Source organism: Pseudoalteromonas thalassia, assembly GCF_049257215.1.
GTDB lineage: Bacteria > Pseudomonadota > Gammaproteobacteria > Enterobacterales > Alteromonadaceae > Pseudoalteromonas > Pseudoalteromonas lipolytica_C.
Genome location: NZ_JBMMUE010000002.1, coordinates 346,029 through 403,699 on the forward strand (window position 1 = coordinate 346,029; position 57,671 = coordinate 403,699).

Consider the following 57,671-nt stretch of genomic DNA (forward strand, 5'->3'; position numbering starts at 1 on the left):
TGAGTTTGGTCATTCCCTCACACAGAGTGATATTGAATTTCACAAACCTCTAGTAGAAGAGCTTAAAGATGAAGCTGAACTACTCCAATGTAAACTAGAAGAACTTTATATCGAGATCGCCAAAGCTAAGAGAATGGATGACACCGTATTAAAAGCTAAACTAGAAAAACAAAAAGAGCACCTAGAAAACAAGCTGGAAAGTGTTAGAAATATGCTTCATGAAAAACACAAGCGTTCTAGTTATTCCCTGCTCATTACTGATGCTGAGTTTGAGTCTCGCCTATTCACACTGATAAAACTTGTCAGAAACTCTATCATGTACCTCTCATTTGCAATCCATCTAGATCAGTGTAACAAATCTAATGACGGGGCTTTGATGATGCCAAGGAATGTCCCGTTAAAAGAAGACTGGTAAGAATATATTTACCATATATTCATTAAAATTTATATGAAGTATTTCTAATGTGAACAACCCTATATAGCACAAAATCTAACACATTTATGTCCATATCTTAGCCGCAGGTATCAGCGAACTATTCTCATAGTGACTTTTAAAAAAGGAGGTCACAATGAAACCACAACAAAACAACGGTGCAACTGGCGTTAAACGTCCTTTCAAACTTGAAGAAATATGGCGTATTCGCACCCGAATAGAAATTCAAAATAACCTAATGCAGCTAGCGTTACTTAATTTGGCTATAGATAGTAAATTAAGATCATGTGATTTGCTGTCCTTAAAAGTTCGAGATGTCGCTACCCAAGATCAAGTTTTTGAGAGGGTTCAATGGACACAGAAGAAAACAGGGATCGAAGTTCAATTTGAGATAACTCCGAGAACACAACAAAGTATTAGCCGTTGGGTGCAAGAAGTTAAATTGCAACCTAATGATTATTTGTTTCGGAGTTTACGATGCTCTAATCAACCAATCAGCTATTCATATTACAGGTCTATCATAAGGAGTTGGGCTGAACAGTTAGGTCTTGATTCTGACCTATATGGAACTCATTCAATGCGAAGAACCAAAGCGACTTTGGTTTATGCTCGAACCAAAATATACGGGCCGTTCAGTTACTACTTGGTCATACAAAAATTGATAACACCATCAGATACTTGGGAATAGAGATTGAAGACGCGATTAAGATATCAATAGAAACCGATTGTTGATTTAACACAGGTAGTGTTCTTGTGCTGCCTTCGTCCCCAGATGAGTTAACGTAAATGCTCTTATTTTTGGTTTATAAATCAAGTTTTATCCTTTTTTTCATTGAAATATAACACTACTTGTTTAGTATTAAATATGTACAGCGTGTCACTTGTAGAAACAACTTAAAATAGCAGTATGAGTTTGCTGCAAGCGAGGATAAAAAATTACTGGTTATTAAAATCAGTTTTTCAAGGAGAAAGTGATGTTTAAGTATCTTATGGTCTGTATGACCATACTTGTTTTTAGTCTACCCAGCTATGCTGCTGATAAACCCAATGTGCTTGTTATCTGGGGTGATGATGTTGGCATGTGGAATATTAGTGCCTACCATCGTGGTATGATGGGAGGAAGTACTCCTAACATAGATAGCATCGCCAATGATGGCATGATATTTATGGATCACTACGCACAAGCTTCTTGTACCGCAGGGCGTGCAGCATTTATCACAGGTCAGTACCCGATGCGTACAGGACTTAGTACGGTAGGTCTTCCTGGTGCTCCACAAGGCTTGCAGAAGAAAGATCCAACACTCGCAACTATGCTTAAATCCAAAGGTTATGTAACAGGTCAGTTCGGCAAAAACCATTTAGGTGATCTTGATGAACACTTACCTACTAATCATGGTTTCGATGAGTTCTTTGGTATTTTGTATCACCTCAACGCAGGTGAATATGTTGAGCAGCAAGATTATCCGCAAGACGCTAAAACACAAGAAAAATTCGGCTTAAAAATGCGTGGTGTGATCCACTCTAAGGCACTAGGTAATGGTAAGCAAGAAATTAAAGATTTAGGACAGTTTGGTAAAGAACGTCAGCGTAACCTAGATCAAGAGGTACTTGTAGAATCAAAACGTTTTATTCGTGATGCTGTAAAACAAGATAAGCCTTTCTTTGTTTGGCATAACACCACACGTATGCACTATCAAACTAACTTAAATAAAGATTATGATGGTAAGACTGGCTATGGCTTATACGCTGATGGTATGGCCGAAATGGATGATGATGTGGGCGAATTGCTTAACTTGCTTGATGAGTTAAAAATCACAGACAACACGATAGTGATGTTTTCGACTGATAATGGCGCAGCATCAAACTCTTGGCCTGATGGTGGTAACCAACCATTCCACGGTGAAAAAGGCGTTGGTGGCTGGGAAGGTGGTTTCAGAGTGCCATTAGTCGTTAAGTGGCCTGGTCACATTCCTAAAGGTGTAAGCACTGGTGAGTTCATGACAATGGAAGATTGGATGCCTACAATTATGTCATGGGTGGGTGATAAAGACCTCAAAGCTAATTTATTGAAAGGCACTAAAATTAATGGTCAAAAGTATAAAGTGCATTTAGACGGCTTTGATCAAAGTGATATCTTACTAAAAAACGGTAAAACAAAGCGTAAAGAGTTTTATTATTTCACCGAAACTACTTTCCATGGCATGCGTTATGGTGATTGGAAGCTTATTTTCACTGAGCAGAACCACTGGTTTAGATCAACACAAGATGCACTTACTTCTCCTTACATTATTAACTTAAAAATGGATCCATTTGAACGCTTTATTGATGCTCGGGGTTATGATGAATGGGCAGAAAACCGTAGTTGGATTTTAGGCCCCGCAGGTAATCAAATTTCAGAATTTGTGAAAACCTTTAAAGCTTTCCCACCAAGCCAAGAAAGTATGTCTGTACAGGTTGGAAGTGTCGCTGAAATGATTTCACAGCAAGCACTCAATCGTTAGTAATGATTTAAATCACAGATTACAAATAAGAAGAGCTTCAGACTAATGCTGTTCACTTAATGTGAGCGGCATTTTTTTTATGGATAACACCTAGGTCGTTTTTCGAGCTTCATGAAATACTCTTTCTTGTGATGTTTCATCGGATTCTTACTTATAGAACAGATTGTTCAATTGAACTAGCAGTTGATTTCTAAATTGATCGGTATTAAATTGTAATGCTCTGCTTTTTACACAAAAAATAAAATTTCCATTACTAGTTGTTTAGATTTAAATCTTTAATCGTCTAAGAAAATTAAAACTGTCAACGGTAGTTGTTGAAACAAAACCGTCTTCGCTCTAACTTATATTTGACCAAAGGCGTGTTATAAATATAACTCGCCTTTGCCCCAAAATCGTTTTGTTAGGTTATAGTTGCCAATACAAGGGGGACCCAAACACTTCTATGTAGTAGTCAATAATGGCTTTAGCATTAATTGATGGATAACGAGCATTCGGGTATATTGCAGCAATGGTTTGAGTTTCAGTAGTAATTGATGAATCAACATCAGTGAAAAGCTTAACTAGTTTACCCTCCGATAGACTATCTGCAATAAGCCAATCTGGGAACAATACTATTCCCATACCATTTAAAGCTGCGCTGAGCAGAGACTCGGCGTTGTTCGATCTTAAAGTAGGGGTGATCGGACAGTGAATCCACAAACCTTCGGGTTGCCTAAAATACCAACGATTTGGACCTGATGAGCCACTATAGACGAGACATTTATGTGTAACTAAGTCTTCTGGTTTTTTAGGCTCACCATATTTTTGAATGTATTTGGGTGATGCAGTAAGGTGATAACTCTGCTCTCCCACAATACGTGCTCGTAATGATGAATCGTTAAGCGTACCAATCCGAAATATAACATCTGAAGCATCTTTCATCGGATCAATGTAATCATCTGTAAAAGTTAACTCTATTTCTAACTCTGGATATTTTTCGCTTAGATTAGCAAGGGCTGGAGCTATATGCTTTTGACCAAAAAATACTGGCGCGTTTATCCGAGCAAGTCCTGAGGGTTCTCGTAACCTTTCACTTAACTCTTGTTGTGCATCATGAAAATTTAAAGCCATTGCACGCGCATGCTTTATGAATAGGTTACCGCTTTCAGTTGGTATTATCGCACGAGTGTTCCTATAAAATAATTGATGTCCAAGCGCATCTTCAAGATTGTGTATAACACGAGACACTTGAGAGGCAGAAATGCCTTCCTGTCTGGCCACACTCGAAAAATTTTTTAACTCATACACTTTGATGAAAATTAATAGGCTTTTAAGGTTTATAGATTCAAAACTATTCATTTGTGCATTTTGTGCAAAGGTATTTCAATAATAATGGCATTTTTATCATCAATCGAAAAGTGTATTCTCATCCATCTTAAAAAATGGTTAAGGTTTTATATGCAACTCTTTTTAATTTTGATTGTTATCGCAGGTGGTATGGGGCTTTCCATTGAAGCCGGATTACTTGGCCCTTTGGGAACACAAGTTGGCGATTTGTGGGCAACATTTAGTATTTTCGCCGTTGGGGCTGCATTAACATTTTTGTTGATGTTGTTTTTTAGCCCCCGTAATAGTGCATCTTTTTTCACTCAGCCATCATGGCAACTGTCAGGTGGGGTATTAGGTGTCGTTTATGTCGTTATTCTTACTGTTGCGACGCCTAAAATAGGTATTGCTATGACGATGATTGGTATTTTAGCTGGGCAAATCTCTAAAAGTTTAATTATCGATCACTTTGGCCTATTCGGTAACCCTCATAGAAGAATCGACAATAGACGAATTATTGCACTCATTTTCATCATTATCGCCTTAGCGATGGTTGCACAAGGTTAGCACTTCTTATGACATTTATAATGATTTTATTAGCGATAGTCGGTGGCGTTATGCTCAGTATTCAAGCAGCAATTAATGGTCAGCTTGGAAGTAAATTAGGAGTTTTTAAGACGGCATTTCTTACATTTTCAGTGGGTGCATTAATCACGGCTTTATTGATCTTTTACTTTGAGCCAAAGCATTCAACCACGTTGCTGGATGTACCTAAATGGCAATTATTGGGAGCTATGTGTGGTGTTCCATATATAGTCATTATGGTCTTAGCAGTGCAACGCATTGGGACAGCTGTTGCGACGGTTGCAGTTATTTTCGGACAGCTAACAATGAGTATGTTAATTGATAATTTTGGGTGGCTAGGCAATGAACCAATTCCGTTTTCAATCTATAGAGTAATTGCAATTGTTTGTCTTGGTATTGCCTTATATTTCATCTATTCAAGTAATAGGGCTACAAATACCCAAAGAGAGTAAAAGCGCAGGTCAAGAGCTCGAAAATATGAGCTTATACTTCTTTTTAAGCAAACATTTTTATGTCTAAAGGCGGGTTATAAATATAACTCGCGTTTGCCCCATTATGAGTTAACGTAATTGCTCTAAGGGTGGCTTTGAGCGAACACCGGATGTTTAAATTTTTTGAACCCCTGTGTTTAGCCTTTGAAATAAAGACTTTCCACCATATTCAGGAAAAAGCGCAAGTTGCGCACTTTTATATTTCTCAAAAAATCCATAACCCATATTTTTAATAATGCTGGCAACAGGTTATCAACTTTGTTAAAACTAAGTCATTCAGAAAAGTGCGCGATTGCAAATCAGAAATATGCGCGATTTGCGCACTATTAAATTGTTAGGTGAGCCAATTAAAATTGAGATAATCAATTAGTAATTATTGAATGATGTAGTGAGTGATATGACCCCATTTTTGAAAGAGTTGTTTAATGTCATTGGTATTAATACTGAGTATTTGACTGGCTACTTGACGTCAGATGAAATGCAATATCTCAGTACAGCGTTGAAATCTATCGAAGACTTTCAGGGTGAATTTTACTCTGGTGAGCATGGTGAAAACCTAGAAGTTTTACTCCACTTCTTGTTCTGTCATAAAGAGGATATCCAAGAGATTTGGCACGATCCTAATAAAAAAGAAATTCTGCTTAATTTATATATATCAGATGTAATCTCTGGCAATTATGATTGCTTTCATTTTGACCTTTCTAAATTTGAGCAGACATATAGCCCAAGTGGTAAAGAGTTGGATCTATATCGAATCGGTCGAGTGGGTGAAAGTGTTGAAAGCATCGGAAATTCATGGGCTACAGATTATGCTGGTCTAAGGAATTATGCTCAAGCGTCATCTATAAAAGTGGATGAACGCCCTATATTCGCTATCAAAATTAATGATTCAGAAGTGTTGTGTCATGGTCAATATCGAGAAAGTGAATTGATTTTAAAGAAAAATTTCAAATACGATCAAGCCAAGGTGCTAACTGCTGAAGAGCGCCGTGAGATTTTTGCGTAGTATGTATTTCGAGGTAAGGCTTCACCTAACAAACAATTTAAGAGTGATTCAGCACGCTTGGCATTTTTGTTGTGGGTTTAGTTCAGTGTTTACGGTGGTCAAATTGGGTGTAGTGGTTGCGTGCTTCACACCTTAATTGGGCGTTATGTTTAATGGAGAAAGCGGTGATTTTAGGACTAAATCATATCACTATTGCAGTTAGTGACTTGGAATCCTCTCTTGAGTTTTATAGAGATATTTTGGGGTTCACTGCTCATGCTAAATGGGACAAGGGAGCTTACTTATCTGTAGGTGAACTCTGGTTTTGTCTTTCACTCGATGAACCTTGCCTAAAAGCCGACTATACCCACGTCGCTTTTGATATTGCATCTGAAGAATTTGACGCCTTTGCGAAGCGCATCGTTTCATTGGGGGTAGATGTTTGGAAAGAGAACAAAAGTGAAGGGCAATCACTGTACATTTTAGACCCTGATGGCCACAAGCTAGAGATACATTCAGGTTCGCTGGAAAGCAGGTTAGAATCTCTAAGAACGAAACCATATAGTGGGCTTGTTTGGCTTTAAACATAACAAACTGCTCAAGATAGACTGTCAACGCTCGGCAATTTTGATTCTAGTTTGATACAGTGTTTACGGTGGTTTGTTCAAGTAGAGTAGCTATGCGTTGTCAGCCACTTAGCAAGGGCGTTATGAGTAATATATGAGCATCAATTTTCGACCGCTAACCAAATATGACGCCAACTATTCGAAGGTTATCGCTCTTTATAAGGAAGCATTTCCGGGAGCTCAACGTATACCGGCATGGTTTCTTCGCTACAAACTGAAAAAAGGGAAGGCAGGCTTTAACATTCTTTATGAAGCTGATACTTGGATTGGTCTTATCTATGCCACTGAGTATAAGGACATTGTATTTGTACAGTTTTTGGCAATATCAGAATCATTCCGTTCAGATGGTTATGGAAGTAAGGTAATGGATTCAATGAAATATATGCATTCCGGAAAAAGAATTGTACTAAATATTGAAGAGCTTGATGAGCAAGCAGAAAACTACCAACAGAGGATTAAGCGTAAAGCGTTTTATGAAAAGAATGGGTTCAGTTCTTCCGGGTATATAGTGAAAGAGCCTGCTGAACGACTTGAGATGCTGATACTTGGTGGGAATATCAGCAAAGAGGAGATAGAAGCAATGTACAAGAATCTTTTTGGTTACATTCTTGGTTTTTTTATTCGGCCTCAAGTAATAAAAATCTGATGCAACATCTTAGCCCCGGTCATAACAAGCGCAATCACACGGAGCAAATTTCCGCTACGCTCCAAGTTGCCCGGTGTTGCAGGCGTTACCACCGTCCGCTTTTGGCACAGAGCCGTCCTTCGGCTCTAACTCATTTCTGTCCAAAAATGAGTTAAAACCACAGGCTTCAACTCACTAATAATAAATATTAAGGGCTAACGACATGCCTTATTAGTTTTAGGCAGGCGTAAACTTTATGTTCTGTATAGCACTTTGATTACATGCCAACCAAAGCGCGTTTTCACTAAATGTGGCTCTAAGATTTCGCCGCTGAATGCTACTTTGTCAAACTGTGGCACCATTTGCCCGCGTCTGAATTCACCCAAATCGCCGCCTTTTTTACCCGACGGACAAGTTGAATATTTTTTAGCTAAAGTCTGAAACTTAGCCCCTTTTTTAAGCTGCTTGATGATGTCTTCAGCTTGTTCTTTATGTTTAACAAGAATGTGCAGTGCGTGCGCTGTATTTGCCATGGGAAATCTCGAAAATTAAAACGCGCGCATTTTATCACGGCAATCAACACTGAGCCACTGCGGCTATTTATGTTTACTCGTTGCCTGCAAAAACCCTTTAATCAAACAAAATTGCGCTAAATAATAACTACACATGATTGCGATATCTGCATGTATTATTTCAAAATAAAAGCGGTTTAGGCCAAGTATAGAGTCTGATATAACAAACACTGCGCCACCTAGCACTAATAAACCGTTCGATTTATCTGTCATCCAAGTTAGGCTTGCCATTACAGTGAGCACCAGCATATAGAAAAGCACGGGAATGAGCATGTCATTTAAGTTTGGATAGAATAAGCAAAAAATGACAATTGCTAAAAATAGATAAAGGAGTACAACTTCTATTCGCCAATTTTTAATTGGCAACATGGTAATAATATAAAAAGCGTGACTTACAAAGAATGCTGCTAAACCGCTAATAAACAGCTGCCCACTATCAATTGCAAGTAGCACATCACCTAGTGCGGAAAAACTAAGTGCAAACAATAAAGTAATAAAAGTGCGATTTTGTAACTGACTGCGTGCTTTTAATACCATCACAATCAATATACCGATTGGTAAGGTTTTAAAAAGCGCCAGTAAAGGCTGAGGCAGTGATGGTTGTAAGAGCAGTAAAGCAATGTAAACCGTACTTAAAATTAGAAAGAGAATGTTCATATTGTTATTATTGTTTTTGTTCCCAATAACGAGAATAGCAAGCTTTACTTTAAATGTTTATAAAAAATGCTGCTTTTGTTTTTCGGTCAGTAACTTACATTGTGTTTGTTGACCAAAAAACCGATAACGATTACGGCCAAGCCAATCATAAATACGATCGCGAAAGCCTTTTGGCAGTAGCTTGAAAACGTTAGCCAAAGAGAATGGAAAACCTAATTGAGTTGCGATAAATAACACAGCGTCGCTTTGTTTATATAGCTGTTTTTTATCAATGACTAACATTGAGGAAAGTGGATCATTAACTTTGTGAGCCTTTAATAAACGCTCACCTTTATCGCTTTGCATGGGGCATAACTTAAATGTTATTTGCTTATCAAAGCGAACAATAAAACGAACACAAAAATGGCACAGATTGCACTGACCATCAAACAGTATGACTGGGCAGTGAGTTTGCAAAATTAACCGCTTACTTGCACAACTTGTTTACCGGTAAAGCCACCAGCAAGTTGTTTATTTAATGCCGCTGAAACAGCCTCGGCGGTAAAGTCTACGGCATGGATTTGCGGCAATTTGATCTCGCCACGGGCTGCATTATCGAGTAATAAGTTACCCATAAAACTCAGCTTTTGTTGCGCACATAAGCTATTTGCAAGCCACGCTCCGCCTAACGATACAATGCCAATATTAGGTGCGCGTCTAAACATAAGTTCTTGTTCAAACTTAGGTAATTCATTTAAACAGGCAATACGGCCACAAAAACGCATTAATTCAACGTTACGAATGGTGGTATCACCACCAATACAATCAAGCACCGCATCAAAGCCTTGCGGGCCTAATTCACGGCGAATTTTATCTTCAAGTTTTGGGTCTTTGTAATCAAACACCACATCAGCACCTAATTGCTTAAGTAACTTATGATTGTGTTTGCTGGCAGTTGTAAATACGGTTGCGCCACGTAGCTTAGCAAATTGAATAGCAAATTGGCCAACGCCGCCTGCCCCTGCGTCAATAAAGAGTGAATCCCCTTCGCTCAGCTGCAACTTATCGAGGGCAATTAATGCCGTCATACCCGAACAAGGTAAGGTTGCAGCGTCTGCAGGTGATACGTTATCTGGCACAACCGAAACAGCATAGTTTGGTACCGTGGTGTATTCAGATAACACACCTTGGTCGCCAAGGCTGGCGTGCCATACAACGCGTGCACCAACACCAGGGAATACACCTTTATTTGCCTGAACAACCACCCCAACAGCATCATGACCTAATACATGCGGGTAATGCCATTTACAAAAACCTTGTTTTGCAAAGTTGGCATCAACATGATTTAAGCCCACATATTCAACTTTTATCAAAAGCTCATTGCCTTCAGGGCTCGGTACTGGCAAAGAAAGCTCAGCTAACGCAATTGCGTCGTTGGGCTCAACCACTGCTAGCGCGCGCATTGTTGACGGAAGATCTGTAGTTTGTTGAATATGCGACATTTAATACTCTGGGTTAAAGGTTGTTTAGTTCAAAGCTCCAACGACCATTAAACGCTTGATAAGCACTTACTTTGGCCTGCAATGAAGCAATTGTTGAATCAACAGCGTTCTCTTGCGCTATTAAAACATCCTGTCTCGCATCTAACAACTCTAAGTAAGGAATTTGTCCTTCTTGATACATTGCTTGAGCTTGACCAAATGCTTTATTCGCATAATTAAAACGCTGATCAGCATAACTTAACTGTTGCTGCTGTTTGACTAGTCTTTGCAAAGTAAGTTCACTATCGCTAATCGCTTTTAATACTTTACTTTGATAGTCACTGTAAGCGGCTTCACTTAAAAACTGCTGTGCATCACGCTGAGCTAATAATGCAGGATAGCTGAGCAATGACCATTCAACTTTTGGCGTTACTTGCCATTGTTGCACGGTATCTTCTAAACCATTGCTGGTTAAACTCACCACACCTGCAAACCCTGCCAGACTAATATCTGGCAAAAGTGCTTTTGAAGCTGCAACACTCAATGAATAAGCCTGACTAAACTGATATAAAGCACTGGTGATATCTGGTCTGAGAGCCATTGCTTCGCTGGCTTTACTAAACGACACGCTAAACTCGTGACTTAATAATTCAGGCTCTTCAACCAGTGTTATATCGCTTGCAAGTCGGCCGGTTAGCACCGCTAGGGTTGCTAAGTCGCGATATTGCAAGTAACTAAGCTCAGGAATAAGCGCTTGTTGCTGCTTTAACTGCGCGAGGGTGCGGTTAAGATCAAGCTCATTTGCAACCCCCTCTTCTACTCGCGCTTTGAGCACATCAATACTTTGCTCGAGTGCTTCGATTTGCATCTCAATGATAGCTTGCTTTTGCACATTACCTTGATAGCTTACATAGCCTTGCACCACAGCAGAAACCACTTCAACCTGTAATGCTCTTAGTTGCTCTGCTTGGTTTAGTGCACCCGCATTAGCTGCATCCACCAGCGCGGTAATGCGACCAAATAAATCAAGTTGCCAATTAACATTAACCCCCGCGTTTGATTGGCGGGTAATTGCGCCATCTAAGCTACTGCGCTCTGTGCCTACGCTTAGGCTGCCCTGCGGATAATAATCCGCACGGGCTGCACCTAAACGGGCAATGGCTGCATCAAGTTGAAGTTGGCTGGTTTTTAGGTCGTGATTCATTGCTAATGCATCAGTCACTAAATTGTTTAACTGCGGCGAATCTAAACGGCGCCACCAGTTGTTTTCGCTCGCACCTTCGTTTTGTGCACCTATTTGTGTATCGCTAACAAATTGTGTCAGGCTCACTTGCTGCTCTTGCATATCGACGCTTTGTGCGCAGCCAGCCAGTGCACCGGCTAACAGCATCGCACTGACTAGTTTGCCTTGTTTAAAGATTTCATGAAGAGGCTTATGCATCGTGTTGCTCCTTCTGCGATTTTTTAGTAACTAACATATAAAACACCGGAGTAAACAATAAGCCGAACACAGTTACACCAATCATGCCTGAGAACACCGCGTTACCCATGGCATGACGCATCTCAGCACCAGCACCTGTTGCTAAAACAAGGGGGACAACACCTGCCGTAAAGGCAATTGATGTCATTAATATTGGGCGAAGTCGTAAACGACACGCTTTGATGATAGCTTCAAGGTGAGACATCCCCCCTTTATGCTGATCTCTTGCAAACTCAACCATCAAGATGGCGTTTTTACTTGCTAGTGCAACCAGTACGATTAATGCGATTTGCGTGAAGATATTGTTGTCATCACCAACAAACCACACACCTAACAAGGCCGAGAAAATCGTCATAGGCACAATCAAAATAATAGCCAGTGGTAATCTTAAGCTCTCGTATTGCGCCGCAAGTACCATGAACACTAGCAATACAACAAGAGGGAAAACATATACCATGGTATTACCCGCTAATATTTGCTGATAAGTTACTTCCGTCCACTCAAACTCAATACCATTTGGTAATGTCTCAGCAAGGATTGCTTCAATCGCATGTTGTGCTTGATCAGAGCTATAACCTGGCGCTGGGCTACCATTTAGTTCAGCTGTAGGATAACCGTTATAATGCATCACACGATCTGGCCCTGTTGTTGGCGTGACCGTTAATACAGAGCCTAATGGCACCATCTCACCCATGCGGTTACGCACTTTAAGATTCAAAATTTGCTCAGGATCTTGGCGGTAATCAGCATCAGCTTGTGCATTAACCTGATAAGTACGACCAAACAAGTTAAAGTCATTTACGTACATCGAACCTAAGTACACTTGTAAGGCATTGAACACTTCATCAAGTGGAATACCTTGAATCAGCGCTTGCTCACGGTCAATGTCGATATCCATTTGTGGCACTTGAATTCTAAAGCTTGAGTAAAGGCCCATCAATGCTGGGTCTTGCTGCGCTTTAGCAATGGTTGCTTGTAAGCTATTAAATAGTGCTTCAAAGCCTTTATTAGCACGGTCTTCAATTTGTAGTTTAAAGCCACCCGTTGTACCTAAACCTTGAATTGGCGGTGGCGGGAATACCGCAACAAACGCTTCATCAATAGCAGCAAACTTTTGATTTAACTGCGCCGCAATTGCCATTGCCGACATACTCGGATCTTGACGCTCTTCAAAAGGGGCAAGCGGAGTAAACACAATGCCGCTATTTGGGCTATTAGTGAAACCGTTCACAGATAAACCAGGAAACGATACTGTGTTTGCAACACCCGGTACTTGTAATGCAATTTTTTCCATTTCTTGCACGACTTCTTGGGTTCTATCTAAGCTTGCCGCATCAGGTAACTGTGCAACAGCCACTAAGTATTGCTTGTCTTGCTGTGGAATAAAACCACCCGGAACAGCATCAAACAATTTAACTGTGCCACCCAAAAGTGCAACATATGCGACTAATACAATCACACTTATACGAATCAGTTTTTGCACCAGCTTTTCGTAGCCATTGGCACCTTTATCAAACAAGCGATTAAAAGGTTTAAATAACCAGTTGCCAAATACGCGGTTTAATAACTTAGTTAAACGGTCTGGTTTTGCATCATGTCCTTTCAATAATAACGCCGATAACGCAGGCGATAATGTTAACGAGTTAAACGCTGAGATAACCGTTGAAATAGTAATGGTTAACGCAAATTGCTTATAAAACTGACCAGATAACCCCGTAATGAACGCCGTTGGAATAAATACCGCACAAAGTACAAGTGCAATAGCGATAATTGGCCCTGTAACTTCTGTCATTGCAACACGGGTTGCTTCGAGTGGTGATAAGCCTTGCTCGATATTACGTTCAACGTTTTCAACCACAACGATGGCGTCATCAACAACAATACCAATGGCAAGAACCAAACCGAATAGCGATAAGGTATTAATCGATACACCTAACCATTGCATAACCGCAAACGTACCAATTAAAGAAACCGGTACCGCAATCAGTGGGATAACCGATGCACGCCATGTTTGTAAAAACACCACAACAACGATTACCACTAACGCAATTGCTTCAAGTAGCGTTTTAATAACAGCATCGATAGAGCCGCGTACGAAAATTGTTGGGTCATAAACTATGTCGTATTCAACACCTGCCGGAAAGTCTTTTGATAACACTTTCATGGTTTCACGCACTTGATCAGAAAGCTCAATAGCATTTGAACCCGGGCGTTGGAACACTGGCATTGCCAAGGCTGGTTGACCATCTAACATTGCTCTTAGTGCATAGGTGTCTTGGCCTAACTCAAGGCGTGCTACATCACTTAGGCGTGTAAGCTGACCTTGCTCACCTACTTTGATGATCACATTTTCAAATTCTTCTTGTGAGCTTAAGCGCCCTTTTACATTCATCAGAATTTGAAACTGATTACTTTTCGAGGTAGGTTGCGCACCTAAGCTACCCGCTGCAACTTGTTGGTTTTGCGCGCGTAATGCGTTAACAACATCCATTGCCGTTAAATCGCGTGCAGAGAGTGCATCTGGGTTTAGCCAAACGCGCATCGAGTACTGACCACCACCAAACATACGAACATCCCCCACACCCGGAAGACGTGCAATTTGGTCTTTGATATATAAGTCAGCATAGTTCGCTAAGTAAGTCGTATCGTGCGTTTTTTCAGGTGAATATAAATGAACCACCATGGTTAAATCTGGTGATGACTTTTCGGCTACAACACCTAAACGCTGAACTTCTTGTGGTAAGCGTGGTAGCGCACTGTTTACACGGTTTTGCACTTGGACTTGTGCACGGTCTAAATCAGTGCCTAACGCAAACGTTACCGTTAACGTCATGCGGCCATCACTGGTTGCTTGCGAAAACATATACAACATGTTTTCAGTACCATTGATTTCTTGCTCAAGTGGCGTCGCCACTGTTTCAGCAATCACCGTTGGGTTTGCACCTGGGTAACTTGCCGTCACAACAACCGTTGGCGGCACTACCTCTGGGTACTCACTCACTGGCAATTGAAATAACGAGATTGCCCCTGCAATGAGAAAGATAAGCGACAGCATCGCTGCAAAGATGGGTCGCTGAATAAAAAAGTGTGAAAATTTCATTTTGCCCTACTTCTTCGCGACTAGATCAGATTGATTATTTGAAAGAGTGAATGCAATTCCGTCGCTATTTATAGTGACTGTGTTTGGTGAAATAGGCATACCAGGACCAACACGCGCTGGGCCATTTACGGCTATCACATCGTTTTCGTTTAAGCCCGATGTAATCGCTCGTAGGCTGCCGTAACGCTCACCAACTGTCACTAATTTATATTCAAGAACATTGCCTTCACCGACAGTGAGTACAAAACGGTTCTTCAAATCTGTCCCAATTGCACGCTCTGGCACGATTACTTTTTCGCTTACTTCATTGGCTGCAAGCTTAATACGAGCAAATGAACCTGCACGCAGTTGTTGCTCATCGTTTTCGAACACGGCACGAACACGAAGAGTACCGGTAGTTTCATTAATTTGGTTATCAATGAAGTTGATTTTGCCATTAAAGTTAAAGCTGGTTTCACCCACTTTTTGCATCACAACCGCTTGTTCGCTTTGCGCAGTCACATCAGCGAATGACTGATTCCACGTGCGCTCATCAATATCAAAATAAGCATACATTTGCTGGTTTGACACAATGCTTGTTAACACGCTTTGACCGGCAAGTACGTTGTTACCTTTGGTGATATTAGCGCGCGATACAACGCCATCGATTGGCGAACGCACTTGGGTAAATGCTAAATCAAGCTCAGCGGCAGTAAGCTCAGCTTGTAGAGCTAGCAATTGCGCTTCGCGTTGTCTTAGCGTTGATTTACGAGATTCAGCTTGCTCAGTAGAAATCGCTTTACGTTCAGTTAAGCGCTCTGCTCGTTGTGCTTCACTTTTTGCTTGCTCAAGTGCCGCCTTTGCGCTCTCGATTTGCGCTTTTAAGCTATCAACCACGGCAGCAAAAGGACGAGCATCAAGGGTGAAAAGCAAATCGCCTTCTTTAACGCTGTCACCTTCTTTGAAGTTAATTTTATCGATCACACCCGAAACACGCGGCATAAGTGCAACTTCTTGGGGTGCTTCTAAACGCGTTGTATAGGTGTGCCAATTTTGTACTGGCTTAACAAGTACTTGTGCTACATCGATAGGTTGTAAATGCTGTTGCTGCGCTGCTTGGTTGGCTTCTGTGCCACACCCTGCAAGCGTTAAGCTCGCAATGGTCACTGCCACTGCAAGAATAGATTTGTTCATCACGACTCTCCTGTTAATAGATTGGAGACAATGTTAAGGAACTAATTAGAGGATAAAAACGATAGATTTTTAAATTCATTAATGCCAGAATGGCACCAATAAAGTTTAAGGAACTGCTATGGATACCACCAGCCGCTTATTAATGTTACTTGAAGTGATTGAACGAGGCTCATTTGCTAAAGCCGCAGAGTCTAGAAATATAGACCGTTCAGTCATATCAAAACAAATTAGCCGTCTTGAAGATGAATTAGGGGTACGTTTACTTAATCGAACTACGCGTTCCTTTTCGTTAACTGCCGCTGGCGCTGAAATGGTAAAAAAAGCAGCTGAACTTAGAGATTTGCTATCAGATACCGTAAGACTTGCAGAGAATTACCACCAAGAACCCCGAGGTACGTTAAAAATTACCTCTTCAAGTATTATTGGCAAACGATATATTCAGCCAGTCATTAATGACTTTCAAAAACGCTTTCCGCAAGTAGAAGTAGAGCTTCGCTTAGACGACAGACTAATTGATTTAGTGTCAGAAGGTTATGATTTAGCTTTTCGCGTTGGCGAGCCAAAAGACTCATCATTTATTGCCCGAAAAATTGCCCGCAACCGCATGTTACTGCTGGCCTCACCTGAGTTTATCGAAACTTACGGTATGCCAAAGCATGTTGAAGATTTAAAAGAGTTGCCTGCCGCTAGCTATTCAAGTCCAAGCAAACGTATTAGTGGTATTCGCTATCGTAATGTCGATGGCGATATTATTGAGCAAAACATTAAAAGTGTCTTTCGTGCAAACGATGCTGAAGTACTCTTAATGAAAGCTATTTCAGGCAATGCTTATGTTCTTGCCCCGGCATTTATTCTTGATGATGAAGTAAAACGTGGCGATTTAGTGCCCATTTTAACCGATATGGAATTACTCGATTACAGCGCCGTGTACGCGGTTTACCCACACAGAGACTTACCAGTAAGAACACGTTTATTTTTTGATGCGATGCGCGAGTACATAGGCAAAGATATTCCAATATGGGAAGCGAACATTCCTGATTTTGACACTATGTACAAGGGTTAAGTCTATATAGCGCTAGCTCGCTTTATTACACCGGGTTAATTGTTGGTTTAACTCATAAGCCGTTACGACTCTATTTCGGCCTTGCTGTTTAGCTTGATAAAGTGCATCGTCAGCTCGTTTTATAAAGCTTTTTAGGGTTTGGTTTGGTGTATAGCAAGCAACACCAATACTAATGGTCAGATTGATTGCTTCCTCATCAATGTTGTGGATAGTCGTTGATAACTGCTCGCGAAGCATATCTGCAAATTCATATGCACTCTTCGGGTCACTATCTGGTAAGAAAATAGCAAACTCCTCACCACCAATACGAAAAACATAGCCTCTGTTAATGCGCTGTCTAAAGAAGCTAGTGACTTCAATTAAAATGCGATCGCCCACTTCATGGCCATATTGATCATTTATATTCTTAAAGTAATCAAGGTCTAACATAAGGATAAACAAACCATGTTTATTTGTTTGTTCAATTTCAAAATAGTGTGTCATTGCTAAGCGATTACCAGCCCCCGTTAACGGGTCAAGCAAAGCTAAGTTTTCGAGCCGCTGTCCATACTCTGCACGACTGTTTTCAAAGGTATGAGACACCGCCCAAATACTGATGTAGGTGAAAGAAAAATTAAGCAAGAAATTAATAGTATTAAGGGGTTCTAAACTGGGTTTAGCTAATAGAATCGCGGCTTGAGTGACAGCGGCTATTAATGAAAGGTACAAACCAACTTGTTTACCTAACAGCAAGTAAAACAAAATAGGTAATGAACAGGTCCAAATAAACAACACACTTTTTATGTTACTTAAATACGTGCCGAGCGTGATTAAAACCGTTAAAAAAATACATAATGTAACGGATTGCCAGCGATGACCATTGTGATTTCGTGTATAAAAGAAAATATAAAAACAGAACAGGGCGAAGATAACTTCAAGTGCCCCTAATAAAATCATGTTTGTAACAAGTAAATTAAAAACGGCAAAGATACTAGCAAGCACACCCAAGCAAAATCCCATCCATTTCAGAACGTTATTTCGTAAAGCCTGAGTACCTCTCAGAGCGCCGATATCCATTAGATTTCCTGCCGTAATTATAGTAAGCAGATTTTAACGTGATTCACCATAATTAGGAACATTTTATTACCAAACAGTGCATAACAATGCACTTTTTTACCTACAATTGTTAAACATTTTAGCTCCAAAGCAATAAGGGAAATACACCCCAAAGTGCTAAAATGAGTGACCATTGCAAAGCAGCTACCATTGCTAAACTATTTAACAAATTCATTTTACTCAACTTTTCATGAGCAAATATACGCCATAACCCGTAAGTCATAGCAAACGGTAATATTGTCGTGGCTAATGCTAACAATGCACTGGCAAGTGTAAACTCACCAATATTTAAAAATGATTGAGTTAAAAATAAAGGCAGCGGTACAAAAAGAAATAGCGTCGCCGTAAAAGGCAATAATAGAGCTGTCGACAAGCGTAATTGTCCCTTAACCAAGCAAATAGCGCCATATACTAATATCCATAGTATGGCGATTACGCCGATGGCTAGGCTGAGCCACATCGGCAGTAACTTCCAAAGACTGGTTTGTTCATATGTTCGAAAACCATCACTGATCATATGTTGACCATTTTCAGAAATATACAGAGTGTGTGAAGGAAATCGCTTTGTTTCTTCACGAAACAAATTACCGCCTATAGCTAGCAAGGTTTTTTGCTGAGACTGAAATGGTGACAGTGTTAGCGTTTCGCCATTTGAGCTCACTGTTGCAAAATGAAGTAGGCGATCAAAATAGGCAAATCTTTTCATTCTGTTTGGGGAAAGCGTGTAAAACCCTTGCCAATCATCAAGCGCTACTTGCGGTTTTGATGGAGCTATTGCATCGGCCTTATTTACACCAAGGTTGCTAATCAGCATGCTATCAAATTGTTTGTAATTTGCAGTTTCTACATCGGCATTAAAAGCGATAAAAAATGCTTTTTTTTGCTCAGGAAAAAAACAAAAGTTGGTGCGGTAACCTAAAGTAGAGCCACTGTGGCATTTGCCAACCACATTATGCCGGTCGCGTGTAGTTACCCCTAGCGCATAGCCGATATCAGTTAAATTATTTAAGGCAGCTTCTGTTTTAAAAGGCTTTCCCATGCTTGTTAATAGTGTCGGTTCAATAAATATGCGGTCATTAATCTTGCCATCGCCCATTAAAAACTGCGCAAACAAAGCCATATCATAAGCAGTCGTTGTGAACTGCCCTGCCGGTCTTAAAAACATTGGTAACGTGGCTTGGCTAACGCCATTTTCAAAATGGCCCATAGCAAGCGCAGGATCGCTAAACTCTCCTACTTGAGAAACAAAATTAAATGTACTCATGTGCATACCCAGCGGCTCAAGCAAGTGTTTATCTAAGTAAGATTCATAGCGCTCTTTAACAACGGCTTCAATCACCATAGCTAAAATTGCATAACCAAGATTAGAATAGGATAAGCGGCTTCCGGGGCGACTTCTAATACGCAACTGGCTTTTAGTAAAGGTTTCTTTTAGAGCCGTATCAGGCTTTGCTTGTGTCGTTAATAATTGCCAAAGCCTGATGTCTTCAAGCCCTGACGTATGATCAAGTAAATGTCTAACCCGAACTGGTGTGTTCAAGGCCCAAGGATTTTGCAAGCCAATATCTGGTAATATTTCAGTAACCGGGGTATCCAAGGAGAGTTTGTTATCTGTTACAAGATGCAACACCCCTGTAGCAATAAGTGTTTTAACGATAGAGCCTGTTTGCACCTTATTAGCTGTCGTCATTGGTTTTAAATTCGTAAAGTCTGCATAGCCTTTTGCACCTTGCGCAATTTTATTTGCACTCACTGTTGACCAAACAACGCCTATTAGAGATTCGTTGTGCAAAGAGTGTTCAATTTGATTACTTAACTCTATTTCTGACCCAAACTTTTCGTTAGACAAGGTTACATGAGATACAAAAAATAATGCCGTTACAGCAATAACTAAAAATTTTACAAGGTGTTTCATGTTTTATTAAACCATTCCTTAGGCAGCAAGAAGTTGACCTGCGGCGTATTTACTAACCGCAAGCTAGAAAGTTATTTATTAAAATTACGACTATGAGCGAGGCGTGATTATTTAGTCATTCATTAAATCTGTAACATCATCGATTAGATCATCAAGCTCTTCACGAACATTTCGACGCTGTTTGTCTGTAAGAGTTGGTTTTAAGGCAAGCAGTAAGGTTACGTAGTCATCTAGATTTTTATCGTCAGCTTTGATTAATTCATCACTCATAAAAGCCAAACGATTATTAATGATCACCGCTAACTGTTGATCAAAATCCGCAGGCTTAGTTTTTTGCATAAACAAAGATTTTAAAGCATCTAAGCGCTTTTGTTTGTACTGCATCCAAAGTAAAAATGTACTAATGCGAGTGTTAGATGCCGATTCGATCAGTGCTTTTTGTTCAGCTGATAACTTTGTGCCAAACCACTCTTTATAGTTCTCAAGATTTTCATCTAGACGTTCTTGTTTGTGCTGCTCAGCAGATTTTTCTTGATGCTCTAAATATTCTTCATTGATTTTATCTTGCAGTGCCGCTACAAATTCAACTCGTTGTTCATAACTCAATGCGTTTGCTAAATCGATCAATTCTGGTTCTAGCTTATCAACTAGTGTTTGCCAATGTTGCTTTGCTTGGCTGAAATGCTGTTTTAATTGAGCGTGATTAACGTCAGTTTCTAACATTACTTTTAAACTTTCTAAGTCATGTTTATAAAGAGGTAGTTGAGTCTCTCGATGCCAATCACGGCTGGTTTTAACTATATGTTCAAACTTTTCAGCTTGCTCATTGTTTAAGTCAACATAATCATCAATCCAGAATCCTGACAGCCAGCCTAAATTGTTATAAGTAAAGCTAGGAGAACAACCAGCAACTCCTAAAAGTAAACTCAATGTGATTAAATACTTTGCTATTTTTTTCATCATGCTCAATTTATTAATCTAATTTTAATTAGTACCTTATTAAGTTAACACTGAGAATAAAAAATCAGCAAGACCCTCTAAATGAAATTAATTATCATTTAAGTGTTGACGCCCACATTAATCTAAGTAATAATCGTTATCAACAAGTTCAGGTAGGCTATTAATCTCACAACAATATCAATGTCTATAAGGCTTTGATGGTGTTTTTCTGGATTTGTTCAAGATTTAACACTTGATTGTTTGCGGCTTCCTCGACCCAAGCAGCGACATAAAACGTTACACTTTACTTGCTACATTGCTCATATCGGTGACGGTAGATATGACACTAAAAAGCCCATCATGGGCTTTTTTTATTTCTTTAATTTTTCTGTAAAATCTGTATGTTGTGTCTACTTTTTTAATTATGTACTTGCTATTGCCTTCAAATTGGGCATTTAATACTGTTGGGTCTAAACTAAAAATAATGTTTTGCCCTTTTGCGAGTTTGGCAATGCATTTATCAATATCTAAGTTTGTAGCTGTTGATAACTAACACACATTTGGAGGCAGACAATGATCAAGCCTAACTTGAAATCACTATTGCTTACTAGCGCATTAATCCTCTCACCTTTTGTACATGCTAGCCTAGAAGATGCTCAATTAGCGGCTAATGAAGGTCGCTTTGAAGAAGCATTAAAAGAATACAACTATTTAGCAGATCGGGGCTTTGCGCCGGCAATGTATGAACTTGCTAAAATGTACGAAGGTGGTTTTGGTGTACAGCGTAACTACCAAAAAGCAGCTGAGCTTTATCAACAAGCCGTAAAAAAAGTTCACGCTGATTCGATGTTTGCACTTGGAGTTCTTTACCAAGAAGGCAAAGGTGTAAAACTCGACAAAGAAAAAGCTATTTCGCTGTTTGAGATGGCAGCTAAGAAGAATCACCCCGCAGCTCAATATAACCTAGGTGTTATGTATGCAAATGGTGAAGGTGTATTACAAGATTACCGCACTGCACTTAGCTGGTATCAAAAGGCGGCAGCCAATAATTTTACACTTGCCCAGTTTAATATGGCTTTGATGTACTATGAAGGCCTTGGCGTTCCAAAAAACCTAGAGAAATCTTATATTTGGAATACCATTGCTGAATACAACGGCAACATGGATGCAAGCCATAGCCGCAAGCTTGATGAACGCAGTATGTTACCTGCAGAAATTGAAGCCGCAAAAGAAAAGGCTGATGCAATTTACGCCAAAATTCAGGCAGGTTTATATGCCCCTGATGGCCGCTTATAAGTGTAACTACTTGCTTAATTCAGTGATAACTAGTTAGCTAAAAATGAGCATTAAATGTTTTGTACTTGCGCCTAAGGGCGCAAGTACATCCATTTTAAAATCTTAATAAGCCACTTATTCTGCTTTAATAACAAGTGTGTGCGTGGGTTAAATTTACCCGAAACCAAAGTATTGCGCGCATGACTGAAAGTTTTAAACCCTTCAATACCGTGGTAATTACCCATTCCAGACTCACCAATTCCGCCAAACGGTAATTGATCAGCTGTCACCTGCATAAGTAAATCATTAATTGCTAATGTTCCACTGCGAATAGATTGACTGACTCTTTTGATTTGTTCTTTATTATGGCCAAAAATATACAGGGCTAAAGGTTGAGAGCGGTGATTGATGTAATCTATGACTTGCTGCTCTGTTTCGTAAGTCATAATTGGTAACAGAGGGCCAAAAATTTCATCCTTCATAACTTGCATATCGTCATTCACTTGTGTGATTAAATGCAAGCCCATACGATGTTTTAAGTCATCATGTTGATCATCATCAAGTGGGCTAAACAGTTGCGCCCCCTTTTGCTCTGCATCGTGTAGGTATGACTTTAAACGTTGATACTGAGCATCTGATATTATTGAAGTTAAGTTTTTGCCTTCAACACCTTGCTTATAAACTTTTTTATACAGTTCACATAGCTGCAAAACCAACTGGTGCTCAAGCTTTTTAGGTACAAATACATAGTCTGGGGCAACACATATTTGGCCTGCATTGTTGAGCTTTCCAAATAACAGTGTTTTTGCCGCCATCTTAATATTTACGTCATCGAGAATAACAACGGGTGATTTTCCGCCAAGCTCTAAAGTAACAGGTGTCAAATGCTTACTTGCTGCTTGCATGACTTTACGACCAACAGAAGTTGAACCTGTAAATAACAAATGAGCAAATGGGATATCACAAAAATTTGCGGCTACTTGGGCATCTCCTTCAACAACAACGCAGTGCTGTGCTAACTCATCAGTCATTATTGATTTGATTACCTGGTTAGTGTGGGGTGTAAACTCACTAACCTTTAACATTACCCGATTACCTGCTGCTAAGGCACTTATCACAGGTACTAAAGATAATTGAATAGGATAATTCCACGGTGCTATTACCCCTACGACACCTTTTGGCTGGTACTGAATATGTGCATTTGAAGGCCATAAGCTAATACCAACTGCACGCTTTTCGTTACGTGACCATTTAGGTAAACGTTTAATTATGTCGCTAATTGTTTTAACCGTTGGTAATAAATCACCAAGCACAGTATCAAAGGAAGTACGATAACCAAAATCTTTACTCGTTGCAGCGACCAATGCTTGTTCATTTTCAATAAGCCGTGTTTTAATCTGTTTCAACAGCTTAATACGACTGGCGATAGGTAAATAAGGCTGGGCTAAAAATGCCTCATCAAGTTGTTTAAATTGTATTTGCAAAGGTACATCTGTGTCAGTCAAAACGTCATCTCTTTCAAAGCGATTTTATCAACTATAACCAGCAATGCATGTATGGGCAACATTAGTCGTATCAAAAAAAACAGCGCTCACTAGGAGCGCTGTCGGTGGTTGGAAAATGGTTGAGAAGAAATCTAGTTATTAAAAACCAAATACTGCTCCTGCAATTGTCATCGTGACAAGAGTGATCATAACAATCGCAATAATATTCAGTGCAAAACCAGAACGAATCATATCGCGCATTTGAATTTGCCCAGAGCCAAAAACAATCGCATTAGGCGGTGTCGCAACTGGCATCATAAACGCACAACTACACGCAATCGCTGCCGGAATAACCCACACAAGCGGCGTACCAAATACAGATTCAGCTACCGGGCCTAATAGTGGTAAGAAACCTGCTGCTGTTGCTGTGTTACTAGTGATCTCAGTTAAGAAGGTAATTAAGGTAGCCACTGCTAGTACACTTAAAACCAATGGAATTGCACTTGCCCCTTCAATCATATGGGCAATGTATTCCGCAAGGCCTGATGATTTGATTTGTGCAGCCAGTGTTAAACCACCACCGAATAAAAGTAACACTCCCCATGGCACTCTAGCTGCGCTTTCCCAGTCAAGAATACGCTCACCATCACCTTTGTTTGCTGGTAACACAAATAATAATAAGGCTGCTGCGATAGCAATACCGGTGTCAGAAATTTTTAAGCCAGAAAGATCAGCCAGTAACGGTCGGAAGATCCAACAAACAGCTGCCAAAACAAATACTATTGCTACACCTTTTTCTGCACGCTGCATAGCACCGAGCTCTTGCAACTGTGATAAAAATAGCGATTTAGTATCTTTACTCGCTGCTTTTGCACATTGTGTATCTACTTTATAAGCAAATTTAGTTAACCAAACCCAGCATAAAATAAGCATAACAGTCGCAAGTGGTACACCTACTTTCATCCATTCGGCAAAGCCAATATCAATCTTGTAGCTATCTGATAAGTATGCTGCCATAAGTGCATTTGGTGGCGTACCAATTAGCGTTGCAATACCACCGATACTTGCGCCATAAGCGATTGATAATAACAATGCTTTACCAAATTGGTCATTGTCAGGGTTAGACTGTTTAACCAACATAGTAATCGACATAGCAATAGGTAGCATCATTACTGCTGTTGCAGTATTTGACATCCACATTGATAAGAATGCTGTTACTAACATCATGGCTAAAATTTGCAGGCTAGGTTTAGTTCCGGCACGAAGCATAGTGTTAAGTGCAATACGCTTATGTAAACCCCAACGCTCCATCGCGATTGAGATCAAAAAGCCGCCCAAGAATAAAAAGATCAAAGGGTGTGCATACGGTGACGCGACCCCTTTGATTGCTGCAATATCAGCAAGAGGTGATATTACAAGTGGCAATAATGAAGTCGCAGGAATTGGCACAACTTCACTGACCCACCAGGAAGCCATCCAAAATGCAAGGCCTGCGGTACGAAGTGCAGCTACACTCATACCTGCAGGAGGCTCAATAATACAGGTTAATAACATCACTAATGGGCCCAGAAGTAACATTACTGTGCTCATTAATGGGCGTGGCTGTGAGCCATCTTTTGTTTGATTTACTAATGACATACCGACTCCTTAGAACTTGTATTTAAGGCCAATTGCAACGCTGTTGTCTGATTCAAGTTCTAAATCTAAATCAGTATAGAATAAGTATGCTGTGGTTTGTTTATCAAAATTATAGTCAACACCCGCTGTCCATTGTTTACCTTCTTCAGCATGGCGAATTTTTGAGTCATCTTTAACGTATTGCAGTTTAGGTACCCATTTATCAATTGCATAGCTTGCACTGAGTGCATAGCCATTGCCTTCTTTCGTGCCATCTGTTGACTCGCTGCGCTGGAACAAACCCGCAAGCTGGAGGTTTTCAAGTTTCCATGCTGCAACCACACGGCTTGCCGTCAATTTGTTAAGTGCATCGACATGGCTAATAGCAACATAGTAGTCTTTTGATTTTAATGCACGGTCACCATAAATAACCGTTGCCGCAAAACCATCTTCATCATTACTACTGTCATCTTTTGGTGCATAAGTCAGCGCAAGTGATGCGCCACCGTATGTTTTTGAGCTATAGGTAATGGTATCGCCGATACGGTCTTGACCTGGGATCAGCTGAGCGATATCTGCTTGTGTTTCGTTAAAGCCGTCTAGTTTACCTTCAGAGTATTTAAAACGAGTGTCGTTACGGCCTACAACGACTTCACCAAAATCTCCAGCAAGCCCTAAATAAGTATTACGCGCTGAAAATGGTTCGTTTGTATCATCGTGCTCAAAACCTTTTACTTGTACTTCATATTTAAATACCGCTTTAAGCGATTCTGTTAGTTTGTGGCTGCCTTTAATACCAATTCGCGAAAAAGGTGCCTCAATTTGTGTACCTTCGTCAGCATAGCGCATAACGCCGGTATCTGTGTTTGCTATTTGAACTTCTGCTTTACCGTATACAGCGTACTCTGCTGCCATTGCTGAGCCTGTTGTGCTCGCTAAAATTACAGCCGCTGCTACGCGTGTTTTTGTATGAGTGAATATTGTTGTCATTATGCGCCCCTTATTAGGTTCAAATTGTTGTTCCTAACAAGTAAGGCAAGTTGGTTGCCAACTTAGTTAATTTTATAAAAACTAATAAATAACAATACGTTATATTTATTTATCTATATAAGACTGGCTTTTATGGGTGGATATCCACACATTTTTAAAAACATGCTGTCACCAGTTCCACCCATTGTGAAGAGTTTAATCTGAGAGGGTTGTTTAGTCTTTGAACATTTCGCGATTAATACCGTATTTGGTCATCTTGTCGTAGAGAGTTTTACGCGCAATTTGTAAGGTGACCATGGTATCTTTGATGCTGCCGTTGTTACGCTCAAGGGCTTCTTCGATGAGTGATTGTTCATAAAAGCTAATTTTTTCGGCTAGGCTTAAGTCCTGAGCAAGTTCGTTCTCATTGTTTGAATCGCTGTATGAGGCAAAGGCTAGATCAGAGCCCAGCAATACAGCACGCTCGGCTTGATTTCTAAGCTCTCGCACATTGCCAGGCCAATCATAAGCAAGGAGTCGTTGTTTTGCCTCACTACTCAACGGTGCCGGTGGTTTATGAAAACGTGTAGCCGCTATTGAGCTAAAATGTTTAAAAAGTAATGGAATATCGGCTTTTCTGTCGCGCAATGCCGGAATACTCACTTTTACTAAATTTAGGCGGTAATAGAGATCGGCTCTAAACTCCCCTGCTTCGACCAGTGTCATTAAGTCTACTTTTGTGGCCGCAACTATGCGCACGTCTAAATCAATGGCGTGGTTATCACCTACAGGCGTTACTTTTCGCTCTTCAAGCACCCTCAATAACTTTACTTGTAAGCTTGCGGGTGTTGACTCTATTTCATCTAAAAACACAGTGCCGCCTTTAGCAAATTCAAACTTACCCTGGCGAGATTGCGTTGCACCAGTGTACGCGCCACTGGCTGCACCAAAAAGTTCACTCTCAATGAGTTGCTCAGGGATAGCGCCGCAGTTTATGGCAACAAAATTAGCCCCAGAACGATTACTTTGATCATGCAAGTAACGGGCAACTAACTCTTTACCTGTGCCTGTTTCACCTTCTATTAAAACATCGGCGGGAGTGTCGATTACCGCATTGAGTAAATGCATCATTTGTTGCATTTGCTCTGTTTCACCTAAAATACGCACACCGGGCGCAGAGGTTTTCTCTACTGCTATTTTTAACGCGCGGTTTTCCATCACTAGCGCACGCTTTTCTGAAGCGCGAGCGATACAATCTAACAACTGCTCTGTTAGTGGCTTTTCAAATAAATCATAAGCGCCAAGCTGCATAGCTTTCACGGCAACAGATACATCAGCAAAGCCGGTAAGAAAAATAACCGGTAACTCGCTATCGAATGCTTTAACTTGTTCTAAAAATGCCAAGCCATCCATTTTTGGCATGTTTATGTCGCTTAATACAATTCCCTCAAAACGACGACTCAATTTTGAAAGCGCCGCGGTTGGTTCACTAAAACACTGAACTTGGTAACCTTCAATCTCAAGGAGTTGCTTTAATGAATCGCGGATCACCGCTTCGTCATCAATAACGATTACCTGATTACAGGTCGCTGCAACTACACTCATGATGGTTCCTTATTTGTTTGCAAGGTTATTATAAATTGTGCGCCGCCTTCAGGGCGGTTGTGCGCAGATAATCGACCGTTAAATGAGTCGATAATTTGCCGTGAAATCGATAAGCCCAAACCCAAGCCATTGCTGGTTTTAGTACTGTAAAATGGCTCAAAGATGTTACCTAACGCGTGTTGATCAATACCCGGGCCCGTATCAAGAATAGAGAGTTTTACGCGGTCATCGAATAGTTCGAGCTCAAAACTTAATTCGCGTTTTTCAGATTCACTCATTGCTTGGCTGGCATTAGTGATCACATTTACCAATACTTGTTCAAACTTAACGCTGTCAACCCACACGGTTATGTGTGCGTCAATATCAGCAGCTTTAACTTCGATATCGTCTTGCTTTAGTTGTGCACTGGCAATCATTAAGGCATTTTTTAACATACTTGCGAGGCTTTGCTGCCTAAGTTGAGTTTGCGCCGGTTTACTAAAATGTTTAAGTTGCGCGACAATCTTATGGACACGCTCTATGAGTGACTGCACCAGTACCAGATTTTCGCTGGCTTGCTCAATATTTCCTTTGATAAGTAACCGTTTTGCACTCACTAAATAAGTATTCATAGCACTTAAAGGCTGATTGATTTCATGATTAATGCCTGCACTTAATTGACCTATCGTTGCAAGTTTGGCTGTTTGGATCAGCGCTTTTTGGGCTTTTTCGAGCGCTTGAGTTCGTTCAATCACTTCTTGCTCAAGGCTGTGTCTAGAAAACAAAAGCTTTTTATAACCAGCAAAACGCACCATTGCCATATGAATTAATACCACCGCAATGGCATAAAACACACAAAACCAGAGGAGCCTTGGGATTTGCGCAAGCTCTACATTCGTCACATCCACCAGCACATTAGCTTTAGCGTTTATAATATCTATTGTTTCTGTCGCACTGATAAAGCGCGCTTCTTTGCCATCAAGTTGAATACTTTGCTGAGCGGTTTTTTCACTTAATGGCTTGTTGGTGTACATAAGCAAACTAGGTTTATGTGATAAGTATCGGCGTGACTTAACCAAAGCGGCCATTTGTTCATCACTTAGTGTATTAAGTGACTTTAAACGCCAATCGGCGACATCCGACATCACAATCACGCTATCTTCTAGCGCGATATAAAAATGGGTGCTGTCTGATGCATTAAGAAGCTGGCGGTCTTGTTCAAACTTTTTAGCATTTACTTTTAAAGTGACAACGGCAATCACTTTGCCCTTCTCTATAACGGGCTCTGAAAAGTAAATCCCCCGCTCACTTGAGCGCATACCTAAAGCAAAGTAAGCAACTTTTTCACCTTGCTTGGCTAAATAAAAATATGGCCGAAATGCAAAATTACTGCCCAAAAAGGTGTAATCAACTTGCCAGTTACTACTTGCCACGACCGAGCCTGTTAAATCCATTAAATAAACATCAGATGCACCGCTGGCTCGTTGAATATCTTCGAGGTAATAGTTAACAGCCTGTTCACCAGTACCTTTATTAACCAAAAAGGATTTAACCAAATCATTGGCGCTAACTAAGGTAGGAATAGTTTTAAAGCGGGCTAACTCGCTTGAAAAATAATGACTTAACTGAGTAGCTTGAACACGACTTTGTTGCTCTGCTTGTTGATAATCGTGAGCGCGTCCAAGGTAAAAAACTAACACAAGCAACAATAAAAGCATTGCACCTGCAAAAACTAACTTTTTACTTAATGACGACATTCAAACCTTTGAGATAAGCGCAACTAGAAATTGAACTGGTAGTGTAACGATAAATCTTCAGTTGTACCAGCAACTGCGCCATTGTCCATGCGTGGATCAAACACGTTATATTGTTTGCCTAACAGGTTTTCTGCCTTAAGCATTAGCTGGCTTTTGGCATTTAGCTGCCACTTTAAGCTACCGCCTAGCAAGGTATAGGCTGACTGTTTAAAATAGGCACCACTCACCGAGCTCACCTCAACTTTGTCTCGCCACAATACATTTAAACTTAGTTGCCAACTGTCAGATAAGTTATAACTAGTTACTAAGCTTGCAAACCGCTTGAAACTTGCATTAATTGGGTCTTCAAAGTATTGAGTATAGGTGCCTGTTACAGAGAACTCTTTATTTGATTGCCAAGTACCATCAAGTTCAATACCGCTGTTTTGGCTATTAAAGGAGTTTGCAAAGGTAAATAAGGCATCATTAGATTGTGTAGGTTCAATGTTTATAAAGTCGTTTAATTCATTATAAAAAAGCACTGCATTAGCTTGTAACTCAGATGTTTGAAAATGCCAAACCAGCTCAGTGGTTTTTACTGACTCAGAGCGAAGTGCCGGGTTGCCTACTGTGACATCATCATTTGAAAAAAGCTCGTTAGTAACAGGTGTTCTGAATGACTCGCCATATTGTAACTTAACGGTATGCTCTGGGTTTATGACATATACACCAGCAAGACGAGGCGAAAGTTTGCTGTCGATGTTGTTCACATCGTCATAACGTGCTCCAACATATAAAGTAAATGCTTTTGTGTAAGGGATTTTTAGTTGCCCATACGCACTATATGTTTCAAAGGTGTATTTGAGGGCCGCAAACTCAGGAAAATCCATCACAGTAACAATACCTTGCTGATAATAGCTAGGATCTATAATTATCAGACCTGATTGGTCGTCGTAATAACTGGTGCGAACTCCAGCTTCAACTTGTTTAGCCTCTGAGTACTCTACTCCTGCAGCAAGCTGCCATTGATTATTAAATTGATAACTCAACTCAGTTTCAAACTTACTATCTGTAGTTTGCCAAGCTGGGCCAACTAAAAAGTCAGGCATATCATCAAATGCAACGATTAAACCTGCGCTAGAAATATTATGCTCAGTGTATGAATAACTTGAGTCAAGCTTTAGCTTATCGTTATTAACCCAGTTATATTTAATGCCAACAAAGGTGTTATCACTGGTATGTTGGTTTTGCTTTGAGTAGCCTGCAAGGTTTAAAAACTCATCGAGTTCTGTTTTGTTGTAACGAGCACTTAGTTTGAGCTTTTTGTAATTGACACCCGCTTCGAGATAAATTGCTTCAAGTGGATCTTTAACCCCTTGCGGATAGCTTTCACCGTCTTTTTGATCATAAGAAAATGTCGCATATACAGCGGTACTGTCATTAACAGTGCGGTTAAACTGCCCTGTTGCCCCATAGCGACCATTATTGCCAACCACGAGTTGCATAGCATTTCGCTCTTTAGAGGTAACAATATTCATCACCCCTAAAAACGCATTACTACCATAAATCGCTGAGCCTGGACCGCGGATAAACTCTATTTTTTCGATGACTTCAATAGGAATATAAGGCATGTAAACAGAGGCTTTGCCAAATGATGACTCATTAACTCGCTCACCATTGATCATCACTAATACATTACCGCTATCAAGATAAACGCCCCGAGCATGGTCTTTAGGCACGGCGCCAACCCAATCTCCACGAGTTGATTGCATACCTGGTACGAAGTTCATTATCTCATACGCATTATCGATACCAAGTGCTTGAATTTGCTTGCGGTTAAACACCGTCATAGTAGAAGGAACTGACGACAAGGTCTCAGTAGTTTTAGTTGCCAGATCAACATGTACCTCAAGCAAGTCCTCAAAACTTAAAGAAAATAAGTCTTGTTCTTCAGTTGAATGAGCAACCGAAGAGATGGTTGAAGCAACTACAATTGAAAAAAGTGCTGAACATCTAAATAGCTTCACGCTGCGAGATACCTGTACTAATAGCCCATGCTGCAAAAGCAACACATTGTTTACACTATTAATACAAAAGATTGGCAAGCTTGCAATGTTTTTATAATTTTAGTTGAAGAGTTCTCGGAAGTAGATACAAAAAAACCCATTTTAAACTAAAAATGGGTTTTAATATGAAGCTTAATTAAGCTGTTTCAATATTACTTGTACGCTTTGCTTTGATGTACTTATATAAACCAATAAGTGACGCTGCTATCCAGAAAATTTCGATAACAAAACTAGCAAGGTTAAAGTTATAACAAAGACTAATCAGCAACAGAATTGCCCCTGTTAAGTTCATCATGTTATACACAAGGCCGGTTGGCGATGCTTTATTCAGTTGTAATAAAAAGAAAGCACCAACCACTAAGAATGTGCCTGTCATGCCAATAATATCAAATAAAAGTGCTATCACGTGCGTGAATCCATTTTGTTCATGTGTTTATACCCATACAACTGGCCCAATCCATGGGGAGGGTTGTTTTCATTCATTGAAACAGCAAACCGGTCAATAGTATCAGAGCATGAGGAAGAAACGAGGATAAATGTCCGTATTTTAAAACCTATTTATGCGTCACCTTACCACCGATGATTTTCAGAGCAGGTGCGCCGCGGATCATGGTCTCGCGGGCGAATTGACGTTGGCAGTCAGGGCAAATACCTGTTTCATTGGTAAAGTCTTGGCTAATACGCTCAACAAAGCATTTAACCAAGGCCCCTTTTCCACCTTTGCGGTATTTAAATAATTGGCTTTTACATTGTGAGCAAAAAATATCGACTGTTTTAGTTGGGCCTTTTTTATTTGGTTTAGCCATTAACTACCCGATTTTACTTCTAAAACGCTGATCCTACCATGCTAAGACCACAGTCCCAAAACAAGACCAATAAGCGAAAACTGTAATATAGAGTAACTTGCATTCACCAAAAAAAGCTTTAATGGACGCTGCTCAAAAATATAACCAATCCCCAAGGCACAGCTAACCCAACATAAACCAATAATAAAGCCAGTACCTACTGCCACTCCTACACTGACGTGCGAGCCAATGAATAAGGATAAACTAAAGGCGATTATGCAGCATAAAATAAAACTACCACCAAAGACTTTAATTGGATTGATACTTTGTAAATCAAGCTCTGTTAAACCACAGCTTTCCATCCAAATTCGCTTAAATAGCCAAGGTGAGTACCACAGCGCGCCTAAAAGAAATGAGGCAAGGCCAGCAAAAAAAATAGCAAAAAAATTAAGTTCTGAAAAATGCATATTGCAAACTCATACAACGAACAGTACTAATTTGACTGTAGTTAAGGATCTGCGATGCAGCAAACCAAAAAGACTTAGATTTATACCTGTCTATATCAAAATAATACTTTAGGATGTCAGTTAACACGCGTTCCCACCAAGGAAACAGCTTATTTATTGTTGAACTGGTTTTTTTTGTAATTTGCGCTGCAAAGTTCGCCTGTGCATATTGAGTTGTCGTGCTGTTTCGGAAATATTGCCATTATTACTATGGAGTACATGTTGAATATGCTCCCATTCTAATCGCTCTGGCGACATAACTTGGTTCGCCTTTGTATCCTCTAGTGATGGGTTTGCTTCAGCGTCACCCAATATTGTTTTTAATAATGAATTAAAATCAACAGGTTTTGGTAGGTAGTCGTCAGCACCTAAACGAATTGCTTCAACAGCACTAGCAATACTTGCAAAACCGGTTAATAGCACAATGCGAGCAGTAGGAAACTGTGTTCTTATCGGTTTAATTAAGGTTAAGCCATTGTCGTCACCGAGTTTTAGATCAACCAAATAGTGGCTCGCATCAACATCGTTTAGTTTTTGCATTGCTTGCTCTTTATTATGGGCAAGCTCACATGCAAAGCCATGTTTTGTAAAACGCCTTGCCAGTGTAGTGGCAAGGTTTACATCATCTTCGATTATTAACAGTTTCATACGATCTTAAGACTTACGGTGGCAATTGCACCCTGCTGTTGGTGATTACATAGCGTTAATGAACCATCTAAACGCTCTAAAGTTACATTTGATAGCAGTACTGCCATGCCCATACCGCTTTTGCTTGGCATTAACTGCCCTCCTAATGCGGACATTTGTTGCTCACTAAAACCTTGCCCAAAATCTCTTAAAGAAAGCGACAGTTGTTGGTTATCTATTTGCCAGTGAGCTTCTATAGTATTTTGTTGGTTTTTTATATTCGCTAAAACTGCATTTTGTAACAAGTTCAAAATTGCTGGTAATAACATAGCATCACTCAAAATGGAGCACTGTGGTGCATCATTGAGCCACTGTAAGCTTTGCTCAGGAAAATGCAATGTCATGGCATCTTCAATTGTATGCTGTAATGTTTGAGCGCTGATCACCTTTTGTGTTTCACCGGTTCTTAAGGCATTTGATAGTGCTCTAAAGTGTTCAAGCTGCTGTTTACACTGTGCCAATGGCTTAGCCATTTCTTGCACAATGGGATCATCAGCTTGTTGTTCTTGCAACTCTTCAAATAAAAGCTGCAAATTTGCAAGAGGTGTTGCTAATTGATGCGTAACTTGCGCGGCTGCGCCGTCGAGTGTTAATAGCTGCTCATGCCTAAGTTGCTGTTCACGGGCCTTTGCGATAGTAGCTTCTCTGGCCCTTAACGTGCTATTTAATGTGCCAATAACAAATGCGATAACAATGGCGCTGATAACAAAATTAATCCACATGCCAATAAAATGATGAGTCATTTGCATTTGGTGCATGGTGTGTTCAGGCATCTTTATCAATAAAAAGCTATAAGCTGCAATTGCCAGCACTGCGGTATAGGCAAGTCCTTTGGCATTAACAGATACCGCAGCTATCATAATTGGTAACAACAATAACGACACAAACGCGTTAGTTGCCCCACCACTCAATGACAAAAGTATCGTCAAAAACAATAAATCAGCAGTTAACTGCATTAATACAGCAGAAGGTTTCGCTTTTGTTACTTTTCGATAAGCAAATATGCTCAACAGCTGAAAAATAGCTTCAATTAGAATAACGGATAGTAAAGGCAGTAAGGCAATTTGATGTTCAAATAAGAAGTACACAACCATTACAGCAATAAATTGCACTGCAATTGCGGCACTTCTTAACACCAGTAAGCGGCTAAGAGCCGGATCAGTTTGCATAGCAGAGGTGTTAATGATTATTCATCATCCATAGAAATTGTAAAAACAGCACATGGCGTGCCTTGATGAAACACCATTTGCCATTGTTTACCGTTAAAACGCCACAATGACATACGAATTGAATAGTTAAATTCTGAGCGAGCAGAACGTCTAAAGGCCGCCTGATAGCTCAATTGCGCTATGTTCTCGCTAAGCATACGGCCTTTAAAATGTTGGTTGTAAAACTGCGGTACCACCTCAGTCGGCAAACGGGTTAATACTTGGAACTTATTAAAAGACGTGCCATCTGCTGCAATTTCGATGAAGTCATCATCTAGCAAAGCATCAAGTGCTTCTGCAGATTGTCTTACCTCAGGCTCTAACAACTGCCTTTCGGCATCAATCAAATGATTAAATAAAGTTTCTTTAATTTTGCCGCCCATAGTAACCCTTACTGTTTGAGCACTTTACCGCCCTTCATAACAAAGTTAACTTGTCTAAGTTCACTAATGTTATCAAGCACATTCATATTAACGCTGATAATATCTGCTTGTTTACCAACACTCAAGTCACCTAGGTTATCACTTTGGCCTAATAGTTTAGCAGCTTCAACAGTTGCGGACTTAATTGCCTCTTTAGGTGTCATACCGTATTTAACCAGTAATTCAAATTCTTTGGCATTATCACCATGCTTAGACACCCCTGAATCAGTACCAAAAGCAATTTTCACGTTATTTTTAAGCGCTAACTTAAACGATGCTTCCATCTTGGGCGCTACAACTTCGACTTTATCAGCAATTGCTTTTGGCATATTTGGGTTATTCTGCACTTCTTCTTTTACTGTAGCACCAGCAAGTAAAGTTGGGACTAAATAAGCATCTTGCTTTTTAAATAATTTAACGGTTTCTTTATCTAAAAATGAACCATGTTCTATTGAATCAACCCCTGCTCTGAGTGCCGCTTTTATACCTTCTGTGCCATGAGCATGGGCCGTTACCTTGCGACCTAAATGATGAGCCGTGTTAACAATGGCACTGAGCTCTTCATCAGTAAATTGTTGATTCACACCCGCTGCTGTATTACTTAACACACCACCTGTCGCGGTAATTTTAATCACATCGGCACCACTTTTGATAACATCGCGTACCGCACGAGTACAATCATCAGCACCATCACACACACCCAAGCCACCCCCTTTTGTTGCTTTGGTAATATCACGACGATAGCCATGCATGTCACCGTGACCACCGGTCGGTGTGATCATGTCTCCTGCAGCAAAAATACGCGGACCAACAATGTCGCCACGTTCAACAGCTCGTCTTAATGGGAAGATAACTTGATAGCTGCTACCAAGGTCGCGCACAGAAGTAAAACCGGCATCGACTGTGTGCTGTAAATATTTTAGAGAACGAAGTGCATAATCTGCTTCGTATTCAGTTGCCCATTGGTGTGGGTTACGCTTTGCATCACGCTCAAAGGTAACATGAACGTGCATATCAATCAGGCCTGGTAAAACCATCTGATTTTTTAAATCAATAACATCTGCATTACTAAGGTTTAACTGCTGTTGTGTTAAATAGCCTGCTTTAATGGCAGTAATTTTGTTATCGTCAATAACCAGTGTTTGCTGCTCTTTGACATCTTGCTCTGTGCCTACCAGCATTTTTCCAGCGTGAATAATGGTGGTTTGTGCATTAACCGTAAACGAAGATAATAAGGACAGTACCGATAATGTGCTTATTTTTAAGTTTATTTTTTTCATAATCGCCTCTTTTTTATACTAGGTTTAACTTAAATATCGAACAAATGCCATTATTTACGACGCAGTAAAGCGTTAAGCTAGTGTTGAGAGGTGATTTTTGGTATAACTTTGAAAAATTTTAACAAGTCTGACCACATAAAGAGAACACATTATGTCTTATGCCCAAATTACTGGCTGGGGTAAATGTATACCACCCGCTAGCATTAGCAACGATGAAATAAGTAACATTGTTGATACCAACGATGAATGGATCACTACACGTACAGGCATTAAATCTCGCCGTGTCAGCCATGTTTCTACTGCTGAACTTGCTACTGTTGCTGCAAAACATGCCCTAGCTTGTGCTGGCGTTGACGGCAAAGACATAGACTTAGTGTTATTAGCAACCTGTACACCATCAACGATGGTGGCAAATACCGCTTCATTAGTGCAAAAAAACATTGGCGCTGTTGGCGCTGCAGCAATGGATACTAACGCTGCATGTTCAGGCTTTTTATACGCTTTACAAGCTGCCACAGCACAAATTCGTGCCGGTATGATTAAAAAAGCCGTGGTTATTGCTGCTGAGCGCATGACTTGGTATGTCAACTGGTCACGTCGAGACAGTGCTGTACTGTTTGGTGATGGTGCGGGTGCCGTTGTGTTAGAAGCCTCAGATACGCCATCAGGCTTACTCGCGACTAAAACAGGCTGTGATAGTGAAGACCGCGATATCCTGCATATTGAGAACTTTGGTAGCGATTTAAATAAATATGAGCCAATTGGTCCGTCAAACTTATTATTCGAAGGTCGCGAAATCTTCAAACGTGCAGTTAAAGGCATGAGTGAAGCCTGTGATGACGTGCTAAACCAAGCGCAATTGCAACTTGATGATATTGATGTATTAGTTCCTCACCAAGCTAATTTACGTATCATACAAGCCATTCAGCAACGCTTAAAAGTAGCTGACGACAAAGTCATGGTGAACATTGCCGATTACGGTAATACGTCTGCTGCGACTATTGCGATTGCAATTTGTGAAGCTGTTGAGCAAGGCCTTATCAAGCCTAACTCAAACATTATGTCAGCAGCCTTTGGTGCTGGTTTAACTTGGGCTGCAAGTTATATTAAATGGGGCGATCGTGTGACACCAATTGCGGTATCTGATGCTGCTCTACCTGAGTGTGATAAAACAGGTCTTGAACTTGTTGCACCAGCTGTTGCGGCATGTAAAGCGGCAGAGTAATACCCTACACTCATCAATAGAAAAGCGCGGCTTAGTCCGCGTTTTTTTATGAGCATAAAAGGATTAGACCATGGAATTATTAGGCATACATCACGCTGCAATCATCTGTAGCAACTATGAAAAGTCAAAGCACTTCTATAGTGAAGTTTTAAAACTGCCGATTATTCACGAACTATACCGCGCTGAACGTGACTCGTATAAATTAGATTTAGCGCTTCCTGATGGCAGCCAATTAGAGTTGTTTTCGTTTCCTGGCGCGCCACAAAGACCAAGCTACCCAGAAGTTCAAGGACTTCGCCATTTAGCGTTTAAAGTTGCCGATATTGCAAAATCAAAACACTATTTAGAAACACAGGGTATTAGCGTAGAAGAAATAAGAGTGGATGAAATCACCGGGAAGCAATTTACATTTTTTGCCGATCCCGATGATTTACCGTTAGAGCTATATCAACTCTAAATTATTGAAAACGATCTTGTAAATAATTAAACACGGCACGAATGCCCAATGCTTCACCGCCTGCAGGACGACCCGGCAATGAGCGTACGTTCCAAGCCATCACATCGAAGTGAACCCAAGGCGTGCTTGGTTCAATAAACTCTTTTAAGTAAAGCGCGGCAGTGATTGCACCACCAAATGGCGTTGAAGCACAATTGGCGATATCTGCTACATCACTTTTTAATAATGCTTTGTATTGATCAAATAAAGGAAGTTGCCAAACAGGGTCGTGACAGCTTTCGCCTGCATCTATTAATTTGTTCGCAACATCACGATTATTGGCGAAAAAGCCCGGTAATTCAGTACCTAATGCTACTCGACAAGCGCCTGTTAGGGTTGCAAAGTCTACGATTAGATCTGGATTATCGTTTTGAGCTTCAGCAAGTGCATCACACAGAACTAAACGGCCTTCGGCATCGGTGTTATCAATTTCAACAGTGATCCCTTTACGTGTTTTGATCACATCACCTGGTCTAAATGCATTTCTAGAAACCGCATTTTCAACCGCAGGTACCAATACACGTAAGCGAATTGGTAAGTTGGCAGCCATAATTAACTGTGCAAGGCCAATAACATGCGCGGCACCGCCCATGTCTTTTTTCATGTTACGCATGCCTGAACTTGGTTTTAAATCTAAACCGCCAGAATCAAAGCAAACACCCTTACCAACCAAGGTAATCTGCGGAGCATCTTTTGCACCCCAACGTAAATCAAGTAAACGCGGTTTGTTTTCCGAAGCACGACCAACCATGTGAATCGTTGGGTAATTTTGCTCTAATAATTCATCACCCACCCATTCGCTGAACTCACCATCAAAGGTGTCAGCTAAATCAGCCATCACTTGTGATAAATGTTGTGGCATCATATCTGCAGCAGGTGTGTTCACTAAATCACGCACTAAGTTGATTGCGTTGGCATGCTCAGTTAAACGCTTAACTAGGCTTTCATCAGCAATAGCAAGTTGCGCTCGCGGTGAAGCTTTTTCTTTATATTCACTAAACTCGTACCCACCTAATACAAAACCAAGTGCAACTTGCTCAACGAAAGTGTCATCACCCTGGATTTGATAGCAACCTGCAGGAAGCTTCGTAGATAGGTCGCCTGCTAACCAAAAGTCATTAAGATCATTAACTAAGCAATAAACATGCTCCAATGAACCCGACTCACTATCAGCAATAAGGGCAATGCCTTTATTTTTAAAATCACAGTTTGATAACCAGTTTTGAAGTGATTGTGGTTGCTCAGTTAACCAATCGGTAAGATTTGCTTTTGCAATAAAAGAAAGGGGTATACCCGTTGAAGAATGGCGAATTAATGCACTCATTAAACGACTCGTTATAAAGAAAAGATAACTAAGCATACCAATATCTTGGTACAAAAGGTATAGGCAAAATCAGATTGCCAAACCCAAATCAGTGTTTGTTTTGCTTCTCTTTTTCTTCTTTTTCGACTTGCTGGTCTAGCTCTTTAAGTGACTTATTAATATTGAATGAACTTGGTAATACATCAACACCAACCCACTGCCCTAACTTAACTACAAGGGGAATGGTAATGGGTGCAAATGGCAATACAGCAAATACACCCAAACCTAAGCCTTTCAAGATATCTAAGAATTGTTCATTAGCAGTATGTAACTCTTCTTTACTAGCTAGGCCTTGAGTGTACCGCCTATATATATGAAGCATTTCTTTGGTTTCTTGCTTTTCTTGAGCAAGCGCGATTTTAAGTGCTACCATAGCGCGCTTAAAACGTAATGTTTGACGCTTTTTGGTAATTTTGGCTACTCTGAACGGAGCCCTATGAATAACTTTGTATAATCGCATTTAGGTATTTTCACACAGCATACGAAGTTCACAAAGCATAATTTACTTATATTAGTTTTTGACTTATCCTTAGCACTCTATTATTAATTATTTTTCATTAATTCAAATGGACCAAAAACAACTAAAGGACGAGCAAAAACCAACAAAGCCCGCTTCTGATGAATGTTGCGGTGGTGGTAGCTGTTGCCCATGCGTGTGGGATGAATACAAAGAAAAGCTTCAACAGTGGCAACTACTGAACGATAAACAACAAACAAAATAGACCGTTCCAATTCCTTTTTTGCCTACATTTCACTCAAAACTTTCTGTTTTTAAAATTTTTTTAGATATTTTATATAAATTTTTACAAAAAAATGAATCGTAAAGAATAAATTATCCCCTTAAAATTCATACACATAATCCAAATAAAGTGAATACCAGAATAACCAACACAACCAAAACAACATTAAATTAACAATTTGCAAATTATTTTCACAGTCTGTATAAGTTATTTACACCAATTTAGAGTTGGTGACCTAATCATAACTATTCTAACTGGGGAAGTCAGAATGAAATTCAAAAATAGCGCGCTGCAACAAGCAATTAAATTTGCTTTAGCAACAACAACTGCAGGTCTGTTTGTATCTGGATCTGTAATTGCGGCAGAAGAAGCAACTGAAGAAACAAAGGTTAATAAAAATGTAGAGAAGATTGCGGTAGTTGGTACCCGCTCTGCACCTCGCTCAATCGGTGACTCACCGGTACCAATCGATATCATCGGTGGTGAAGAGCTAGACAAAGGTGGTAACACCGATATGCTTGAGCTACTAAAAGGCTCTGTACCATCTTTTAACGTTCACCAAAACCCAATCAGTGATGCTGCATCACTTGTTCGTCCAGCAAACTTACGTGGTCTTCCTTCTGACAGTACACTTGTGCTTGTTAACGGTAAACGCCGTCACCGTGCATCTGTAATCGCTTTCTTAGGTGGTGGTATCAATGATGGTGCTCAGGGTGCCGATATCTCAGTTATTCCAAGCATTGCCTTAAAACAAGTTGAAGTACTTCGTGATGGTGCAGCAGCTCAATACGGTTCTGATGCTATCGCGGGTGTAATGAACTTTGTATTAAAAGATGCCTCTGAAGGTGGCTCTTTCGAAATTCGTCAAGGCGAATACTATGAAGGCGATGGCGATACAACGCAAATTTCAGGTAATGTTGGCTTACCATTTACCGATAGCGGCTTTGCTAACTTAAGCTTCCAATATAAAACAGCAGACGCGACAAGCCGTTCAGTTCAACGCCCAGATGCTGCTGCACTTAACGCAGCGGGTGTACCAGAAGTATCTTCTCTTGCGCAAGTTTGGGGTGCACCTGAGGTTGATGACGATATCTCTATCTTCGGTAACATCGGTTTAGATATAAGCAACACAGCGCAATTCTATATGTTTGGTAACTACTCTGAGCGTGATGTACGTGGTGGTTTCTACTATCGTAACCCACATACTCGTCCGGGTGTTTATTCAAATGATGGCGGTGAAACACTACTTGTTGGTGATTTAACTGGCGATATGAGCGGTAACTGTCCTACCGATATCATGATTGATGATAACGTTTTAGATAACCAAAGATACATCGATCTAGTTGCTAACAACCCAGATTGTTTTGCGTTTAACGAAATGCTTCCGGGCGGTTTTACACCTAACTTCGGTGGTAACATCACAGATACTGCACTAACAATTGGTACTAAAGGTGAAATCACATCTGGTTTCCTTGAGGGTGCATACTATGACTTAAGCGGTACAGTTGGTTACAACGAATCACGCTATTTCATTTATGACACAATCAATGCGTCATTAGGCCCAGACAGCCCGCGTGACTTTAGCCCTGGTAAGTACTCACAATTAGAGAAAAACTTTAACGCTGATTTATCAAAAGGTTTTGACTTTGGTTTAGCGTATGACGTTAACGTTGCTGGTGGTCTTGAATGGCACGAAGAAACGTTTACAGTTGTATCTGGCGACGTAGCTTCATTTACTGCGGGCCCACTAACAGAGCAAGGTTTTGGTATCGGTTCAAATGGTTTCCCTGGTTTCAAACCATCTGATGCAGGCGAATATACACGTCGTAACTATGCAGCGTACGTTGATGTTGAAGCACCATTCACTGACGACTTCCTAATGGGCTTAGCGCTACGTTATGAAGATTACGATACATTCGGTTCAACAACTAACTATAAGTTAACTGCTCAATACCACTTAACTGAAGACCTGAATATTCGTGGTTCAATCAGTACTGGTTTCCGTGCTCCTACAGTTGGTCAAGCTAACGTAAGTAACGTACAAACTAACTTAAGCAGCGGTGTTCTAGTTGACTCAGCACTATTACCACCAACAAACCCAATTGCTGTGCAATTAGGTGGTACAGAACTTCAACCTGAAGAATCGCAAAGCTACACTTTTGGTGCTGTATGGACAATTGGCGACTTATTCTTCACTATTGATTATTACAACATCCAAGTTGATGATCGTATCAGTCAATCAGACAAAATTGAGTTGAGCCAAGCAGACAAAGACACGCTAGAAGCGGCTGGTGTACCAAACGTACAAAACTTAGCGCAAGTAAGCTTCTTCACAAATGACTTTGATACAACAACACAAGGTGTTGACGCTGTTGCAAACTATTCAACTGAATTATTAGGTGGTAGTTCAACATTCAGCTTAGCGTATAACTGGAACGACACTGAAGTAACTAAGTCGAGCCCAATTACAGGTGAATTTAAAGTAAGCCGTTTAGAAAATGACTTACCAAATCACCGTGCAACGCTTAGCTGGGCACAACAGTGGGAGAACTTCTCTGCATTTACACGTGTTAACTACTATGGCGAATACCAAGGCGTTCACGTAGATTACGATGCAACAGCTAAAACAGCTGATGCAGCAGTAACAATTGATGCAGAAGTTACTTACTTCCTAACTGAAGAAATTAGCTTGTCTGTTGGTGCGACAAACTTATTCGACCAAGAAGCAGAAAAGCTTGATTTCTTCGACCGTACTGGCATCCCTAATAACAACTGGGGTGGTAAATACTACGAGACTTCACCATATGGTATTAACGGTGGCTTCTATTACGTGAAAGCTACATATACTTTCTAAATAGAGGTGCTTTCTAGGTTGAGAGATCAACCTAGAGAGTCTATACCCCAGACTTTTCTGGATATTTATAGTTAATCAAGGCGAAAGACATTTCGCCTTTTTCGTTTTATAGTAAATAAAAATAATAAACATCGCCCCATCATTATGCTGTTAGAAAAAGCGAATCAACTACTTGCTGAAAACAAACTAAAAGAAGCAGAGTTTCATTTTAAAACGATTCTTGATGCTGAACCCGAAAATGGCGAAGCATTATTTGGTTTAGGGCGAATCGCTCTGCGCCTAGAACGCTATGATGCGGCAGTATATCTATTACAGCGAGCTTGCGAGCGACTGCCGCACATGCTCGAGCCACTGCATGCCTTAGCGGATGCTTTTAATGGCGTTCACTCACCGCAAGATGCAGTGACTGTACTTGAATACGCAAAATCAATTGCCAGCCATAACCCTGAACCACATTATTACTTAGCCCAACACTATTTGACTTATGGCGAACTCGATAAAGCCTATAACATCTTAAAACATGCGCTAACTATGGGTAACTACCCTGTAAAAGCATATATTTTATTTGAGTTGGTACAGTTTGCTCGGTTTAACAACGAACAAAACTACATAAACGAACTCCACCACTTCTTAACGTTAACCGATAACGTCCGCTTAAAAATGGTCTGTTACTACGCCCTCGGCAAGAGTTACGATGTACTTGGTGATACACAACAGGCGTTTGATTATTACAAGCTTGCAAATAAGTTTCAGTCTAAATTGACGCAATTTAAAACCGCTGAGCTAGTTCCATTTTATCAACGTGTTATTGAACAAAGTCACGCCCAATTAATTGCCTCACGCGATAAAACTTTTAAAGGGACAGTTACACCAATATTCATAATTGGTATGCCACGCAGCGGCTCTACACTTATAGAGCAAATGCTAACAAGTCATAGTGACTTTGCCAGCCTCGGAGAAGATGCCAGTATCAGTAATCAGGTTGTTGCTTATATTGAACAAAAAACTCAGCGCCCCTACCCTGATTGCTTAGCTGAATTAGATCAAGGGCTCATCAACACAGCCCGAAATATTTATATTGAACGCTTAAAGCAAGCACCAGTGGTGCGCCCCTTTATGATCAATAAGCTACCTTCAAACTATCAATCACTTGGGCTAATTTATTTATTGTTTCCAAACGCTAAATTCATCAATATGCAACGGGATTACAATGCCATTGCTTGGTCGGTGTTTAGCAACTACTTCGCAGAAAATGAGCCCTACTTTTGTTCTCTACCCGAGTTTAAACAATACTATGATTTATATCAGCAGTTAATGGCACATTGGCACAACGTAATGCCAGAAGCTATTTTTGATTTAAGCTATGAGGAACTAGTGAGTGAAAGCGAACAAACATTAACAGCATTGTGTAAATTCTTAAACATTGAGTATAACAAGCAATTTTTAAATTTTTATAAATCGAAAAAACCAGTGGCAACGCTCAGTAAAACGGCTGTAAGACAGCCGCTTAACGACAAAGCAATTGATAAATATAAACGCTACGAGAGCGCTATGCACACACTTATGAATGAGCCTCAAACCAGTTCAGCAGATCAACAAACTGATCAAAACGCGCCTGTGGGTGAGTAAGCATATTAATGTGATCATAATCGACCTTATGGCCAAACTTACGGCCATAAATGGTCATGGTTTGCTTGCCAGTGCCCGACTCTTCCATAAACTTTGCAATATCAATTGGCTGACATAGTGCTTTATCTTTGATACCCGCAACGTGCATGATAGGTGGTAGCGCTTTATCGGCTAATGCTTTGGCGTAATCAAAGCCATCATCGGTGTCGACCCAAGGTTTACGTTTAGCCCATTGCATGCTTTGGTAATGCGATTTACGGGTTTCATCATCACTGCCCCATTTCAGTTTTTTAGCCGGCACAAAACCATGCTTACGGGCAACTAATGGCGCCAAGCCATACCAAATCAAATTACCTTGAATATACTTGCTTGGATGATGGTTATACAAAGACCGTTTAGACCCAAAATAGCCGCAGGCTTTCACATCATCAATCAACTCGGGAAAACGGGCAAACACACTGTTCATCAACACCCCGCCCCATGAGTGAGCAACCCAATAACGAGCAGGCTCGCCTTCAAGCTGTTTAATTTTATCTAGAAATGCAGGAATATCTTCTAAAATGGCCTCGGTCTGACCATACTTTGCATGCTTTGAAATCGCAGGTTTACTCTCACCACGACCGCGCAAATCAGCTACATAGCAAACATAACCATGCTCAGCTAAAAATGGCGCCAAGCCTTTATTGCTGTGGGTGTAAAAAATTTTGCCATTTTCAACGGCACCATGCATAAAAAACACTGCAGGGCCTTTCGCATCAGTCTTACTGATACGGCGTAAATGTAGAGTTTGACTTTCGGCGAGTTTAATAAACACCGATTCTTGTTTAATCGTCACGTTTGACCTTTTTATTCTTATAGACTCATCGTACCAGTATTAAGTTACGCCAGTCTATTCAGCAAAGCAAGTGTGAATGGCGAGTGCCATTCAAAATGAGAATCTCAGGCACGATGAGATTTTGATTAAATAGTAACACCAATGCAGAGCCATTATTCATTGATGTTAGAAGTTCGACTTGCAGGAGCCTTTGGCTAAATGAGCGCTAATAAAAAGGCTATGAAAATGAACTGAAAAAGTTTGATTGATGATTTTAATGCTACGTAATTAAAATATTCGGGAGAGGCGGCCTTTTGTCATGAGCTTTCTAAAGGCCATCACTTAGTGTGAGCAGACGTTGAGTATAACGCATATTTAGACAATTGTGAGTTAGAGCCGTTGGGCGGCTCTGTACTATTAACAGATGCAGGTTAAAAATGCCCTTCTATGTCTGCTTTTGAAGGTAAGCCGTTCGCTGGGCACTTACCCACTCTAACAAACAACTCGAATTACTACATTTAATTCATAAGATTAAATTTTAAATATTATTAAATTTGACTTTCACCTATCTTCCGCTCAAAAAATAGACTAATGTAAACATCCCCCAACTAACTTAGTGGGGACTACTTGTACCTCTTCCGATTTGGCGCTTCGGCATGCACAAATTGCCCTCTAAGTAATTTCTACATTAGAGGTGTTATCATGAATAAAAAGTCACTCAAGGCAGAACTACCTTTCTCTCAGCAGTCCCCTGAATACAATAACGAGCAAAATCAAGTTAAAGAACCTCAACTTAACTCTTTCATGGAGCTAGATGTTGTTCCAACTGCGATTATTTATTGTGAAGCTAATTTCACGAAAAGTGATGGTAAAACAGCGAATGGGCTTATAAGACAATCATCTAAGTTTAGAATACTCTCCGTCATTGATAGCGAAATGGCTGGTTTAGACTCTGGGTATGTTTTAGATAATAAAAGAAATAGCATCCCGATTTACTCAAGCTTAAATGAAGCATTTGAAATGGCAAATGAACCTGTCAACTTTTTCATTTACGGTTTAGCGCATTCAAATGGTTTACTATCCACTATAGACCGTCAAGTTATGTTAGAAGCCATTACATGTGGTATGAATATAGTCAATGGATTGCATCAATACTTAAACGACGACCCTGAATTCATAGCTGCAAGCAAAAAATATGGTGTTTCACTTTATGACATCAGAAGGCCCGTAAATAGAAGCAAGCTACAAGTTTTTAGAAATATTCTTAAGGAAGTTCCCTGCCCGAGAGTTACTGTAATGGGAACGGACTGTGCAATAGGAAAACGCACCACAGCAGTAACATTAAGTAATGCGCTGACAAGATATGGCTTAAAAGTCGTCTTCATTGCAACAGGTCAAACCGGTATAATTCAAGGTAGCCCCTATGGTTTAGTTATGGATTCTATACCTGCTCAATTTTGCCCTGGAGAACTTGAAGCTGTCATCCATCGTGCTTATAAAATTGAACAGCCCGATATCATCATAATTGAAGGTCAAGGCGCTTTAAGTCATCCTGCATTTTCAACCAGTGCAATGATCTTAAGAGGAAGTGCACCTCATGCTGTCATATTGCAACACGCCCCGCATAGGAAAGAGCGGGTCGATTTTAAGGGTATGCCAATGCCTAAGCTTTCATCTGAAATAGAGTTGATTGAAAGCTTTGCGAAAACAAAGGTTATCGGCATATGTATTAACCATGAAGAAATGGATGAAATGGATCTCGAAGAATATACATATCGTTACTCTAAAGATTTCTCGGTCCCCGTAACTGATGCATTAAGCTGCTCAAGTATGTTTTTAATTGAAATGATATTAATAGAATTTCCTCATCTCAGAATAAAAATACCTACGCTACAATGAGTAATCCTCGGCTGCAAATTGACGGTAACAAAATAGCAGAAAATGCAGCGCTGTTAATAAAAATGCTGAAACCTTTAGCAATCGATGTTGTAGCTGTAACTAAAGTATTTATGGGTCATCCTGTTATTGCCCGGCTCTTAATAGATGCAGGTGCAACTATCCTAGCCGATTCAAGAATTGAAAATATTGAAAGAATGCGACGAGCCGGCATTTCAGTGCCCATAATGTTGATAAGACCTCCGATGTTGAGTCAATTAGAACGGGTTTTGGTGAACTGTAATATAAGCCTGAATACAGAGATTTCTACTATACAAGCGCTTTCTGCATCCGCAAAAAAGCTCGGAGTATTCCACCAAGTCATAATCATGGTAGAACTTGGCGATCTAAGAGAAGGTGTTATGCCACATCATCTTATTGAGATAATCAAAGAAACACGCTCATTATCAAACATCAGTTTACAAGGCATTGGTGCTAATTTGGCATGTAGATATGGTATCGCACCCGACAATCATAATATGACATATTTGGCCAAATTAGCGTCTGATATAGAAACGCACTTTAAAATTAAGCTAGACATTATTTCAGGTGGAAATTCAGCAAATTTATTGTGGGCGTTTAGTTCAGACAATGTCGAACGTGTAAATCAATTGCGTTTGGGTGAGTCTATTTATTTTGGAGTAGAAGCGCTCAATAAACGCCGTATTAGCGGCGCACATACTGATACAGTAAAACTCATTGCTGAAGTGATTGAATCTAATCAAAAACCATCCATTCCTTGGGGCAAGCGTCATAAAAATGCTTTTGGAGAACAAGATGACATTATTGATAGAGGTGATGTTGCCCAAGCAATAATTGCCTTAGGTAGGCAGGATGTTGACCCTCATGGGTTAATCTCTCCAGAGGGACTAACAATCATATCGGCTAGCAGTGATCATATTGTAATTGAAAGCGATGACACGCCTTTGGAAATAGGACAGGAAATTGAATTTAAAATTGACTATGTAGGGTTATTGTCCGCAATGACCTCACCGTTCGTGAAAAAGTATTTTACTTAGCAAAACTAAAGCTATTCAACTTGGAGCACTTTTACAATGAAGCAATTATCAACTAATCACAACCCTTGGGGTGGTGGAAATAAATCACCACCAAATCTAAATAAACTCTTTAAGGCGTTTTTCAATTCTAAAAACAACACACCAGATAATAAACCAGTTACTTTTGTGCTTATTTTATCTCTATTTATCGTTTTATTAAGTATATGGAGTTCAGTTTACACCGTGCCTAGTGATTCCGTCGCTGTTATCCAACGATTCGGAAAATTCTCACACATTGAACAGCCAGGTCTGCACTTTAAACTACCTTTAAATATTGATATATCAACCATCGTCGCAGTTAAACGGCAACTCAAACAAGAGTTCGGGTTTTCAACCAGTAATAATGATCAGCGCAATCAACCTTCACGACACTCTCTAGGTTTAAAAGAAACACAGATGGTAACTGGTGATTTAAACGCAGCACTTGTTGAATGGGTGGTTCAATATCGTATTGATGCACCGACTAAATTTCTGTTCGAAGTTAGAGAGCCCTCTGAGACACTAAGATATGTCTCCGAATCGGTTATGCGAGAAGTCGTCGGTGATAGAACCGTTGACGAAGTCATCACGATAGGCAGGCAAGAGATAGAGTCTGAGGCATTAAGCAAAATGCAGGCTCTTTCTACAAAATATGCAATGGGTATTAGAATTGACCAAGTCCAACTGAAAAATATAAATCCACCACAACCTGTCCAAGCCTCTTTTAACGAAGTAAATCAAGCTCAGCAAGAAAAAGAAAAGTTTATCAATGAAGCGCGTCGTGATTATAACAAAGTGATCCCACTAGCTTTGGGTGAAAAAGACCAAAGCATAAGAGAAGCTGATGGTTATAGATTAAAGCGCATAAATGAGGCCAAGGGCGATGCTGCACGCTTTCAGGCGCTCTACATTGAATATCTAAAGGCGCCAGAAGTCACTGTGAAAAGGATATATCTAGAGACAATGGAACAAGTACTCCCAAATATTCACTCAAAAATTATTCTTAATCAAACTGAACATAATGTATTGCCACTACTGCACTTTGGTAATTCAAAACTAGGAGAGCTAAAGTGAATAACCTACTCAGATTTTCAACAATTTTTATAGCCGTGATTGTGTTTATCTTTGCAAGAAATAGCCTTTACACTGTCAGTGAGGTCGAACAAGTAATTATCACTCAGTTTGGTAAGCCTATTGGTGAACCAATAACCAAGGCTGGCCTAAAAATAAAAATCCCATTTGTTCAACAGATAAATGTTATGGATAAACGTGTTTTAGAATGGGATGGCAGGCCATCAGATATGCCTACAAAAGATAAACTTTATATTTCAGTAGATTTGTTTGCAAGATGGCGAATTGTTGATCCCTTACAGTATTTTCTTAGATTGAAAGATGAGCACAGTGCCCAGTCTAGGTTAGATGATATTTTAGGAAGTGAAACTCGAAATGCCGTTGCAAAACATGAACTCATTGAAATTATAAGAACCAATAAAGAGCGAATCGCATTAAGGGAAGGATTATTAAGTACCTTTGAAGAAGAGCTAAAAATTGGCACTTTGGTACCAATAAAGAAAGGGCGAAAATTTGTAGAGCAAGAGATATTTGATTCTGCTTCACAGAAAGTGTCAGTATTTGGGATCGAACTGTTAGATATCCGATTCAAAAGAATTAACTACAATGCTAGCGTTCGTCCAAAAATCTATGAGCGCATGATAAGTGAAAGAAGGCAAATAGCAGAGCGATTCTTATCAGAGGGTAATGGCGAAGCTGCCAGAATTCGGGGAGATAGGGTCAGAGACCTAAATAAAATTCAGTCAGAAGCTTATCAGCAAGTAGAAGAGATCAGAGGAAAAGCTGATGCCTTAGCTGCACAAATTTATGCACAAGCCTACAATCAAGCACCTGAAGCTATCGCCTTTTATGCATTTACCCGCACAATGGCGTCTTACCCATCCATTATTTCTGAAGATACAACACTTGTTCTTTCATCAAATAATGAGCTTTTTAAATTTCTAGATAAAACGAACTTAAGTAACTCTGTTAGTACGCCTCAAAATGCAAACCACTAAAGGTAAGCAAACTCAAGGTGAAGAACTACCAAAAGTACACATTGATTGGTTCGTAAAACCTGTTACTCGATTTATAAAAATTGAGACTGCATCAGGTGGCGCCCTTTTGATTGCAACACTCATAGCAGTAATTTTTGCGAATTCTAGTTTTAGCGAGCCGTTTTTTCAATTTTGGGCAACTCCTGTTGGTTTCAGCTTTGGTGAAATTGAGCTTAAGTGTTCTATACATAAATGGATAAACGATGGTGCCATGACCATTTTTTTCTTTTTAGTCGCACTAGAACTAAAAAGAGAACTTATTTTAGGTGAGTTGAGAAGTCCCAAATTGGCTATGCTCTCTATTTCTGCTGCCATTGGTGGCATGATTGTTCCTGTATTGATCTTTGTGGTACTACAATTTGATACCCCTCCCTTAAATGGTTGGGGGGTGGTTATGTCGACCGATACAGCTTTTGTTTTAGGGTGTTTAGCATTACTTGGTAAAAGCATTCCAAAGGTATTAAGGGTATTTATGCTGTCCCTTGCAGTGGTCGATGATATTGGTGCGATTTTAGTTGTCGCAATTGGTTATAGCAGCACAATTGACTGGATATACATTGGTTTTGCTGTTGTTGGTTTGATAACTGTGAAAGCAATGGCTCATGTGGGCATTAGAAGCTTTATGATATATTTGGCAATTGGTGGGGTGATATGGTTAGCTATAGATTCGTCAGGCTTTCACCCTACAATTGCAGGCGTAATCCTCGGGCTTATGACTCCAACAGTAAAATGGGTTGATAATGAACGTTTACACAACATAATAACATGTATTACTTCATACCCTTTATCACCAACCAGTGAAGGTAGTGTTCCATACAAACAAGCTTTAAAAACGGCTGAAGCAGCAGCAAGAGAAGCACTATCCCCTGTTGAACGGCTAGAGAATATTCTGCACCCATGGGTTGGTTTTGTAATTATGCCGCTTTTTGCATTATCAAATGCTGGAATTATTATCAAAGAAGCTAATACTTTTGATTTTCTAGCAATAACTATATTTATAAGCTTAGTGCTAGGTAAACCTCTTGGAATAATTTTATTTAGTTGGTTTGCTGTCAAAACACGTATTGCAGTCTTACCAGAAAGCTTGAATTGGCACATGCTATTTGGTGGAAGTTTACTAGCAGGGATTAGTTTTACTATGGCATTGTTTATAGCCGATTTAGCATTACAAGCAACCTATGTAACAACTGCAAAACTCGCCATAATTATAGCGTCAATCACATCAGCCTTTATTGGCTGCTTGTTTTTAAAGTTTAGGACACGCTTGTGACTAGTAAAACAAGCGTTGTTATTATAACAGTTAAGTTGTCTAGGACAAAATTCTCAGTTCTCTATAACTGATGAAATTAGTGCTTCTAAGATGAACCTCAAATTAGTAAGGTTTTAGCCTTTTACAAGAAAGCTTCAAATCTGAGCGCAGAGATTTACCACATTACATTTATTTCATTAAGAATTTTTATGAAACTAGATTAAGCGATTTTTTAAGATTTAAATGGCTACTTTTTACTTAAAGTAGACTTTTTTAGCATTCACGTTAACTCACAATGGGGAAGTAACAAGTTAGCTTTTACATCTGTCCGCTTTTTAGAATCTGACAAATAGTACCGCACGATCAAAACCTTATGTTACATAACACCCTTATTGCTCAATTACTTGTACTATTTTCTTCTCTGCTTCTTTCATAGTTTAAACTAACGTTTTACTTTAAAAGCTTTATTTAACGCAGCGGCCGCTGTTTCTTATTTATAACATTAATCAGCTGTCGTTAATCCCTATTAGTCTTTACACTCAAAGCCTTTGGAGTCAACTTTGGCAATGTTGTCTTTATTGCCACACGCTTTAATTGCCATTTCAGTGTGATTGCGCTCATTGTATTGTTTAGCAATTGCGCCAAGGCTTAGCAAAATTACTACAGCTATCACTATTTTTTTAAATTTAGACATAAACATTCCTTTGAAAACAGACTACTTAAAACACAACGTTTTTGCTCTTTTGATGGGGCATAGAGGTTCACATTACCCATTGCTTGAGACATAACAGGTAAAAGGACAAAGAAAGATACTATTAGTCATTTTTTATAAGCTTCCTTGTTGTTTTTAATATTCAATTAAAATACACAGAAGCTCGATTCCTTCGATTGTCTTTAACAAGATAAAGTGCTTCATCTGCATTTTTAATTATTTTTTCTAAGTATTTCAAGTTAAAAATGATTTTTGCATACCATGTTTTTAATGAGACTAAGCAAAAATATCCACCGCAAACTAACTCAGAACAAAGATTTATTTGGTACAATCAGCCTTTGATATGGCTAACAGATAGGTTTTCCTTAATGCATCCGCGAAATCGCCACTTAAATGGCTACGACTTTACTTTGCTATGCAAAGATACTCCTGCCCTAACACCTTATATAACGCAAACGCCAGCGGGCACTGATACCATTGATTTCACCAATGCATTAGCGGTTAAAACCCTCAACCAAGCGTTATTAAAAAGCCATTATAAAATCGATTTTTGGGATTTGCCCGACAACTACCTTTGCCCGCCAGTTCCTGGCAGAGTGGATTACATTCATCACTTGGCCGATTTATTAGCAAGCGATAACCAAGATCATATTCCTACGGGTAAGCAAGTAAAAGTGCTTGATGTAGGCACGGGTGCAAATGTGATTTACCCGCTTACGGGTAATCACGAATATGGCTGGCACTTCACGGGCTCAGATATTGATGCTTTGTCTGTTAAAATTGCCAAACAAATCGTGCAATTCAACCGCCTTAAAATTAATGTTAAGCAGCAAAAAAACGCCGATAAAATGTTTACGGGCGTGATATCGAATAAAGATGTCTTTCACCTAACTTTATGCAACCCACCGTTTCATGCCAGCGAGCAACAGGCCAAAGCAGGTACTGAGCGCAAATGGAAAAACCTAAACAAAGCACCACAAAAATCGCTTAATTTTGGTGGCCGCCAAAACGAGCTTTGGTGTGAAGGCGGTGAGCGCGAATTTATTAGTAAAATGTGCATTGAGAGCCAAGAGTTTGCAGAGCAATGTATTTGGTTTACATCACTTGTTTCTAAGTCTGACACTTTACCGCATATAAAAAAGCTACTTAGCACACTTGATGTGAAAGAGGTAAAAGTTATAAAAATGGCACAAGGCCAAAAAATAAGCCGCTTTATTGCTTGGAGCTATTTTGACCAAGCCGACCGCGAAGCCATTCTTAACGAACTAGTATAAGGATAATAAAATGATCGACTTTCGTTCAGACACAGTTACAAAACCAACAGCAGCCATGCGCGCGGTAATGAATGACGCCCCAGTAGGCGACGACGTTTATGGCGACGACCCAAGCGTTAATCAGCTTGAACAATTTGCTGTTGAGCGCCATGGCTTCGAAAGCGCCCTTTATTGCAGCTCAGGCACGCAAGCAAACTTACTGGCATTAATGGCACATTGTGAGCGTGGCGACGAATACATTTGTGGTCAACAAGCGCATAACTACAAATTTGAGGGTGGCGGTGCCGCTGTATTAGGTTCTATTCAACCGCAACCAATTGAAAATAATAGTGATGGCAGCATAGATTTAAACAAAGTTGTGGCTGCGATTAAAGTTGATGATTTTCACTTTGCTAAAACCAAACTACTTAGCTTAGAAAACACCATTGGCGGCAAAGTTCTCCCGCTTAGTTATCTTAAACAAGCTAGAGAATGTGTTGATAAACACAACCTTGCTCTGCACTTAGACGGTGCCCGAGTGTATAACGCTGCGGTTAAGTTAGGTGTTGATATCACTGAAATCACCCAGTATTTTGATTCAGTGTCTATTTGCTTATCAAAAGGACTCGGTGCGCCGGTTGGCTCACTATTATTAGGTAGCAAAGCATTGATAGATAAAGCGCGCCGCTGGCGAAAAGTACTTGGCGGTGGTATGCGCCAAGCGGGTATGCTTGCAGCTGCAGGCCAGTATGCACTTGAGCATCACGTAACAAGGCTTGCTGAGGATCACGATAACGCAGCGTATTTGGCAGAGCAGTTAAACACGTTAACTGGTTTTGATACATCGCCTTTTCAAATTGATACCAACATTGTTTACGCAAATGTTGCCGAACATATCGATTTAAAAGCAGTGGCGCATGCTCTAAAAGAGCAAAACATGCTGTTTTCACCGGGTAAACCACTGCGCTTAGTGACCCATTTAGGCGTCACTAAGCAAGATATTGATAGCTTTATCTCGGCATTAGCGGCCGAGATTTAACGCTTCTTTATAATGTTTGCGGCACACCGATACATATCGGTCGTTGCCGCCAATTTCTACCTGATTACCGTCTGCAATCGCTTTGCCATGCTCATCGGTACGCAATACATGATTAGCTTTACGTCCGCAATGACACACCGTTTTTAACTCAATAAGTTTGTCAGCCCAGGCAAGTAAATATTGTGAGCCACTAAATAACTCACCTCTAAAGTCGTTACGTAAGCCATAACACAGCACCGGAATACCAAGCTCATCAACCACATCTGTTAATTGCATTACTTGCTCTTTTGATAAGAACTGGCACTCATCAACTAAAATACAATGGCGCTTTTGCTCTGCGTTTAATGATTTGATCAATTCAAATACATCGATATCAGCATCAAAAATATGGGCATCAGCTTGTAAACCAATTCGTGAAGACACCTTGCCAACACCTGCTCTATCATCAATAGCCGCAGTTAAAATAACCGGTTCCATACCACGCTCGCGGTAGTTAAATGCAGATTGTAAAAGTGTGGTAGATTTGCCTGCATTCATTGCAGAATAATAAAAGTACAGCTGTGCCATGATGTTGCCCAAATTTTAAAGTCGCAATATGCTACCCTAATCGCGCGGCAACATCATCTATTACCTTACTCTTATTACTTGAAACCTTGTCCCAGTAAAATTGCTGTTTTATAACAAGCCTTCGTGTTTAAGTAACCACTCTTTTCTTTCAAGGCCACCTGCATAGCCTGTGAGTTTACCGTTTGCGCCAATAATCCGATGGCACGGTACAATAATGCTAATCGGGTTTTTACCATTTGCAGCGCCCACTGCACGCACCGCTTTTGGGTTATTAATGGCAAGTGCAATATCTTGGTAACTCTTGCTTTGACCAAACTCAACATCTATCAGCGCACGCCATACTTGCCTTTGAAAGTGGGTACCTTGGGTATCTAGTGGAACAGTAAAACGCCTACGCTCACTGTTAAAATATTCATTAAGCTCACTTATACATATTAAAATGGGTGTAAGGGTGTGCTCATCAACAGCCTCAGTTTGCATCGAAACCACCGGGTAAAAGCCAACGTAACTGACGCCTTTTGACGTACTTTGAATGGTAATATCGCCAATCGGGCTTGGCATAATAACTTGTTGCATACTCATAATTGTTGCCATAGTTGAAAAGTTAAATAAGAGCGAAATGGCGCACAGTGCTCGCTATTAAATTCGCTTATTTCAGCGAGGGCTTTTTTAACCCCTAAGTCGCCCGCCAATAGAATATCGGGGTGGCTTTGACCGCGTAGTTTGGCGTAATTAACTGTCCATGGGCCAATGCCTTTGAGCTCTAACCAATTATCAAGCTCTTGATTATCTGGGTTTTGCTGACAATAGGCACTTAAACGCCGTAGCGCATCTTTGCGTGATTGTGGCATTTTAAAAAAATCGAGCTCAGAATTGGCAACCCATTCAGGGCTTGGAAAATAGTGGTTATTACTTTGCTGATTAAACTCATTTACAAGCTGTGTTACTAGGTTATGAGCCGCTGTAACACTTACCTGCTGACCAAGTACCGCACGAATACCTGCTTCATACTCAGACCAAATTCCCGGCAAACGAAGCCCAACACAAAGCGGCATTGCGCCTTTTAGCTCTGCATTTAAATGCTGTTCAATAGTGTGCGTGTCGGCATCTAAATCAAGCACACGACGAATGTTATGGATCACTTGCTGTAAATAGCGGGTGTTATCGATATCAATAACCACTTTAAAATGGTTTTTATGCTCAACAAAATGCGCGGTAAATTGCCCTTGGCAATATTTATCTTTAAAAGTGCGACCATAGCTCGTTGCGCTTAGCCATTCTAGACCACTAATTAAGCGGCGCTGTAAAAAGTCATGGAGTGCTTGCCAGTTATAAGGCGGCCTAAATGCTAGTGTTAAAGTTAATGTTGATGCTGGTTTTTTATCTGACTTGCGTAACTTTGACGGGGCGATATTTAACTGCTTTAAAAAAGCATCATTAAAACGACGAATACTATTAAAGCCTGCAGCAAATGCGATATCAGCTACCGACAAATCAGTTTGTTGTAATAGCTGCTTGGCAAAATTGCATTGGTTAAATAATCGATATTGGGTGATCGACAGTCCAAAATGTTGGTTAAACAAACGGCGTAAATAGCGGCTCGACACCCCTAGCCTGTCTGCTAAAACCTCGCAATCGTAGGCCTCGCCTTTATCAATTAGTTGTTTTGCACGTAATGCGGTGGTTTTAGTACCTAACCAAGCTGGGCTATTCGGAGCACTGTCTGGGCGACAGCGAATGCAGGGTCGAAAACCATCTTGCGCAGCCAAGTGCGCGTATTGGTAATACTCAACGTTTTTTTCTTGTGCCGTCGGTGCAGGGCAAATTGGTCTGCAATAAATGCCAGTGCTTTTTACAGCAACAAAGAACACCCCATCAAAGCGTGGGTCGCGGCTTTGCCTTGCAGTTTGCCATTGTTGGCTAGTCATAATTATTCTCGTTACACGCTAATACCGTTAGCTTAACTGAATATTATTTTTTGACTAGCCAGTTTCGGACCTTAACTATTTTTTAATTGCGGCTAAAT

53 protein-coding genes and 2 pseudogenes (2 of these 55 cut by a window edge) are annotated in these 57,671 nt (G+C 40.2%); 22 read left to right on the forward strand and 33 right to left on the reverse strand.

What is annotated here, in order from left to right; all coding sequences use genetic code 11:
* The 3 genes and pseudogenes from AAEU31_RS03925 to AAEU31_RS03935 form a co-directional block, all read left to right on the forward strand.
* On the forward strand, nucleotides 1-415 hold the 3' portion of the coding sequence (locus AAEU31_RS03925) for an LA2681 family HEPN domain-containing protein (RefSeq protein WP_421966510.1). It extends 1,331 nt beyond the left edge of the window; 415 of the gene's 1,746 nt are visible here — the last part of the coding sequence; its start codon lies off the left edge, out of view; it ends in the stop codon at nucleotides 413-415.
* A gap of 154 nt (nucleotides 416-569) precedes the next feature.
* Nucleotides 570-1,165, forward strand: a pseudogene (locus tag AAEU31_RS03930) (tyrosine-type recombinase/integrase).
* 242 nt (nucleotides 1,166-1,407) lie between these two features.
* The gene (locus tag AAEU31_RS03935) at nucleotides 1,408-2,934 is read left to right on the forward strand and encodes an arylsulfatase (protein ID WP_421966511.1); all 1,527 of its coding nucleotides are present in this window, start codon (nucleotides 1,408-1,410) and stop codon (nucleotides 2,932-2,934) included.
* Between the two features lie 405 nt (nucleotides 2,935-3,339).
* Here the strand turns inward: AAEU31_RS03935 and AAEU31_RS03940 are convergent, their stop codons facing one another.
* Together AAEU31_RS03940 and AAEU31_RS03945 are read right to left on the reverse strand one after the other, a co-directional pair.
* Nucleotides 3,340-4,044, reverse strand: coding sequence for a substrate binding domain-containing protein (locus tag AAEU31_RS03940; RefSeq protein ID WP_421966606.1), 705 nt, complete (start codon nucleotides 4,042-4,044; stop codon nucleotides 3,340-3,342).
* A gap of 39 nt (nucleotides 4,045-4,083) precedes the next feature.
* A pseudogene (locus tag AAEU31_RS03945) lies at nucleotides 4,084-4,272 on the reverse strand (helix-turn-helix domain-containing protein); the annotation flags it as partial.
* 33 nt (nucleotides 4,273-4,305) lie between these two features.
* Between AAEU31_RS03945 and AAEU31_RS03950 the strand changes: the two are divergent.
* The 5 genes from AAEU31_RS03950 to AAEU31_RS03970 all read left to right on the forward strand — a co-directional run bounded on the left by AAEU31_RS03950 (nucleotide 4,306) and on the right by AAEU31_RS03970 (nucleotide 7,572).
* On the forward strand, nucleotides 4,306-4,806 hold the full coding sequence (locus AAEU31_RS03950) for a DMT family transporter (RefSeq protein ID WP_421966512.1): 501 nt from the start codon (nucleotides 4,306-4,308) through the stop codon (nucleotides 4,804-4,806).
* Between the two features lie 8 nt (nucleotides 4,807-4,814).
* Nucleotides 4,815-5,276 carry a DMT family transporter gene (locus tag AAEU31_RS03955; protein WP_421966513.1) on the forward strand — a complete coding sequence of 154 codons (462 nt, stop codon included), beginning with the start codon at nucleotides 4,815-4,817 and terminating at the stop codon, nucleotides 5,274-5,276.
* Nucleotides 5,277-5,703: 427 nt separating this feature from the next.
* A complete protein-coding gene (locus AAEU31_RS03960) occupies nucleotides 5,704-6,321 on the forward strand; it encodes a hypothetical protein (protein WP_421966514.1) in 618 nt (205 codons plus the stop codon).
* A 164-nt stretch (nucleotides 6,322-6,485) separates the two neighbouring features.
* Nucleotides 6,486-6,884 carry a FosG/FosC2-related fosfomycin resistance glutathione transferase gene (fos, locus tag AAEU31_RS03965; RefSeq protein ID WP_135926945.1) on the forward strand — a complete coding sequence of 133 codons (399 nt, stop codon included), beginning with the start codon at nucleotides 6,486-6,488 and terminating at the stop codon, nucleotides 6,882-6,884.
* 136 nt (nucleotides 6,885-7,020) lie between these two features.
* Nucleotides 7,021-7,572 carry a GNAT family N-acetyltransferase gene (locus AAEU31_RS03970; protein ID WP_421966515.1) on the forward strand — a complete coding sequence of 184 codons (552 nt, stop codon included), beginning with the start codon at nucleotides 7,021-7,023 and terminating at the stop codon, nucleotides 7,570-7,572.
* A 233-nt stretch (nucleotides 7,573-7,805) separates the two neighbouring features.
* Here AAEU31_RS03970 and ppiC read toward each other — a convergent pair whose 3' ends face one another.
* From ppiC to AAEU31_RS04005, 7 genes are all read right to left on the reverse strand, one after another.
* The gene (gene ppiC / locus AAEU31_RS03975) at nucleotides 7,806-8,084 is read right to left on the reverse strand and encodes a peptidylprolyl isomerase PpiC (RefSeq protein WP_054552145.1); all 279 of its coding nucleotides are present in this window, start codon (nucleotides 8,082-8,084) and stop codon (nucleotides 7,806-7,808) included.
* A 63-nt stretch (nucleotides 8,085-8,147) separates the two neighbouring features.
* A complete protein-coding gene (locus AAEU31_RS03980; RefSeq protein WP_421966516.1) occupies nucleotides 8,148-8,780 on the reverse strand; it encodes a lysoplasmalogenase in 633 nt (210 codons plus the stop codon).
* A gap of 57 nt (nucleotides 8,781-8,837) precedes the next feature.
* Nucleotides 8,838-9,236 (reverse strand): thiol-disulfide oxidoreductase DCC family protein, encoded by a 399-nt coding sequence (locus AAEU31_RS03985; RefSeq protein WP_421966517.1) that lies wholly within the window; start codon nucleotides 9,234-9,236, stop codon nucleotides 8,838-8,840.
* A gap of 2 nt (nucleotides 9,237-9,238) precedes the next feature.
* Nucleotides 9,239-10,261, reverse strand: coding sequence for a zinc-binding dehydrogenase (locus AAEU31_RS03990; protein WP_421966518.1), 1,023 nt, complete (start codon nucleotides 10,259-10,261; stop codon nucleotides 9,239-9,241).
* 13 nt (nucleotides 10,262-10,274) lie between these two features.
* A complete protein-coding gene (locus AAEU31_RS03995) occupies nucleotides 10,275-11,681 on the reverse strand; it encodes a TolC family protein (protein ID WP_421966519.1) in 1,407 nt (468 codons plus the stop codon).
* Nucleotides 11,674-14,820, reverse strand: a complete 3,147-nt coding sequence (locus AAEU31_RS04000; protein WP_421966520.1) for an efflux RND transporter permease subunit — start codon at nucleotides 14,818-14,820, stop codon at nucleotides 11,674-11,676. The genes AAEU31_RS03995 and AAEU31_RS04000 overlap by 8 nt, the downstream gene beginning before the upstream one ends.
* 6 nt (nucleotides 14,821-14,826) lie before the next feature.
* Nucleotides 14,827-15,993 carry an efflux RND transporter periplasmic adaptor subunit gene (locus tag AAEU31_RS04005; protein WP_421966521.1) on the reverse strand — a complete coding sequence of 389 codons (1,167 nt, stop codon included), beginning with the start codon at nucleotides 15,991-15,993 and terminating at the stop codon, nucleotides 14,827-14,829.
* A gap of 118 nt (nucleotides 15,994-16,111) precedes the next feature.
* On the opposite strand from AAEU31_RS04005, the gene AAEU31_RS04010 reads away from it, so the two are divergent.
* The gene (locus AAEU31_RS04010) at nucleotides 16,112-17,056 is read left to right on the forward strand and encodes a LysR family transcriptional regulator (RefSeq protein ID WP_135926531.1); all 945 of its coding nucleotides are present in this window, start codon (nucleotides 16,112-16,114) and stop codon (nucleotides 17,054-17,056) included.
* A 12-nt stretch (nucleotides 17,057-17,068) separates the two neighbouring features.
* Here the strand turns inward: AAEU31_RS04010 and AAEU31_RS04015 are convergent, their stop codons facing one another.
* The 3 genes from AAEU31_RS04015 to AAEU31_RS04025 form a co-directional block, all read right to left on the reverse strand.
* Nucleotides 17,069-18,112 carry a GGDEF domain-containing protein gene (locus tag AAEU31_RS04015; RefSeq protein WP_421966522.1) on the reverse strand — a complete coding sequence of 348 codons (1,044 nt, stop codon included), beginning with the start codon at nucleotides 18,110-18,112 and terminating at the stop codon, nucleotides 17,069-17,071.
* Between the two features lie 118 nt (nucleotides 18,113-18,230).
* Nucleotides 18,231-20,066, reverse strand: a complete 1,836-nt coding sequence (locus tag AAEU31_RS04020) for a serine hydrolase domain-containing protein (protein ID WP_421966523.1) — start codon at nucleotides 20,064-20,066, stop codon at nucleotides 18,231-18,233.
* 111 nt (nucleotides 20,067-20,177) lie between these two features.
* Complete coding sequence (locus tag AAEU31_RS04025) at nucleotides 20,178-21,026, reverse strand: DUF6279 family lipoprotein (RefSeq protein WP_421966524.1); 849 nt, start codon at nucleotides 21,024-21,026, stop codon at nucleotides 20,178-20,180.
* Between the two features lie 552 nt (nucleotides 21,027-21,578).
* Between AAEU31_RS04025 and AAEU31_RS04030 the strand changes: the two genes are divergently transcribed.
* Complete coding sequence (locus AAEU31_RS04030; RefSeq protein ID WP_135926527.1) at nucleotides 21,579-22,301, forward strand: tetratricopeptide repeat protein; 723 nt, start codon at nucleotides 21,579-21,581, stop codon at nucleotides 22,299-22,301.
* A 71-nt stretch (nucleotides 22,302-22,372) separates the two neighbouring features.
* On the opposite strand, the gene AAEU31_RS04035 is transcribed toward AAEU31_RS04030, so the two are convergent.
* From AAEU31_RS04035 to AAEU31_RS04095, 13 genes are all read right to left on the reverse strand, one after another.
* A complete protein-coding gene (locus AAEU31_RS04035) occupies nucleotides 22,373-23,785 on the reverse strand; it encodes a coniferyl aldehyde dehydrogenase (protein WP_421966525.1) in 1,413 nt (470 codons plus the stop codon).
* Nucleotides 23,786-23,923: 138 nt separating this feature from the next.
* Nucleotides 23,924-25,354, reverse strand: coding sequence for an SLC13 family permease (locus AAEU31_RS04040; RefSeq protein ID WP_235403882.1), 1,431 nt, complete (start codon nucleotides 25,352-25,354; stop codon nucleotides 23,924-23,926).
* A 57-nt stretch (nucleotides 25,355-25,411) separates the two neighbouring features.
* The gene (locus tag AAEU31_RS04045; RefSeq protein WP_199526926.1) at nucleotides 25,412-26,371 is read right to left on the reverse strand and encodes a porin; all 960 of its coding nucleotides are present in this window, start codon (nucleotides 26,369-26,371) and stop codon (nucleotides 25,412-25,414) included.
* A gap of 213 nt (nucleotides 26,372-26,584) precedes the next feature.
* Complete coding sequence (locus AAEU31_RS04050; protein ID WP_135926524.1) at nucleotides 26,585-27,955, reverse strand: sigma-54-dependent transcriptional regulator; 1,371 nt, start codon at nucleotides 27,953-27,955, stop codon at nucleotides 26,585-26,587.
* The gene (locus AAEU31_RS04055; RefSeq protein WP_235381870.1) at nucleotides 27,952-29,691 is read right to left on the reverse strand and encodes a sensor histidine kinase; all 1,740 of its coding nucleotides are present in this window, start codon (nucleotides 29,689-29,691) and stop codon (nucleotides 27,952-27,954) included. Before AAEU31_RS04055 ends, AAEU31_RS04050 begins: the two co-directional genes overlap by 4 nt.
* Before the next feature lie 23 nt (nucleotides 29,692-29,714).
* Entirely contained in the window at nucleotides 29,715-31,697 is a 1,983-nt protein-coding gene (locus tag AAEU31_RS04060; RefSeq protein WP_421966526.1) for a TonB-dependent receptor plug domain-containing protein, read from the reverse strand.
* Nucleotides 31,698-31,872: 175 nt separating this feature from the next.
* Complete coding sequence (locus AAEU31_RS04065) at nucleotides 31,873-32,142, reverse strand: CBU_0592 family membrane protein (protein ID WP_138558288.1); 270 nt, start codon at nucleotides 32,140-32,142, stop codon at nucleotides 31,873-31,875.
* Between the two features lie 148 nt (nucleotides 32,143-32,290).
* Nucleotides 32,291-32,542: a hypothetical protein gene (locus AAEU31_RS04070; protein ID WP_055021979.1), complete on the reverse strand. Its 252-nt coding sequence runs from the start codon at nucleotides 32,540-32,542 to the stop codon at nucleotides 32,291-32,293.
* A 41-nt stretch (nucleotides 32,543-32,583) separates the two neighbouring features.
* Nucleotides 32,584-32,988 carry a DUF1761 domain-containing protein gene (locus AAEU31_RS04075; protein ID WP_421966527.1) on the reverse strand — a complete coding sequence of 135 codons (405 nt, stop codon included), beginning with the start codon at nucleotides 32,986-32,988 and terminating at the stop codon, nucleotides 32,584-32,586.
* Between the two features lie 153 nt (nucleotides 32,989-33,141).
* The gene (locus tag AAEU31_RS04080) at nucleotides 33,142-33,675 is read right to left on the reverse strand and encodes a response regulator transcription factor (RefSeq protein WP_421966528.1); all 534 of its coding nucleotides are present in this window, start codon (nucleotides 33,673-33,675) and stop codon (nucleotides 33,142-33,144) included.
* Nucleotides 33,672-34,883 (reverse strand): ATP-binding protein, encoded by a 1,212-nt coding sequence (locus AAEU31_RS04085; protein WP_421966529.1) that lies wholly within the window; start codon nucleotides 34,881-34,883, stop codon nucleotides 33,672-33,674. The genes AAEU31_RS04080 and AAEU31_RS04085 overlap by 4 nt, the downstream gene beginning before the upstream one ends.
* 17 nt (nucleotides 34,884-34,900) lie before the next feature.
* Nucleotides 34,901-35,305 (reverse strand): nuclear transport factor 2 family protein, encoded by a 405-nt coding sequence (locus AAEU31_RS04090; RefSeq protein WP_295511941.1) that lies wholly within the window; start codon nucleotides 35,303-35,305, stop codon nucleotides 34,901-34,903.
* An 8-nt stretch (nucleotides 35,306-35,313) separates the two neighbouring features.
* Entirely contained in the window at nucleotides 35,314-36,624 is a 1,311-nt protein-coding gene (locus AAEU31_RS04095) for a metal-dependent hydrolase family protein (protein ID WP_421966530.1), read from the reverse strand.
* A gap of 151 nt (nucleotides 36,625-36,775) precedes the next feature.
* Here AAEU31_RS04095 and AAEU31_RS04100 point away from each other — a divergent pair, with 151 nt between their 5' ends.
* Both AAEU31_RS04100 and gloA2 read left to right on the forward strand, forming a co-directional pair.
* Nucleotides 36,776-37,849 (forward strand): ketoacyl-ACP synthase III, encoded by a 1,074-nt coding sequence (locus tag AAEU31_RS04100; RefSeq protein ID WP_138558284.1) that lies wholly within the window; start codon nucleotides 36,776-36,778, stop codon nucleotides 37,847-37,849.
* A 70-nt stretch (nucleotides 37,850-37,919) separates the two neighbouring features.
* Nucleotides 37,920-38,306 (forward strand): SMU1112c/YaeR family gloxylase I-like metalloprotein, encoded by a 387-nt coding sequence (gene gloA2, locus AAEU31_RS04105; RefSeq protein ID WP_421966531.1) that lies wholly within the window; start codon nucleotides 37,920-37,922, stop codon nucleotides 38,304-38,306.
* Between the two features lies 1 nt (nucleotide 38,307).
* On the opposite strand, the gene AAEU31_RS04110 is transcribed toward gloA2, so the two are convergent.
* Together AAEU31_RS04110 and AAEU31_RS04115 are read right to left on the reverse strand one after the other, a co-directional pair.
* Nucleotides 38,308-39,669 (reverse strand): leucyl aminopeptidase family protein, encoded by a 1,362-nt coding sequence (locus tag AAEU31_RS04110; protein WP_295512422.1) that lies wholly within the window; start codon nucleotides 39,667-39,669, stop codon nucleotides 38,308-38,310.
* Between the two features lie 88 nt (nucleotides 39,670-39,757).
* Nucleotides 39,758-40,168 carry a hypothetical protein gene (locus AAEU31_RS04115; protein ID WP_135926511.1) on the reverse strand — a complete coding sequence of 137 codons (411 nt, stop codon included), beginning with the start codon at nucleotides 40,166-40,168 and terminating at the stop codon, nucleotides 39,758-39,760.
* Between the two features lie 106 nt (nucleotides 40,169-40,274).
* Here AAEU31_RS04115 and AAEU31_RS04120 point away from each other — a divergent pair, with 106 nt between their 5' ends.
* The 3 genes from AAEU31_RS04120 to AAEU31_RS04130 all read left to right on the forward strand — a co-directional run bounded on the left by AAEU31_RS04120 (nucleotide 40,275) and on the right by AAEU31_RS04130 (nucleotide 44,931).
* The gene (locus AAEU31_RS04120) at nucleotides 40,275-40,430 is read left to right on the forward strand and encodes an oxidoreductase-like domain-containing protein (protein ID WP_135926510.1); all 156 of its coding nucleotides are present in this window, start codon (nucleotides 40,275-40,277) and stop codon (nucleotides 40,428-40,430) included.
* Nucleotides 40,431-40,716: 286 nt separating this feature from the next.
* The gene (locus tag AAEU31_RS04125) at nucleotides 40,717-43,302 is read left to right on the forward strand and encodes a TonB-dependent receptor plug domain-containing protein (RefSeq protein ID WP_135926509.1); all 2,586 of its coding nucleotides are present in this window, start codon (nucleotides 40,717-40,719) and stop codon (nucleotides 43,300-43,302) included.
* 144 nt (nucleotides 43,303-43,446) lie between these two features.
* Nucleotides 43,447-44,931 (forward strand): tetratricopeptide repeat-containing sulfotransferase family protein, encoded by a 1,485-nt coding sequence (locus AAEU31_RS04130; RefSeq protein ID WP_421966532.1) that lies wholly within the window; start codon nucleotides 43,447-43,449, stop codon nucleotides 44,929-44,931.
* Here AAEU31_RS04130 and AAEU31_RS04135 read toward each other — a convergent pair.
* Complete coding sequence (locus AAEU31_RS04135; protein ID WP_199526933.1) at nucleotides 44,864-45,766, reverse strand: alpha/beta fold hydrolase; 903 nt, start codon at nucleotides 45,764-45,766, stop codon at nucleotides 44,864-44,866. The genes AAEU31_RS04130 and AAEU31_RS04135 overlap by 68 nt on opposite strands.
* A 681-nt stretch (nucleotides 45,767-46,447) precedes the next feature.
* Between AAEU31_RS04135 and AAEU31_RS04140 the strand changes: the two genes are divergently transcribed.
* From AAEU31_RS04140 to nhaA, 5 genes are read left to right on the forward strand one after another with little or no spacing between them, the layout of a single operon-like run.
* Nucleotides 46,448-47,644 (forward strand): N-acetyltransferase DgcN family protein, encoded by a 1,197-nt coding sequence (locus tag AAEU31_RS04140; RefSeq protein WP_421966533.1) that lies wholly within the window; start codon nucleotides 46,448-46,450, stop codon nucleotides 47,642-47,644.
* Nucleotides 47,641-48,699: an alanine/ornithine racemase family PLP-dependent enzyme gene (locus AAEU31_RS04145; RefSeq protein WP_421966534.1), complete on the forward strand. Its 1,059-nt coding sequence runs from the start codon at nucleotides 47,641-47,643 to the stop codon at nucleotides 48,697-48,699. The genes AAEU31_RS04140 and AAEU31_RS04145 overlap by 4 nt, the downstream gene beginning before the upstream one ends.
* 36 nt (nucleotides 48,700-48,735) lie before the next feature.
* Nucleotides 48,736-49,791 (forward strand): FtsH protease activity modulator HflK, encoded by a 1,056-nt coding sequence (gene hflK / locus AAEU31_RS04150; RefSeq protein ID WP_421966535.1) that lies wholly within the window; start codon nucleotides 48,736-48,738, stop codon nucleotides 49,789-49,791.
* A complete protein-coding gene (hflC, locus tag AAEU31_RS04155) occupies nucleotides 49,788-50,786 on the forward strand; it encodes a protease modulator HflC (RefSeq protein ID WP_421966536.1) in 999 nt (332 codons plus the stop codon). Before hflK ends, hflC begins: the two co-directional genes overlap by 4 nt.
* Nucleotides 50,773-52,095 (forward strand): Na+/H+ antiporter NhaA, encoded by a 1,323-nt coding sequence (nhaA, locus tag AAEU31_RS04160; RefSeq protein WP_421966537.1) that lies wholly within the window; start codon nucleotides 50,773-50,775, stop codon nucleotides 52,093-52,095. The genes hflC and nhaA overlap by 14 nt, the downstream gene beginning before the upstream one ends.
* 505 nt (nucleotides 52,096-52,600) lie before the next feature.
* On the opposite strand, the gene AAEU31_RS04165 is transcribed toward nhaA, so the two are convergent.
* The gene (locus AAEU31_RS04165) at nucleotides 52,601-52,768 is read right to left on the reverse strand and encodes a hypothetical protein (protein WP_421966538.1); all 168 of its coding nucleotides are present in this window, start codon (nucleotides 52,766-52,768) and stop codon (nucleotides 52,601-52,603) included.
* Between the two features lie 386 nt (nucleotides 52,769-53,154).
* Here AAEU31_RS04165 and rlmF point away from each other — a divergent pair, with 386 nt between their 5' ends.
* Together rlmF and ltaE are read left to right on the forward strand one after the other, a co-directional pair.
* Complete coding sequence (rlmF, locus tag AAEU31_RS04170) at nucleotides 53,155-54,060, forward strand: 23S rRNA (adenine(1618)-N(6))-methyltransferase RlmF (protein WP_421966539.1); 906 nt, start codon at nucleotides 53,155-53,157, stop codon at nucleotides 54,058-54,060.
* Nucleotides 54,061-54,070: 10 nt separating this feature from the next.
* On the forward strand, nucleotides 54,071-55,078 hold the full coding sequence (ltaE, locus tag AAEU31_RS04175) for a low-specificity L-threonine aldolase (RefSeq protein ID WP_421966540.1): 1,008 nt from the start codon (nucleotides 54,071-54,073) through the stop codon (nucleotides 55,076-55,078).
* Here the strand turns inward: ltaE and AAEU31_RS04180 are convergent.
* The 4 genes from AAEU31_RS04180 to AAEU31_RS04195 all read right to left on the reverse strand — a co-directional run.
* Nucleotides 55,061-55,645 carry a thymidine kinase gene (locus tag AAEU31_RS04180; protein WP_135926501.1) on the reverse strand — a complete coding sequence of 195 codons (585 nt, stop codon included), beginning with the start codon at nucleotides 55,643-55,645 and terminating at the stop codon, nucleotides 55,061-55,063. The two genes, ltaE and AAEU31_RS04180, sit on opposite strands and share 18 nt — an antisense overlap.
* Before the next feature lie 108 nt (nucleotides 55,646-55,753).
* The gene (locus tag AAEU31_RS04185; protein ID WP_421966607.1) at nucleotides 55,754-56,221 is read right to left on the reverse strand and encodes a methylated-DNA--[protein]-cysteine S-methyltransferase; all 468 of its coding nucleotides are present in this window, start codon (nucleotides 56,219-56,221) and stop codon (nucleotides 55,754-55,756) included.
* 2 nt (nucleotides 56,222-56,223) lie between these two features.
* On the reverse strand, nucleotides 56,224-57,573 hold the full coding sequence (locus AAEU31_RS04190) for a DNA-3-methyladenine glycosylase 2 family protein (RefSeq protein ID WP_421966541.1): 1,350 nt from the start codon (nucleotides 57,571-57,573) through the stop codon (nucleotides 56,224-56,226).
* A 75-nt stretch (nucleotides 57,574-57,648) separates the two neighbouring features.
* Nucleotides 57,649-57,671, reverse strand: partial view of a superoxide dismutase gene (locus tag AAEU31_RS04195; protein WP_421966542.1) — the 3' end only. The gene runs 592 nt beyond the window's last position; the window shows 23 of its 615 coding nt (coding positions 593-615); its start codon lies off the right edge, out of view; it ends in the stop codon at nucleotides 57,649-57,651.

Bases quoted from the DNA above. Each gene is read 5' to 3' on its own strand.
- AAEU31_RS03935 (WP_421966511.1), top strand. From the start codon at position 1,408: ATGTTTAAGTATCTTATGGTCTGTATGACCATACTTGTTTTTAGTCTA.
- AAEU31_RS03940 (WP_421966606.1), bottom strand. From the start codon at position 4,044: ATGGCTTTAAATTTTCATGATGCACAACAAGAGTTAAGTGAAAGGTTA.
- AAEU31_RS03950 (WP_421966512.1), top strand. From the start codon at position 4,306: ATGGCATTTTTATCATCAATCGAAAAGTGTATTCTCATCCATCTTAAA.
- AAEU31_RS03955 (WP_421966513.1), top strand. From the start codon at position 4,815: ATGACATTTATAATGATTTTATTAGCGATAGTCGGTGGCGTTATGCTC.
- AAEU31_RS03970 (WP_421966515.1), top strand. From the start codon at position 7,021: ATGAGCATCAATTTTCGACCGCTAACCAAATATGACGCCAACTATTCG.
- ppiC (WP_054552145.1), bottom strand. From the start codon at position 8,084: ATGGCAAATACAGCGCACGCACTGCACATTCTTGTTAAACATAAAGAA.
- AAEU31_RS03980 (WP_421966516.1), bottom strand. From the start codon at position 8,780: ATGAACATTCTCTTTCTAATTTTAAGTACGGTTTACATTGCTTTACTG.
- AAEU31_RS03990 (WP_421966518.1), bottom strand. From the start codon at position 10,261: ATGTCGCATATTCAACAAACTACAGATCTTCCGTCAACAATGCGCGCG.
- AAEU31_RS03995 (WP_421966519.1), bottom strand. From the start codon at position 11,681: ATGCATAAGCCTCTTCATGAAATCTTTAAACAAGGCAAACTAGTCAGT.
- AAEU31_RS04000 (WP_421966520.1), bottom strand. From the start codon at position 14,820: ATGAAATTTTCACACTTTTTTATTCAGCGACCCATCTTTGCAGCGATG.
- AAEU31_RS04005 (WP_421966521.1), bottom strand. From the start codon at position 15,993: ATGAACAAATCTATTCTTGCAGTGGCAGTGACCATTGCGAGCTTAACG.
- AAEU31_RS04010 (WP_135926531.1), top strand. From the start codon at position 16,112: ATGGATACCACCAGCCGCTTATTAATGTTACTTGAAGTGATTGAACGA.
- AAEU31_RS04015 (WP_421966522.1), bottom strand. From the start codon at position 18,112: ATGGATATCGGCGCTCTGAGAGGTACTCAGGCTTTACGAAATAACGTT.
- AAEU31_RS04020 (WP_421966523.1), bottom strand. From the start codon at position 20,066: ATGAAACACCTTGTAAAATTTTTAGTTATTGCTGTAACGGCATTATTT.
- AAEU31_RS04025 (WP_421966524.1), bottom strand. From the start codon at position 21,026: ATGAAAAAAATAGCAAAGTATTTAATCACATTGAGTTTACTTTTAGGA.
- AAEU31_RS04030 (WP_135926527.1), top strand. From the start codon at position 21,579: ATGATCAAGCCTAACTTGAAATCACTATTGCTTACTAGCGCATTAATC.
- AAEU31_RS04040 (WP_235403882.1), bottom strand. From the start codon at position 25,354: ATGAGCACAGTAATGTTACTTCTGGGCCCATTAGTGATGTTATTAACC.
- AAEU31_RS04045 (WP_199526926.1), bottom strand. From the start codon at position 26,371: ATGACAACAATATTCACTCATACAAAAACACGCGTAGCAGCGGCTGTA.
- AAEU31_RS04050 (WP_135926524.1), bottom strand. From the start codon at position 27,955: ATGAGTGTAGTTGCAGCGACCTGTAATCAGGTAATCGTTATTGATGAC.
- AAEU31_RS04055 (WP_235381870.1), bottom strand. From the start codon at position 29,691: ATGTCGTCATTAAGTAAAAAGTTAGTTTTTGCAGGTGCAATGCTTTTA.
- AAEU31_RS04070 (WP_055021979.1), bottom strand. From the start codon at position 32,542: ATGGCTAAACCAAATAAAAAAGGCCCAACTAAAACAGTCGATATTTTT.
- AAEU31_RS04075 (WP_421966527.1), bottom strand. From the start codon at position 32,988: ATGCATTTTTCAGAACTTAATTTTTTTGCTATTTTTTTTGCTGGCCTT.
- AAEU31_RS04080 (WP_421966528.1), bottom strand. From the start codon at position 33,675: ATGAAACTGTTAATAATCGAAGATGATGTAAACCTTGCCACTACACTG.
- AAEU31_RS04085 (WP_421966529.1), bottom strand. From the start codon at position 34,883: ATGCAAACTGATCCGGCTCTTAGCCGCTTACTGGTGTTAAGAAGTGCC.
- AAEU31_RS04090 (WP_295511941.1), bottom strand. From the start codon at position 35,305: ATGGGCGGCAAAATTAAAGAAACTTTATTTAATCATTTGATTGATGCC.
- AAEU31_RS04095 (WP_421966530.1), bottom strand. From the start codon at position 36,624: ATGAAAAAAATAAACTTAAAAATAAGCACATTATCGGTACTGTCCTTA.
- AAEU31_RS04100 (WP_138558284.1), top strand. From the start codon at position 36,776: ATGTCTTATGCCCAAATTACTGGCTGGGGTAAATGTATACCACCCGCT.
- gloA2 (WP_421966531.1), top strand. From the start codon at position 37,920: ATGGAATTATTAGGCATACATCACGCTGCAATCATCTGTAGCAACTAT.
- AAEU31_RS04110 (WP_295512422.1), bottom strand. From the start codon at position 39,669: ATGAGTGCATTAATTCGCCATTCTTCAACGGGTATACCCCTTTCTTTT.
- AAEU31_RS04115 (WP_135926511.1), bottom strand. From the start codon at position 40,168: ATGCGATTATACAAAGTTATTCATAGGGCTCCGTTCAGAGTAGCCAAA.
- AAEU31_RS04120 (WP_135926510.1), top strand. From the start codon at position 40,275: ATGGACCAAAAACAACTAAAGGACGAGCAAAAACCAACAAAGCCCGCT.
- AAEU31_RS04125 (WP_135926509.1), top strand. From the start codon at position 40,717: ATGAAATTCAAAAATAGCGCGCTGCAACAAGCAATTAAATTTGCTTTA.
- AAEU31_RS04130 (WP_421966532.1), top strand. From the start codon at position 43,447: ATGCTGTTAGAAAAAGCGAATCAACTACTTGCTGAAAACAAACTAAAA.
- AAEU31_RS04140 (WP_421966533.1), top strand. From the start codon at position 46,448: ATGAATAAAAAGTCACTCAAGGCAGAACTACCTTTCTCTCAGCAGTCC.
- AAEU31_RS04145 (WP_421966534.1), top strand. From the start codon at position 47,641: ATGAGTAATCCTCGGCTGCAAATTGACGGTAACAAAATAGCAGAAAAT.
- hflK (WP_421966535.1), top strand. From the start codon at position 48,736: ATGAAGCAATTATCAACTAATCACAACCCTTGGGGTGGTGGAAATAAA.
- nhaA (WP_421966537.1), top strand. From the start codon at position 50,773: ATGCAAACCACTAAAGGTAAGCAAACTCAAGGTGAAGAACTACCAAAA.
- AAEU31_RS04165 (WP_421966538.1), bottom strand. From the start codon at position 52,768: ATGTCTAAATTTAAAAAAATAGTGATAGCTGTAGTAATTTTGCTAAGC.
- rlmF (WP_421966539.1), top strand. From the start codon at position 53,155: ATGCATCCGCGAAATCGCCACTTAAATGGCTACGACTTTACTTTGCTA.
- ltaE (WP_421966540.1), top strand. From the start codon at position 54,071: ATGATCGACTTTCGTTCAGACACAGTTACAAAACCAACAGCAGCCATG.
- AAEU31_RS04180 (WP_135926501.1), bottom strand. From the start codon at position 55,645: ATGGCACAGCTGTACTTTTATTATTCTGCAATGAATGCAGGCAAATCT.
- AAEU31_RS04185 (WP_421966607.1), bottom strand. From the start codon at position 56,221: ATGCAACAAGTTATTATGCCAAGCCCGATTGGCGATATTACCATTCAA.
- AAEU31_RS04190 (WP_421966541.1), bottom strand. From the start codon at position 57,573: ATGACTAGCCAACAATGGCAAACTGCAAGGCAAAGCCGCGACCCACGC.